49 protein-coding genes are annotated in these 52083 nt (G+C 61.0%); 30 read left to right on the top strand and 19 right to left on the bottom strand.

Annotated features, from left to right (window positions below):
- Nucleotides 1–30: 30 nt before the first annotated feature.
- The gene (locus AC4PS6_RS11915) at nucleotides 31–1857 is read right to left on the bottom strand and encodes a long-chain-acyl-CoA synthetase (protein ID WP_014719272.1); all 1827 of its coding nucleotides are present in this window, start codon (nucleotides 1855–1857) and stop codon (nucleotides 31–33) included.
- Nucleotides 1858–2325: 468 nt separating this feature from the next.
- On the opposite strand from AC4PS6_RS11915, the gene AC4PS6_RS11920 reads away from it, so the two are divergent.
- On the top strand, nucleotides 2326–2604 hold the full coding sequence (locus tag AC4PS6_RS11920) for a DUF3509 domain-containing protein (RefSeq protein ID WP_003172952.1): 279 nt from the start codon (nucleotides 2326–2328) through the stop codon (nucleotides 2602–2604).
- A 59-nt stretch (nucleotides 2605–2663) separates the two neighbouring features.
- Here the strand turns inward: AC4PS6_RS11920 and AC4PS6_RS11925 are convergent, their stop codons facing one another.
- The 4 genes from AC4PS6_RS11925 to aroC all read right to left on the bottom strand — a co-directional run bounded on the left by AC4PS6_RS11925 (nucleotide 2664) and on the right by aroC (nucleotide 6001).
- On the bottom strand, nucleotides 2664–2933 hold the full coding sequence (locus tag AC4PS6_RS11925; RefSeq protein WP_014719273.1) for a response regulator transcription factor: 270 nt from the start codon (nucleotides 2931–2933) through the stop codon (nucleotides 2664–2666).
- Nucleotides 2934–3142: 209 nt separating this feature from the next.
- Nucleotides 3143–3673, bottom strand: coding sequence for a 1,2-dihydroxy-3-keto-5-methylthiopentene dioxygenase (locus AC4PS6_RS11930; protein ID WP_014719274.1), 531 nt, complete (start codon nucleotides 3671–3673; stop codon nucleotides 3143–3145).
- Nucleotides 3670–4833, bottom strand: a complete 1164-nt coding sequence (locus AC4PS6_RS11935; RefSeq protein ID WP_020302244.1) for an MFS transporter — start codon at nucleotides 4831–4833, stop codon at nucleotides 3670–3672. Before AC4PS6_RS11935 ends, AC4PS6_RS11930 begins: the two co-directional genes overlap by 4 nt.
- 76 nt (nucleotides 4834–4909) lie before the next feature.
- Complete coding sequence (aroC, locus tag AC4PS6_RS11940; RefSeq protein ID WP_014719276.1) at nucleotides 4910–6001, bottom strand: chorismate synthase; 1092 nt, start codon at nucleotides 5999–6001, stop codon at nucleotides 4910–4912.
- Between the two features lie 143 nt (nucleotides 6002–6144).
- On the opposite strand from aroC, the gene AC4PS6_RS11945 reads away from it, so the two are divergent.
- Together AC4PS6_RS11945 and AC4PS6_RS11950 are read left to right on the top strand one after the other, a co-directional pair.
- Complete coding sequence (locus tag AC4PS6_RS11945; RefSeq protein ID WP_019818577.1) at nucleotides 6145–7107, top strand: alpha/beta hydrolase; 963 nt, start codon at nucleotides 6145–6147, stop codon at nucleotides 7105–7107.
- A gap of 99 nt (nucleotides 7108–7206) precedes the next feature.
- Nucleotides 7207–8010 carry a hypothetical protein gene (locus AC4PS6_RS11950; protein ID WP_019818578.1) on the top strand — a complete coding sequence of 268 codons (804 nt, stop codon included), beginning with the start codon at nucleotides 7207–7209 and terminating at the stop codon, nucleotides 8008–8010.
- 128 nt (nucleotides 8011–8138) lie between these two features.
- Here the strand turns inward: AC4PS6_RS11950 and prmB are convergent, their stop codons facing one another.
- Complete coding sequence (gene prmB / locus AC4PS6_RS11955) at nucleotides 8139–9047, bottom strand: 50S ribosomal protein L3 N(5)-glutamine methyltransferase (protein WP_014719279.1); 909 nt, start codon at nucleotides 9045–9047, stop codon at nucleotides 8139–8141.
- A gap of 240 nt (nucleotides 9048–9287) precedes the next feature.
- Between prmB and AC4PS6_RS11960 the strand changes: the two genes are divergently transcribed.
- From AC4PS6_RS11960 to AC4PS6_RS11980, 5 genes are all read left to right on the top strand, one after another.
- Nucleotides 9288–9878 (top strand): cysteine hydrolase family protein, encoded by a 591-nt coding sequence (locus tag AC4PS6_RS11960; RefSeq protein WP_336827305.1) that lies wholly within the window; start codon nucleotides 9288–9290, stop codon nucleotides 9876–9878.
- Nucleotides 9879–10014: 136 nt separating this feature from the next.
- A complete protein-coding gene (locus AC4PS6_RS11965; RefSeq protein WP_014719281.1) occupies nucleotides 10015–10335 on the top strand; it encodes a hypothetical protein in 321 nt (106 codons plus the stop codon).
- Between the two features lie 75 nt (nucleotides 10336–10410).
- Nucleotides 10411–10968, top strand: coding sequence for a Smr/MutS family protein (locus tag AC4PS6_RS11970; RefSeq protein WP_336827304.1), 558 nt, complete (start codon nucleotides 10411–10413; stop codon nucleotides 10966–10968).
- Nucleotides 10969–11046: 78 nt separating this feature from the next.
- Nucleotides 11047–11592: a GTP cyclohydrolase I FolE gene (gene folE, locus AC4PS6_RS11975; protein WP_014719282.1), complete on the top strand. Its 546-nt coding sequence runs from the start codon at nucleotides 11047–11049 to the stop codon at nucleotides 11590–11592.
- A 101-nt stretch (nucleotides 11593–11693) separates the two neighbouring features.
- Nucleotides 11694–12065, top strand: a complete 372-nt coding sequence (locus AC4PS6_RS11980; RefSeq protein ID WP_020302241.1) for a glutathione S-transferase N-terminal domain-containing protein — start codon at nucleotides 11694–11696, stop codon at nucleotides 12063–12065.
- 120 nt (nucleotides 12066–12185) lie between these two features.
- Here the strand turns inward: AC4PS6_RS11980 and AC4PS6_RS11985 are convergent, their stop codons facing one another.
- From AC4PS6_RS11985 to AC4PS6_RS11995, 3 genes are read right to left on the bottom strand one after another with little or no spacing between them, the layout of a single operon-like run.
- Nucleotides 12186–12506 (bottom strand): AtuA-related protein, encoded by a 321-nt coding sequence (locus tag AC4PS6_RS11985; protein ID WP_020302240.1) that lies wholly within the window; start codon nucleotides 12504–12506, stop codon nucleotides 12186–12188.
- Nucleotides 12503–13828 (bottom strand): acyclic terpene utilization AtuA family protein, encoded by a 1326-nt coding sequence (locus AC4PS6_RS11990; RefSeq protein ID WP_336827303.1) that lies wholly within the window; start codon nucleotides 13826–13828, stop codon nucleotides 12503–12505. The genes AC4PS6_RS11985 and AC4PS6_RS11990 overlap by 4 nt, the downstream gene beginning before the upstream one ends.
- 1 nt (nucleotide 13829) lies before the next feature.
- Nucleotides 13830–15122, bottom strand: coding sequence for a CitMHS family transporter (locus AC4PS6_RS11995; RefSeq protein ID WP_336827302.1), 1293 nt, complete (start codon nucleotides 15120–15122; stop codon nucleotides 13830–13832).
- A gap of 125 nt (nucleotides 15123–15247) precedes the next feature.
- Here AC4PS6_RS11995 and AC4PS6_RS12000 point away from each other — a divergent pair, with 125 nt between their 5' ends.
- Nucleotides 15248–16144, top strand: coding sequence for a LysR family transcriptional regulator (locus AC4PS6_RS12000; protein ID WP_020302237.1), 897 nt, complete (start codon nucleotides 15248–15250; stop codon nucleotides 16142–16144).
- 102 nt (nucleotides 16145–16246) lie between these two features.
- Here AC4PS6_RS12000 and AC4PS6_RS12005 read toward each other — a convergent pair whose 3' ends face one another.
- Nucleotides 16247–16849 carry a glutathione S-transferase family protein gene (locus AC4PS6_RS12005; RefSeq protein WP_492180842.1) on the bottom strand — a complete coding sequence of 201 codons (603 nt, stop codon included), beginning with the start codon at nucleotides 16847–16849 and terminating at the stop codon, nucleotides 16247–16249.
- Nucleotides 16850–17139: 290 nt separating this feature from the next.
- On the opposite strand from AC4PS6_RS12005, the gene AC4PS6_RS12010 reads away from it, so the two are divergent.
- Entirely contained in the window at nucleotides 17140–18486 is a 1347-nt protein-coding gene (locus tag AC4PS6_RS12010; protein ID WP_014719288.1) for an NCS2 family permease, read from the top strand.
- A 66-nt stretch (nucleotides 18487–18552) separates the two neighbouring features.
- Nucleotides 18553–19191 carry a LysE family translocator gene (locus AC4PS6_RS12015; RefSeq protein WP_014719289.1) on the top strand — a complete coding sequence of 213 codons (639 nt, stop codon included), beginning with the start codon at nucleotides 18553–18555 and terminating at the stop codon, nucleotides 19189–19191.
- Here AC4PS6_RS12015 and AC4PS6_RS12020 read toward each other — a convergent pair.
- Nucleotides 19175–24460 (bottom strand): dermonecrotic toxin domain-containing protein, encoded by a 5286-nt coding sequence (locus tag AC4PS6_RS12020; RefSeq protein WP_492180845.1) that lies wholly within the window; start codon nucleotides 24458–24460, stop codon nucleotides 19175–19177. The two genes, AC4PS6_RS12015 and AC4PS6_RS12020, sit on opposite strands and share 17 nt — an antisense overlap.
- A 148-nt stretch (nucleotides 24461–24608) precedes the next feature.
- Nucleotides 24609–24962: a hydroxyisourate hydrolase gene (uraH, locus tag AC4PS6_RS12025; protein ID WP_014719291.1), complete on the bottom strand. Its 354-nt coding sequence runs from the start codon at nucleotides 24960–24962 to the stop codon at nucleotides 24609–24611.
- A gap of 441 nt (nucleotides 24963–25403) precedes the next feature.
- Here uraH and puuE point away from each other — a divergent pair, with 441 nt between their 5' ends.
- The 8 genes from puuE to AC4PS6_RS12065 all read left to right on the top strand — a co-directional run bounded on the left by puuE (nucleotide 25404) and on the right by AC4PS6_RS12065 (nucleotide 32614).
- The gene (puuE, locus tag AC4PS6_RS12030) at nucleotides 25404–26330 is read left to right on the top strand and encodes an allantoinase PuuE (protein WP_014719292.1); all 927 of its coding nucleotides are present in this window, start codon (nucleotides 25404–25406) and stop codon (nucleotides 26328–26330) included.
- A complete protein-coding gene (gene uraD, locus AC4PS6_RS12035) occupies nucleotides 26327–26842 on the top strand; it encodes a 2-oxo-4-hydroxy-4-carboxy-5-ureidoimidazoline decarboxylase (RefSeq protein ID WP_057011741.1) in 516 nt (171 codons plus the stop codon). The genes puuE and uraD overlap by 4 nt, the downstream gene beginning before the upstream one ends.
- 41 nt (nucleotides 26843–26883) lie before the next feature.
- Complete coding sequence (alc, locus tag AC4PS6_RS12040) at nucleotides 26884–27879, top strand: allantoicase (protein ID WP_014719294.1); 996 nt, start codon at nucleotides 26884–26886, stop codon at nucleotides 27877–27879.
- 135 nt (nucleotides 27880–28014) lie between these two features.
- Nucleotides 28015–28518, top strand: coding sequence for an ureidoglycolate lyase (locus tag AC4PS6_RS12045; protein WP_014719295.1), 504 nt, complete (start codon nucleotides 28015–28017; stop codon nucleotides 28516–28518).
- Nucleotides 28519–28569: 51 nt separating this feature from the next.
- A complete protein-coding gene (locus AC4PS6_RS12050; protein WP_003192825.1) occupies nucleotides 28570–29853 on the top strand; it encodes a urate hydroxylase PuuD in 1284 nt (427 codons plus the stop codon).
- Between the two features lie 195 nt (nucleotides 29854–30048).
- The gene (locus AC4PS6_RS12055; RefSeq protein ID WP_014719296.1) at nucleotides 30049–31392 is read left to right on the top strand and encodes a nucleobase:cation symporter-2 family protein; all 1344 of its coding nucleotides are present in this window, start codon (nucleotides 30049–30051) and stop codon (nucleotides 31390–31392) included.
- 44 nt (nucleotides 31393–31436) lie between these two features.
- A complete protein-coding gene (locus AC4PS6_RS12060) occupies nucleotides 31437–31805 on the top strand; it encodes a hypothetical protein (protein ID WP_130175205.1) in 369 nt (122 codons plus the stop codon).
- 23 nt (nucleotides 31806–31828) lie between these two features.
- Nucleotides 31829–32614 (top strand): outer membrane protein OmpK, encoded by a 786-nt coding sequence (locus AC4PS6_RS12065; protein ID WP_003192827.1) that lies wholly within the window; start codon nucleotides 31829–31831, stop codon nucleotides 32612–32614.
- Nucleotides 32615–32722: 108 nt separating this feature from the next.
- On the opposite strand, the gene AC4PS6_RS12070 is transcribed toward AC4PS6_RS12065, so the two are convergent.
- Entirely contained in the window at nucleotides 32723–33871 is a 1149-nt protein-coding gene (locus AC4PS6_RS12070; RefSeq protein ID WP_336827300.1) for a patatin-like phospholipase family protein, read from the bottom strand.
- A 30-nt stretch (nucleotides 33872–33901) separates the two neighbouring features.
- Nucleotides 33902–34837: a lipid A biosynthesis lauroyl acyltransferase gene (locus AC4PS6_RS12075; RefSeq protein ID WP_019818602.1), complete on the bottom strand. Its 936-nt coding sequence runs from the start codon at nucleotides 34835–34837 to the stop codon at nucleotides 33902–33904.
- Nucleotides 34838–34956: 119 nt separating this feature from the next.
- On the opposite strand from AC4PS6_RS12075, the gene minC reads away from it, so the two are divergent.
- The 8 genes from minC (at nucleotide 34957) to AC4PS6_RS12115 (ending at nucleotide 43159) form a co-directional block, all read left to right on the top strand.
- Nucleotides 34957–35694 carry a septum site-determining protein MinC gene (gene minC, locus AC4PS6_RS12080; protein ID WP_014719299.1) on the top strand — a complete coding sequence of 246 codons (738 nt, stop codon included), beginning with the start codon at nucleotides 34957–34959 and terminating at the stop codon, nucleotides 35692–35694.
- 199 nt (nucleotides 35695–35893) lie between these two features.
- The gene (gene minD, locus AC4PS6_RS12085) at nucleotides 35894–36706 is read left to right on the top strand and encodes a septum site-determining protein MinD (protein WP_003192835.1); all 813 of its coding nucleotides are present in this window, start codon (nucleotides 35894–35896) and stop codon (nucleotides 36704–36706) included.
- A 3-nt stretch (nucleotides 36707–36709) separates the two neighbouring features.
- A complete protein-coding gene (gene minE / locus AC4PS6_RS12090) occupies nucleotides 36710–36964 on the top strand; it encodes a cell division topological specificity factor MinE (protein ID WP_003175252.1) in 255 nt (84 codons plus the stop codon).
- 106 nt (nucleotides 36965–37070) lie between these two features.
- Nucleotides 37071–37706 (top strand): RluA family pseudouridine synthase, encoded by a 636-nt coding sequence (locus tag AC4PS6_RS12095; RefSeq protein WP_003192838.1) that lies wholly within the window; start codon nucleotides 37071–37073, stop codon nucleotides 37704–37706.
- Nucleotides 37707–37901: 195 nt separating this feature from the next.
- On the top strand, nucleotides 37902–39191 hold the full coding sequence (locus AC4PS6_RS12100) for a M18 family aminopeptidase (protein ID WP_014719300.1): 1290 nt from the start codon (nucleotides 37902–37904) through the stop codon (nucleotides 39189–39191).
- Between the two features lie 199 nt (nucleotides 39192–39390).
- Complete coding sequence (locus tag AC4PS6_RS12105; RefSeq protein ID WP_014719301.1) at nucleotides 39391–39558, top strand: hypothetical protein; 168 nt, start codon at nucleotides 39391–39393, stop codon at nucleotides 39556–39558.
- A 72-nt stretch (nucleotides 39559–39630) separates the two neighbouring features.
- Entirely contained in the window at nucleotides 39631–41796 is a 2166-nt protein-coding gene (locus tag AC4PS6_RS12110) for a mechanosensitive ion channel family protein (protein WP_019818612.1), read from the top strand.
- A gap of 16 nt (nucleotides 41797–41812) precedes the next feature.
- A complete protein-coding gene (locus AC4PS6_RS12115) occupies nucleotides 41813–43159 on the top strand; it encodes an amidohydrolase (protein WP_014719303.1) in 1347 nt (448 codons plus the stop codon).
- Between the two features lie 51 nt (nucleotides 43160–43210).
- Here AC4PS6_RS12115 and AC4PS6_RS12120 read toward each other — a convergent pair whose 3' ends face one another.
- The 5 genes from AC4PS6_RS12120 to AC4PS6_RS12140 form a co-directional block, all read right to left on the bottom strand.
- A complete protein-coding gene (locus AC4PS6_RS12120) occupies nucleotides 43211–43435 on the bottom strand; it encodes an MbtH family protein (RefSeq protein WP_019818614.1) in 225 nt (74 codons plus the stop codon).
- 82 nt (nucleotides 43436–43517) lie between these two features.
- The gene (locus AC4PS6_RS12125; protein WP_003192849.1) at nucleotides 43518–44918 is read right to left on the bottom strand and encodes an aspartate aminotransferase family protein; all 1401 of its coding nucleotides are present in this window, start codon (nucleotides 44916–44918) and stop codon (nucleotides 43518–43520) included.
- A gap of 260 nt (nucleotides 44919–45178) precedes the next feature.
- A complete protein-coding gene (locus tag AC4PS6_RS12130) occupies nucleotides 45179–45952 on the bottom strand; it encodes an N-acetylmuramoyl-L-alanine amidase (RefSeq protein WP_020302233.1) in 774 nt (257 codons plus the stop codon).
- Between the two features lie 123 nt (nucleotides 45953–46075).
- Nucleotides 46076–47395: an ATP-binding protein gene (locus AC4PS6_RS12135; RefSeq protein WP_198833572.1), complete on the bottom strand. Its 1320-nt coding sequence runs from the start codon at nucleotides 47393–47395 to the stop codon at nucleotides 46076–46078.
- Nucleotides 47395–48075 carry a response regulator gene (locus AC4PS6_RS12140; protein WP_014719307.1) on the bottom strand — a complete coding sequence of 227 codons (681 nt, stop codon included), beginning with the start codon at nucleotides 48073–48075 and terminating at the stop codon, nucleotides 47395–47397. The genes AC4PS6_RS12135 and AC4PS6_RS12140 overlap by 1 nt, the downstream gene beginning before the upstream one ends.
- Before the next feature lie 175 nt (nucleotides 48076–48250).
- Between AC4PS6_RS12140 and dsbD the strand changes: the two genes are divergently transcribed.
- The 3 genes from dsbD to dsbG are packed head-to-tail and all read left to right on the top strand — an operon-like array spanning nucleotide 48251 to nucleotide 51560.
- A complete protein-coding gene (gene dsbD / locus AC4PS6_RS12145; RefSeq protein ID WP_336827299.1) occupies nucleotides 48251–49978 on the top strand; it encodes a protein-disulfide reductase DsbD in 1728 nt (575 codons plus the stop codon).
- Nucleotides 49978–50823: a TlpA disulfide reductase family protein gene (locus tag AC4PS6_RS12150; protein ID WP_020302230.1), complete on the top strand. Its 846-nt coding sequence runs from the start codon at nucleotides 49978–49980 to the stop codon at nucleotides 50821–50823. Before dsbD ends, AC4PS6_RS12150 begins: the two co-directional genes overlap by 1 nt.
- Complete coding sequence (dsbG, locus tag AC4PS6_RS12155; RefSeq protein ID WP_020302229.1) at nucleotides 50799–51560, top strand: thiol:disulfide interchange protein DsbG; 762 nt, start codon at nucleotides 50799–50801, stop codon at nucleotides 51558–51560. The genes AC4PS6_RS12150 and dsbG overlap by 25 nt, the downstream gene beginning before the upstream one ends.
- Nucleotides 51561–52083 lie beyond the last annotated feature (523 nt).

Raw genomic sequence — 52083 nt, forward strand, 5'->3', positions numbered from 1 at the left:
CTTTTTTGTCAAAAGCCGCCATAGCCAGAATCAATAACGGAATTGGCCGCCCTGGATCTGCGCCAGCAATTGCCCGGTCACCGGCACATAGCTGTCCGAACCCGGCAACCAGGCGTAGACCGGGTCATTGCCAGCCTTGTCCGGGTCGAACCCTTGCTCCTTGAGCTTCACTTTCTGGTACTTGAACGTGCCGGTGGTTTCCATCTTCACCTTGATCCGCAAAAACAACGGCACCGCATAAGGGGGCAACTGGCCGTGGGCGAATTGCAGCAGTTCGCGCATGTCCAGGCTGGCCAGGGATTCGCTGGGGGTGATGGCGACCATGCCGGCGCGGCCGTTGGTGTTATCGATTTCGACGCCATAGGCCACCACTTCAGCGATCTGCGGGTGTTTCAGCAGGACGTTTTCCACCTCGGTGGTCGAGACGTTTTCGCCCTTCCAGCGATAGGTATCCCCCAGGCGATCGACAAATTGCGCATGCCCGAAACCGATGCTGCGCACCAGGTCGCCGGTGTTGAAATAGCGGTCGCCTTTTTCGAATACGTCGGTCAGTACCACCTTGCGGTTCTTTTCCGGGTCGGTGTAACCGTCGAAGGGCGACTTATCATCAATGCGCGCCAATAACAGGCCCTGCCCGCCGGTGGGCACCTTGACCATGAACCCGTTGCTGCCGCGCAGCGGTTCACCAGTGTCATGGGCGTAGTCCACCAGCGCCCAATGCTGCAGGCAAAAGCCGATGGTGTTGTCAAAGTTCAGCACGTTGGTAAAGCCGATATTGCCGTCGCTGGCGGCATACAGTTCGCAGATATGCTCCACACCATAGCGCTGCTTGAACTGCGCCCACACACCGGGGCGCAGGCCGTTGCCGACCATCTTGGTCACCTGGTTATCACGGTCCTGCGCACTCGCGGGCTGGTCGAGCAGATAGCGGCACAACTCACCGACATAGCCCAGGGTGGTCGCCTTGAACTTGCGTGCATCGTCCCAGAACTGGCTGGCGCTGAATTTGCGCCGAATGGCAAAGCCGGACGCACCGATAATCGCCGCCCCCCAGCACACGCACAGGCCGGTGGCGTGGTACAGCGGCAAGGTGCAATAGAGGACGTCCTGTGGCCCCATGTCCAGGGCGATACTGCCGAAGCTCACGGCGGTTTTGGTCCAGCGCCCGTGCTTCATGATGCCGGCCTTGGGCAAGCCGGTGGTGCCGGAGGTGTAGATATAGAAGCAGGGATCGTGGAAGAACACCTGCGCGGAACTCGCCGGGTTGTCCACCGGGCTTTCGGCACTGGCGGCCATCAGGTCGATGTAGCCGTCGGGCACCCTACTGCCCGGCTGATCGGCCACGAACCAAGTGCGCTCGGCCGGGATCTGGACTTGATCGCGCACTGCTGCGTAAGGGCTCAGCAATTCGGCACCGACCACAATGGCAACCGGCTTGACCAGGGTCAGGCTGTGTACCAGCGCCCCTTGAGTTTGCGCCGTGTTGAGCATGGCGCAGATGCCGCCCAGCTTGGCCACGGCCAGCACGTTGAGCAGCAACTCGGGGCGATTCTCGATAAACAGCGCTACCACATCGCCCTTGCGGATGCCCTGGGCCTGCAAGTGATGGGCAATGCGATTGGCGCACTGATTGGCGTCGCGGTAGCTGATCACGCTGTCCCCATACAGCAGGGCAGCACCGTCAGGGTTACGCAAGGTGGCTTGTTCGAAATGCCAGCCCAGGCCGCAGGGTTGGTTGGGGTCGGTGACGTTGGCCGCACGCATGCCGCGCACCACCCGTGGGAGCGCCCGAACAATGGCAGGCACCTTACGCAGCATCATGCGCCAGGTGATCATGTCGACTTGCTGATGAGTCATGGAGGGACGTCCCTTTTCTTATTCTTGGTCTGGTCCAGGTACATCGACTGGTGTAGCGGAAAATACGTCAGCGGTTCTTTGGCTGTACACGCGGGATTTGAAAAGTTTTGTATCTCGTGGCGGCCGGCCGATGCTTATCTCCCTGACACTGCACCCTCAAAATGTGGGAGCTGGCTTGTCGGGTCGGCGCAGCGCTGCGATGACGACCTCCCAGCCGACCGGGATTTTTCCGAGCAAAACACGGTCAGTATCATTACAGCCCTCCCCCTTCCTGCCGGAAAAATCACCGGGCAGATAGCGCAAAATGCAGGATGCACGATGGCCCTTCATGCAAATTGCACGAAAACGAAAATCCTATAAATTTATAACTTGCTGATTTATAACGATTTTTTAGAATATCCAATACTGGCACAATCACTGCACCTATCACTCCATGCTTGCCAACTTGAGCCAATGGAGCTGATAGACATGAGCCTGATCCAAGATAAATTCGCTTCAGTATTCTCCAACTACGACGTCACCACCCAGCCACGTCCGGACGGCGGTATCCTGTTGACCCTGCGCAACAGCGAAGGTAAGCAGGTCAAGCGCTCGATCTCTTATCAGCAGCTGCACACTGCCGACCAACTGACTTGGGTGATTAGCGCCATTCGCCGTGACCTGGCCGAACAAGCCAGCGAACTGCCGCAGATTTCGATGTTGCAAAGCCAGAACCGCTTTGCGCTGCCGACCTATCACTCGGCCTAATCTACACCTCTGAAAAAGGGCCGCGACGCTACTCAGCGTCGCGGCCCTTTTTCATGCCATTAACATAAGCCCTGCCGAACCGCCTCATTCTTTGCCTGCACACGGTTGGTGACATCCAACTTGCCGTAGATGTTGCGCAGATGAAATTTCACCGTGGCTTCAGAGGTGGCGCGAATCTGGCTGATTTCCCAGACAGTCTTGCCCTCGGAGGCCCATCGCAGGATTTCCAGCTCCGTGGGAGTCAGGGGCTTGCCGGACAAGCTCCGGCGTTTTCTGATAGCCGTGGGCACAATAACCGACGGGCGATACGTCTCCTCGGGGCCACTCATTGTTCTCTCCTTATATCTGCTGATGCGCTGCCATCTTTCGGATTCCTCCTATTGACAGATGGCATAAACATTTACGCTGAACAGAGAGTTACATAACGAGTGGAATCAAAGCGCACGGCAGAGAACAAACAGCTTTACCCTACAAATAATTAAGTTTCTTCCCACAGCGACTTCCAACTTGCCAGGGTTGAACATTCAGTTATCTACGCTTAGTCATCCAGTCCTGGAAAGCGAGTGGCAATCGCATCACAGGTCAACGAGGGCACAACGCCTTGGGCCGTGTTGAACAAACGCAGTGTCACACAGTGCGGGTTCTCGCCCATGTCGAACCAGTGCGGTACACCGGCCGGGATGATCAGCAAGTCATTCTTCTCACAGCGCAAGCTGTACACATAGTCGCCTATGTGCAGCGTAAACAGCCCCTGGCCTGCGATGAAGAAACGCACCTCGTCTTCACTGTAGGTACGTTCGTCCAGGAACTGCGCACGTAACACGTCCTTCTGCGGATGGTCTTGGGTCACGCTGACCACTTCCACAGCGGCGTAGCCGAGGGCTTCGATCTGAGCCTGGTAGGCGGCAATCATTTCAGCATCAGTGGCGCCCTTTTCTATCGGGCTGGGCTGCCAGCGCTCAAAACGCACGCCGTGCTCGGCCAGGGTCGACTGGATGTCGTCGGCATGGGTCAACACTTTGTTCGGGGTGTCCGGGGAGGCGATGGAGTAGACGGCTACATAGCTCATTGCACGGTTCCTTGGTTCGGCTCTTGCAATCGAAGGCCAATGATAATGGCGGCGGCCAGGGCCGCGAGGCTGGCGATACTGAACGTGAAGGTGGGCCCCAGCAGGTTCCAGCTGTAACCGGAATAGAGGGCGCCGAGCGCGCCGCCGGTGCCGGCCAGCGCGGCATAAAGGGCCTGACCCTGGCCTTGCTGGCGGTCACCGAAGCTGCGTTGCACAAAGGCAATTGCCGCCGCGTGAAAGCTGCCGAACGTGGCGGCGTGCATCAACTGCGCCACCAGCAGCAGCCAGAAAACTTCGGCAAATGAACCCAGCAGCCACCAGCGCAGCGCGGCCAGCAGGAAACTGGCGAGCAGCACCCGGCGCACCGAAAAGCGCGCAAGAATACGGCTCATGGCCAGGAACATCAGCACTTCCGCCACCACCCCCAGCGCCCACAGTAGGCCGATTACGCCGCGGCTGTAGCCCAAATGCTCCAGGTGCAGGGTCAGGAAGGTGTAATACGGGCCATGGCTCATTTGCATCAGCGCCACGCAGGCATAAAACGCCAGCACGCCGGGGCTGCGCAATTGTTTGAGAAAGCCATCGCCGGCCATGCGGTTGCCGTGGCTGGCCGGCTGCGCGTTCGGTACCCAAAGGCTGGCGCCGATGATGCCGGCCATGATCACCACGACCGCCACCGGGTAGATATCCAGGCTCAGCCAATCGAACAGGCGCCCCATGATCACCACGGTGAGGATAAAACCAATGGAGCCCCACAGACGGATCTGGCTGTAGCGCGAGGTTTGCTTGTGCAGGTGGGCCAGGGTGATGACTTCAAACTGCGGCAGCACCGCGTGCCAGAAGAAAGCGTGCATGGCCATGACCATCGCCAGCCAGGCGTAGGTCTTGCTGACAAAAATCAGGCAGAAGCTGGCCAGGGTGCACACCGCGCCGAATCGCACAATGGCCAAGCGCCGGCCGGTGTAGTCGCCGATCCAGCCCCACAGGTTGGGGGCCACGCAGCGCATCAGCATGGGAATGGCCACCAGTTCGCCGATGCGCGCGCTGGAGAAACCGAGGTGATCGAAGTACAGCGCCAGGAACGGCGCTGTCGCCCCCAGCAGGGCGAAATAGAACAGGTAGAAGCTGGAGAGGCGCCAGTATGGGAGGGCTGGGTTCATTTTATTCAGGGCTGCTTTGCAGCCCAGCGCGAGCAAGCTCGCTCACCACAATAAGCGCGCTCATTGCCCCAGGCGATCACAGTTGGCCCAGTACCGGGGTACTCACGCGCACATCGGCATTCTGCCCGCGGTTGCGCAGCAGGTGGTCCATCAGCACGATGGCCATCATGGCTTCGGCTATCGGTGTGGCGCGGATGCCGACGCACGGGTCGTGGCGGCCTTTGGTGATCACGTCCACCGGGTTGCCGTGCACATCGATCGAACGGCCAGGCGTGGTAATGCTCGACGTGGCCTTGAGCGCCAGGTGCGCCACGATCGGCTGGCCGGAAGAAATACCGCCGAGGATGCCGCCCGCGTTGTTGCTGAGGAAACCTTCAGGGGTCATCTCATCGCGATGCTCGGTACCGCGCTGGGATACGCAGGCGAAGCCGGCGCCGATTTCCACACCTTTCACCGCGTTGATGCTCATCAGCGCATGGGCCAGTTCGGCGTCGAGGCGATCAAAGATCGGCTCGCCCAGGCCCGGCTTCACGCCTTCGGCCACCACGGTGATCTTCGCGCCGACCGAATCCTGGTCGCGGCGCAACTGGTCCATGTAGGCTTCCAGTTCCGGCACCTTGTCCGGGTCGGGGCAGAAGAAGGCGTTGTCTTCGACGCTGTCCCAGGTCTTGAACGGGATTTCAATCGGCCCCAACTGGCTCATGTAGCCACGGATGACGATGCCCTGGGTGGCCAGGTATTTCTTGGCGATGGCGCCGGCGGCCACGCGCATGGCGGTTTCACGCGCCGAGCTGCGGCCACCGCCACGGTAGTCGCGTTCGCCGTATTTGTGGTGGTAGGTGTAGTCGGCATGGGCCGGGCGGAACAGGTCCTTGATCGCCGAGTAGTCCTTGGACTTCTGGTCGGTGTTGCGGATCAACAGGCCAATGGCGCAGCCCGTGGTGCGACCTTCGAACACTCCGGAGAGGATTTCGACTTCGTCCGGTTCCTGGCGCTGGGTGGTATGGCGGCTGGTGCCGGGCTTGCGGCGGTCGAGGTCGCGCTGCAGGTCGTCCAGGCTCAGCTCCAGGCCTGGCGGGCAGCCGTCGACAATGGCGACCAACGCCGGGCCATGGCTTTCGCCCGCGGTGGTGACAGTGAACAGCTTGCCGAAGGTATTGCCAGACATGCAGGGCGCTCCGTGAAATCAGTTGAATCAAGTCAACCGTAATAACTTAAGACGGCCAGTATACGCAGGCTAACCGACTAGTTCATCCTCGAAACCTTACCGGTAGACGTTGGTCCAACCGGCACCTCTCCAATGATGGCGCTATGATGCTGCGAGTTCTGCTGTTCACCCTCACCCTGTTCACCGCCGTGGCCCAGGCCGCCTCCCCTGTCGTCTTGCAACGCCCGATCAGCCTGGACACCGGCAGCGGCCAACTCTTTGGCTCGCTGCTGTTGCCGCAATCGGATAAACCGGTGCCGGTGGTGCTGATCATCGCCGGCTCCGGCCCCACCGACCGCAACGGCAACAGCGCCGACGGCGCGCGCAACGACAGCCTCAAGCGCCTGGCCTGGGTACTGGCCCGGCATAACATCGCCAGCGTGCGCTACGACAAGCGCGGCGTGGCTGCAAGCCTGGCGGCCACGCCGGATGAGCGCAACCTGACCCTGGAGGCGTATGTGGCCGACGCCGTGGCCTGGGGCAAGTTACTCAAGGCCGACAAGCGCATGGGCCCGCTGATTGTGCTGGGCCACAGCGAGGGCGCGCTGGTCGCCGCCCTCGCCGCGCCGCAACTTGAACCGGCCGGGGTCATTTCCTTGTCTGGCAGCGCCCGCCCGGTGGACCAGGTGATCCGTCAGCAACTGGCCGATCACTTGCCCCCTGCCCTGCTGCTGCGCAGCAATGAAATACTCGATCACCTCAAGGCCGGCCAGGTGGACGCCGACGTGCCGCGCCCATTGGAGGGTATTTTCCGACCCAGCGTGCAGCCGTATCTGATCAGCCTGTTCCGCGCCGATCCGTCGGCCGCCTTTGCGCGCTTGGACATGCCGGCGCTGATTATCCAAGGCACCAACGATATCCAGGTTGGCGTAGGTGATGCCCGGCAACTGAAGCAGGCCAAGCCCGACGCGCAGTTGACGGTGATCGAAGGCATGAACCACGTGATGCGCATCGTGCCCAATAACGTGAAGCAGCAACTGGCCTCCTACAACGACCCGAAACTGCCGCTGGCTGCGGAGCTGGGCCAACGTATCGTCAGCTTTATCGAAGGACTTCAACCCCGTTAAGCGGCAATTGGCCTCCAGTCCTGGGAAAAACGGCCGATAAGTCCAGAGTCGACAGTAAAAAGACTGTCGGCTCGCAGGGCTTGGACAGGATCGCGCCGCATGACAACCACCGAAACAACACCCGAATCGACCGCCGAGACCCCGGCCGCAACCGAAGCTGGCGCCGCAGCGGCCCTGCCGTGGGCCGACGTTCACGCCGAACATTTCAAGATGCTGCGCCTGGCCCCGCTGGCCACCGACCGCGCGACCGGCGCACGGCCGTTGCGCTTTGTGCAGTTCGGCTATGCCGAGCGCCATGATAAACACCACAGCCTGTTGCGCATGGTCATCCAGTTACCGGGCCAGCGAGTACGGCGCGAGCAGAACCACCTGGATATCTGGGTCGATCACGATAAACACCGCGTGCACTTCGGGCCCGGCAACAGTCTGGAAATCGAGCCGGCCAACCGCGGTATCGGGCGTTTCCTGGTGGCTCAAGGCGCCGCCTGGGCGAAGAAGAAGTGGTCCCACTACCGCGTCGACGGCGTGGACCTGGCCAACAAGGACGCCCTCAACGAAGCCACGCGCCTGCGCCGCGATCATTTCCTGCGTATCCAGGGTTTCGATGTGGCCTACGCCGATGTGCAGCACCTCAAAGGCAATGTGCAGCCCGGCAAGGTCAGCGAGGTGCTGGACAGCTGGAACACCGAGAAAGTGCAGTTCGTGGAGATCCTGGAAGCCGCACAGATGCTGCAACAGGCCGAGCAGAACCTGGCGGAGCAGGAAGTGAAGCTGCGCAAGGAAGAGGAGAAAGTCACCAAGTTCAAGCGTGAGGACAGCGGGCTGCGCTTTACCATCACTTGTCTGGTGGCGTTTACGGTGTTCCAGGCGGGGTTGTTGATCTGGATTGCCACACACCGCTGATAGATTGAAATGCAATCAAAATGTGGGAGCTGGCTTGCCTGCGATAGCGATGTATCAGTAGCACAAGTGCAAGCTGACCCACCGCTATCGCAGGCAAGCCAGCTCCCACATTGACCGAGTTTCTGCAGTTATATCCGGGCAGCGAAAACGGCCTGGTGTTGGCGGCACTGCTCAGCCGTCAACATAAACACCCCATGCCCACCGCGCTTGAAGTCCAGCCAGGCGAAGTCCACTTCCGGGTACAGCGCCTCGACATGCACCTGGCTGTTGCCCACTTCGACAATCAGCAAGCCCTTCTCGGTCAGGTGGTCCGCCGCTTCGGCCAGCATCCGGCGTACCAGGTTCAGGCCGTCTTCACCGCAGGCCAGGCCCAGTTCCGGTTCGTGCTGGTATTCATCGGGCATGTCGGCGAAATCTTCGGCATCCACGTAGGGCGGGTTCGACACGATGAGGTCGAAACGCTGGCCGGGTAACCCGTCAAAACCATCGCCCTGCACGGTGTAGACGCGCTCGTCGACGCCATGGCGCTCGATGTTCTGGTTCGCCACTTCCAGGGCTTCGAAGGACAAGTCTCCCAGCACCACTTCGGCCTCGGGGAACTCATAGGCACAGGCGATGCCGATGCAACCGGAGCCGGTGCACAGGTCGAGGATGCGTGCCGGCGGCTGGGCCAGCCAGGGTTCGAAGCGGTCTTCAATCAGCTCGCCTATGGGTGAACGCGGGATCAATACGCGCTCATCGACGATAAACGACATGCCGCAAAACCAGGCTTCGTTCAACAGGTAGGCCGTCGGCACTCGCTCATGGATACGGCGATGCAGCAAGCGCTGCACGTGGGAGATTTCCTCTTCTTCCAGGTTGCAATCCAAATAGCTGTCGGCGATTTCCCACGGCAGGTGCAAGGCGCCCAGCACCAACTGTCGGGCTTCGTCCCAGGCATTGTCGGTGCCATGGCCAAAAAACAGCTCTTCCCCATGGAAACGGCTGACAGCCCAACGGATATGGTCGCGCAAGGTGCGCAGGCGGGAAGTGATCACGGGGGCAAGCTCCTGGAAAAAACGACTGGCGATTCTAACAGCCTTCACCTGTACCGACGATGTACGAAAAACCTGGCGCCGTACGTCGGATTTCATCCAATTTGCCCGCATTGTGTTAAACAGGCCTGCCTCTTGACATGGCTGCACGCCAGCAACGGCGTACCTTACGATAGTAGCGATTCACAGAAGCGCTCAGCCAGTGGACAATGTCGCAAAAGCCCCACTCACAGGAGCCCCAGAATGTCCGTTCCAAAGACGATGTTTCAACTCAGCGGTCGCGGTTACGCAGCAGCCAACCTCAATCATGCGACCCTGGTGATCATCGACGCCCAGAAAGAATACCTCAGCGGCCCGCTCGCCCTCTCGGGCATGGACGCGGCGGTAGGGAACATCAAGCAGCTTGTGACCGCAGCGCGCAGTGCCGGGCGCCCGATTGTGCATGTGCGCCACCTGGGTACCGTGGGCGGCCTGTTTGACCCCCAGGGCGAGCGCGGCGAATTCATTCCGGGCCTTGAGCCTGAGGGTGACGAAACCATCATCGGCAAACTGCTGCCCAGCGCCTTCCATGGCACCGGCCTGGAAAAGCACCTGCAAGACCTCGGCTCCCTGGACCTGATCGTCTGCGGTTTCATGAGCCACTCCAGCGTCAGCACCACCGTGCGCGCGGCCAAGAACCTGGGCTTTCGCTGCACCCTGGTGGAAGACGCCTGCGCCACCCGCGACCTGCCCTACAAGGGCGGTATCCTGAGCGCCGAGCATGTGCAGCAAACCGAAATGGCCATCATGGCAGACAACTTCGCCACCCTGGCGCTGGCCAAAGACTTGATCTGATCCTGCTGGCGGTGAGCGGCGTGTTTATTGCTCCGCTCATCCGCAAAGCCCTTTCATTTGGCGCATTTACCTCTCCCCCCGGAACAACCTGTGTATCTTCCGGTCGAAGGGCCGATACCCTGGAGGAAAGGTCGGAATGAAGATATCCGATGGTTTTGATGCTCGTCGCTTGCGCCCCAAGGGCCCGAGCAATTGGCGTCTGCGCCTGGTAGCGTGCATGGCCGCGTTGCTGGCGATAGTAGGCTTGTTGTTGGCGGGCGCTGGTGGCGCCGGCCTGTTTGGGCATTCGCCCGCCCTGGGCGAACTGAATGCCAGCCCGGGCGGCTCGGCACTTCTGCTGGGGATCGGCTTGCTGGTGCTGTGGTTGGGCGTGTGGCTATGGCGTCGCAGCCGTCGGAAAATGCGCCAGCCGCTGTCGTTGAATATCGCCTCTCACCTGATGAAAAAGCACGACTGATGGCGCTTGGATAGCGTTTCCTGCGCCCTGGCCGCCGCGATTTAGGTAAACTGCCCGCCCTTCGCGGAGGCTGACATGCAAGACGACGATTTTTCCCTGTTCAAAAACGAGCTGCGCGGCGTCAAGCCGATCAAGCACGACCGCGCCGACACCGGCAAACCCAAGACTGACCGGGCGCAGATCGCCAAGCTGCGCCAGGCCGCGACCGTGCGCACCGATGCCACCACCGTGGATGGCCTGTCTGACCAGTTCGTGATCGACGTCGGCCCCGAAGATGAACTGATGTGGTCCCGCGACGGCGTGCAGGAAAGCCAGATGCGCAAGCTCAAGGCTGGCCAGATCCCGTTCGAAGGCAGCCTCGACCTGCACGGCATGACCGTGGAAAAAGCCCGGGAAACCCTCTGGGCCTTCCTGGCCGAAGCGACCAAATTCGAAATCCGCTGCGTGCGCGTCACCCACGGCAAGGCGGTGCGGTTGGACGGCAAGCGGCCGATGATCAAAAGCCACGTCAATACCTGGCTGCGCCAGCATGTCCAGGTGCTCGGCTTTACCTCCTGCCAGGCTCGTCACGGCGGCGCCGGCGCGGTGTATGTGATGCTCAAGCGCACCATGATGGAAGGGCGCGACGAGTAACAAGTGCCATCGTCAGGCTTGCAGCGATGTGTCCGCCACCGTAACCTTGCGCTTTGCGAAAATCCCACAGGTAGTTTCATGTCCCTGGAACAGAATTACACCGCGATCCTCGGCCAACTCGGCGAGGACGTGTCCCGCGAGGGCCTGCTCGACACGCCAAAGCGTGCCGCCAAGGCAATGCAGTACCTCTGCCGCGGTTATGAACAGACACTCGAAGAAGTCACCAACGGTGCCTTGTTCAGCTCTGACAACAGCGAAATGGTGCTGGTCAAGGACATCGAGCTGTACTCGTTGTGCGAGCATCATCTGCTGCCGTTTATCGGCAAGGCCCACGTGGCCTATATCCCGAGCGGCAAAGTGCTGGGCCTGTCGAAGGTCGCGCGTATTGTCGACATGTATGCGCGCCGCCTGCAGATCCAGGAAAACCTCAGCCGCCAGATCGCCGACGCCGTGTTGGAAGTCACAGGCGCCCTGGGCGTGGCCGTGGTGATCGAGGCCAAGCACATGTGCATGATGATGCGCGGTGTCGAGAAACAGAATTCGTCGATGATCACCTCGGTGATGCTGGGTGAGTTCCGCGAGAACGCGGCCACCCGCAGCGAATTTCTCAGCCTGATCAAGTAACCGGCCAGGCAGGAAAAAACCGGCGTTCATCGCCGGTTTTTTTTCGCCTGCAGAAATCAGGTAAGCTGCGCCCCCTCAGTCATGGGCAAGAGGTTTCAGCCATGTTCGTCAAAGCACTTCGAGTGGGCCTCGGCCACGTCATCATCGCGGGCGACTTTCTTACCCGCCCACGTAAAAAACAACGCCCGGCGGAGCAACAGGCCAAGGTCAATGCTGCAGCCAAGGACCTGACCCTGTATCAGTTCCACGCCTGCCCGTTCTGCGTGAAGACCCGTCGCACCCTGCACCGCCTGAATGTGCCGGTGGCGCTCAAGGACGCGAAGAACAACGAGCAGGACCGTCAGACCCTGCTGGAGCAAGGCGGCAAGATCAAAGTGCCGTGCCTGCGCATCGAAGAGAACGGCCAGACCACCTGGATGTATGACTCCAAGGTCATCATTGACTACCTGGACAAGCGCTTCGCTGCGATCTGAAGCCCACGGCGGTCAATGTGGGAGCTGGCTTGCCTGCGATTGCATCACCGCCGTACATCTGCTGCACCGCGGTGCCCGCATCGCAGGCAAGCCAGCTCCCACATTTGCGCTGCGGTGCTATTAAGTCGGTATTGTCAGGTCGAGATCCAGCAATGCCGAACCCAGGCACTTGCCGTGGGCGTCCAGGGCCAGCGACCGGGTTACGCCGCCGCGCAGGATTCCCGGCAGGACGAAGTTCAGCGCCTGCACGTTCGGCAACTCATGACGCTGAACCGGTGCCGCATCGGGATCGCGTAAATCGGCAAAGAACTCGGCCACGCGCTCAGCCGTCAGCTGTTCACACAGCAACGGATAATCCTCGGCGCGATAGGCAATGATCGAGATGTTCGACGTGTCGCCCTTATCCCCGGTGCGGGAATGGGCCAGCCTGTGCAGTTTCATTCTTCAATCCTCGGTTTGACCGCTTCACGGGGCAACAGCAACGACGCCACCGCCACCACCTGACGCACGCTCTTGCTCGCCCCACCGCCGCCGGCCGGGCCGTTGGTGTAGAGGGTCTCCACTTCATTGCCGATCCGCACGGCGTCGCCGCGCTCGTCACACCGGGCAGCGACCCGCAGGCGCACTTCCCAAGGCTCGACGCTGCTGCGCAGGCCGTGCAATGAGTCCATGCCGATCAACTCGGCGCGCAGGTCCTGCATGTTGACGCCGATCAACGCCAGACGTTTGAGCACCACTTCCCGCGCCAACTCAGCCCGTGCGACAGCACCGGGACCGCCGTAAGACATCTGCCCTTCACCAATCCAACCGTCCAGATAACCGACGCTGACCTTCAGCTGTTCAGGCCGGGCACGCCCGCTGGCTCCTTGGGCACGCACCCGGTCCACGCCCTCCTCGACAAACCCGACCTGGGAAAAGTCGGCCGTCACATCCGGGGTCAAGTAGGCTGCCGGGTCGTGAACTTCATAAATCAGTTGTTCGGCGCAGGTCGCGCGGCTGACCCGCCCACCGGAGCCTGCCACCTTGGTGATCACTGCATTGCCGTCGGCGTCGACCTCGGCCAGGGGAAAGCCCAGGCGCGCCAGATCCTCCACATCCTTGAAGCCTGGATCGACGAAATAACCGCCACTGACCTGCCCCGCGCACTCGAGCAAATGCCCCACCAACGTGCCCCGGCCCAGTCGCGGCCAATCATCGAAGGCCCAGCCGAACTCGAACATCTGCGGCGCCAGGAACAGCGAAGGGTCGGCCACGCGCCCGGTGATCACCACATCGGCGTCGGCGTGCAACGCGTTAAGAATGCCCTCCACACCCAAGTAGGCATTCGCGGAAATCAGCCGCTCGCCCAATGCGCCTACGGTCTGGCCATTATCCAGCAACTGCTCGGCAGACAAGGTATGCAGCACGTCATCCCCGACCACCGCCACGACCTTGAGGCCCAGGCCCAGCTCGCCGGCAATGCGCCGCACTTCCCCGGCCGCCGCCAACGGGTTTGCCGCCCCCATGTTGGTGATCACCCGCAGGCGTCGACGCCCCGCCCGCTGCCCCACAAAGGGCAAGACACGGCGCATGCGCTCAGCCAGCAGCGGGTCATAACCGCCCTGCGGGTCGCTGATGCGCGCCTGTTGCGCCAGGGCGATGGTGCGTTCGGCCAGGCATTCGAAGACCAGGTAATCCAGGTCGCCGTGTTCGGCCAGTTCCACCGCAGGTTCTATACGGTCGCCGGAGTAGCCGGCGCCGGAGCCGATGCGCAAGGTGTTCATCTCAAATCACTCCCAGGAGCAACGCCGTCAGGGTCATCAACACCGAGGCGGCAAACAGGAAAGGAATGGTGAAGCGCTGGTGATCGGCCAGTTCGATCTTGCACAGGCCCACCAGCAGGAAGGTCGCAGGCGTCAGCGGGCTGACCGGAAAACCGGTGGTGTGCACGCCCAGCAACGAGGCCTGGGCCACTTGCAGGGGGTCGACGCCAAGCGCTTTGCCGACTTCGGCGATCACCGGCATCACGCCGAAGTAGTAAGAGTCGGGGTCAAACAACATGCTCAGGGGCATGGACAAGAAGCCCACGACGGCCGGGATCAACTTGCCGTGGCCCGCCGGGATCTGCGCCACCGCCACTTCGGCGATGGCCTTGAGCATGCCGGTGCCTTGCATGATGCCGGTAAATACCCCGGCGGCGAGCAGGATACTGGCCATGGTCAGGGCGGTTTTCGCATGGGCGTCGATGCGCGCACGCTGGGCGTCCACGTTGGGATAGTTGATGCACAACGCAACCACGGTGCCGAGCATGAACATTACCACCGGGTCCACCCAGCCGGCGATCATCACCACCATCACCAGCACGGTCAGCATCAGGTTGACCCAGAACAACCGTGGACGACGCAGCGTGATGTCTTCATCGCTGAGCACTCGTTGCGGCACCGCCTCCACGCTGGAACCGGCGCCCAGGCCGAGGCGCTTTTCTTCGCGATGGCCCAGCCACCAGGCGCAGGCGAAGACAAAGATCAGCCCGACGATCTGAACCGGGATCAATGGTTGGAACAGGTCGGCCACCGGCACATGCAAGGCCGCCGACGAACGCAGCACCGGGCCGGTCCAGGGCAGGAAGTTGACCCCGGCGGCCATCGCACATACGCAGGCGAGGATGCGTTTATCAATGCCGAGGCGCGTATACAGCGGCAGCATCGCCGGCACCGTCACCAAGAAAGTCACAGCGCCAGAGCCGTCCAGGTGTACCAGCAACGCCAGGGTCGCAGTACCCACCACAATTCGTGTAGGACGCGTCCCGACCGTGCGCAGGATGCGATCAATGATGGGATCGAGCATGCCCGCGTCGGTCATGATCCCGAAAAACAGGATCGCGAACACAAACATGCCCACCACAGGGGCGACGTTCTTGATACCGGTAATGATGAAGGCGCTGGTTTGCAGGCCAAATCCACCGATCAGCGCGGCAATGATCGGCAAGGCGATCAAGGCCACCAGCGGCGAGAGGCGCTTGCTCATGACGGCAGCGAGCAGGCACAGGATGGTGATGACACCCAGGGTTGCGAGCATGGGTTACTCCAGGGCGGCCTGGTTGGCCGGTTATTGTTTTCCCTGGAGTATTGGAATCGCGCTAGGCTTTGTAAATTGCAATATTCAGCCACCAGCGTTCGGAAAAACAAAATGAAGCGACGCGCATGAAAAACAGCATCCAGCACATTCAAGCTTTCCTTGCGGTTGCCCGCACAGGCAGCTTCACCAAGGCGGCCAACGAACTGCATCTGTCGCCGTCGGCCCTCACCGTGCAGGTGCAACAACTGGAAGACTGGCTCGGCGTCGCCCTGCTCGACCGCAGCCCGCGCCACGTGAGCATTACCGCTGCGGGCCAGGAGGCGCGCGGGCCCATGGAAAAACTGCTGCTGGACCTGGACAACATCGTCACCGGCTCCCGCGACCTCGCCGCCTTGCGCCGCGGCGTGGTGACCATTGCCGCCCTGCCCTCAGTCTGCGCAGGCGCTCTGCCCCCGGCCTTGCGCCTGTTTCGCCAACGCTTCGCCGGCATCGAAGTGCGCCTGCATGACCTGGTGGCCCAGCGCATTCATGCAAAGGTTCGCAACGGCGAAGTGGATTTCGGCATCGGCGTGCGCGCCCGCCTGAGCCACGGGCTGGACTTCGTGCCGGTGCTCAATGATCGGCTGTGCGCATTTGTACCATCGGGCCATGCGCTCGCCCGCCATCACCAACTGACTCTGGAACAATTGGCGGACCAGCCGATCATCCTGACCGGCCGCGACAGCAGTGTGCGCGAGCAAGTGGACACGCTGTTCGATGAGACACGACTGACGCTGAACGCCGGCATGGAGGCCAACTACATGTCGACCGTATTGGCCTTGGTGCGCCAGGGCCTGGGCATCAGTGTGTTGCCGGAGTCAGCGGCCGATAGCCTGGAAGGTTTGAAGCGGATCAGCATCGATCATCCCGGGGTGAATCGAGAGATCGGGTTGATCAGCCGTAGCGGGATGGGCTTGAGCCCGGCGGCGCAGCGCTGCTTTGAACTGCTCAACAAAGCACTGCCTGACACGCCGCCGCGCTAAATGTGGGAGCTGGCTTGCCTGCGATGCAGACACCTCGGTTTAGCCGGGGCGCCAGGGTGACGCTATCGCAGGCAAGCCAGCTCCCACATTGGACCGAGGGAGTCAGTCGAGCATCGCCACGTACTTGGGATGACTGGCCACGCGCTGCAACCACGCCTGCACCGCCGGATACGGCGCCAGGTCAAAGCCGCCTTCATGGGCCACATGGGTGTAGGCATACAACGCAATATCGGCAATGGAAAACTGCTCGCCCACTAAATAAGGCGTGGCTTGAAGCTGACGCTCCATCACTCTCAAGGCCTTGTAACCGCCTTTGTGGGTGGTCTTGTATTCTTCCAGCCGATCCTCGGGCATGTTCAGGTAGAACTGAATAAACCGCGCCACCGCAATGTAAGGCTCATGGCTGTACTGCTCGAAAAACTGCCACTGCAATACCTGGGTACGCAGGCGCGGTTCGTTCGGCAGGAATTCACTGCCATCGGCGAGGAAGTTGAGAATCGCATTGGACTCCCACAGGCAGGTGCCGTCTTCAAGCTCCAATACCGGGACCTTGCCATTGGGGTTCTTGGCCAGGAACTCAGGGGTCTGGGTATCGCCTTTGAGGATATCGATATCGATCCATTCATACGGGATGCCCAACAGATTGAGCATCAATTTGACCTTGTAGCAATTGCCCGACTTGTAATCGCCATAAACCTTGTACATGGGGCTCCCCTTTTCGCCGCGCTGACCAAATGCTTGCGCCCACAAGGTGCGGGTATCGAAGGCTTGTTTCAAGGCGTTGCGCAGAATAAATCCCTTGGCCTGCGCCTTTCATCCCTTTTCGCCGAGACAATCGAAAACATTATTTGCTTTATTTGTATACAAAAGCATAATTCGCTTCGTGCGAGTTCCTGACCTTTTGGTCAACAAACCCGCCGGTACCTCAAAGCGCTGTCGCCCACTCATGTGACCGGCGCTGGACATAACAATAAAACGATTGAGGAGTACTCGCTGTGGATAGCCGCAAAACCGAAGCCCCTACGTTGGACCTGGCCGCGCCCCGAGGCGGTTGGCTGGAACGCCTGTTCAAACTGCGCTTGCATGGCACCACAGTGAAGACCGAGCTGATCGCCGGCCTCACCACCTTTATCACCATGGCCTACATCATCTTCGTCAACCCCAACATCATGGCCGATGCCGGTATCGATCACGGCGCGGCTTTCGTCGCCACCTGCATCGCCGCGGCGCTGGGCTGCCTGTTGATGGGCCTGTATGCCAACTGGCCAGTGGGCCTAGCGCCGGGCATGGGCTTGAACGCGTTTTTCACCTACACCGTGGTCGGCACCATGGGTTACACCTGGGAAACCGCCCTCGGCGCGGTGTTTATTTCCGGCGTGCTGTTCATGATCCTGACGCTGTCGCGCATCCGCGAATGGCTGCTCAACAGTATTCCGGTTAGCCTGCGCCATGCCATGGGCGCCGGCGTGGGTTTGTTCCTGGGGGTGATCGGCCTGAAAACCGCCGGCATCATTGTCGACAGCCCGGCTACGCTGATCAAGCTCGGCTCCCTGCATGAGCCCGCGCCGTTGCTGGCGGCGGTGTGCTTCCTGCTGATTGCTATCCTCAGTTATCACCGCGTATTCGGCGCAATTCTCATCAGCATCATCGCCGTGACCCTGGCCGGCTGGGGCCTGGGCCTGGTGCACTACAACGGCATTCTCGCCACTCCACCGAGCCTGGCACCGACCTGGATGGCCATGGACGTGATGGGTGTGTTCAATGTGAGCATGATCAGCGTGGTATTTGCCTTTCTTTTTGTACACATGTTCGACACTGCCGGTACACTGATGGGCGTTGCGCAACGCGCAGGACTTGTGAATGCCGATGGCAAGATCGACAACCTGTCTCGCGCCTTGAAGGCTGACAGTGCGTCCAGCGTGTTCGGCGCCATGGTCGGTGTACCGCCGGTGACCAGCTATGTAGAAAGTGCCGCCGGTGTGGCTGCTGGCGGCCGTACGGGTTTGACCGCGGTGACCGTGGGCATATTGTTCGTGGCGGCGATGTTTTTTGCGCCGCTGGCCGGCATGATTCCCGCCTACGCCACCGCGGGCGCGTTGATTTACGTTGCGATGCTGATGATGGCGAGCATGGCCCATATCAACTGGGATGAAGCCACCGACAGCATTCCTGCAATCGTCACCGCGATCATGATGCCGTTGACGTTTTCGGTCGCCGACGGAATCGCCCTGGGTTTTATCACTTACGTGGCGTTGAAAGCCGGCACCGGCAAGTACCGCGAGATTTCCATCAGCCTTTGGGTGCTGTGCGCGATCTTTATCGCCAAGTTCATCTTTCTGTAGTTCGGGAAGGGCTGAAAAACCGCCTCACCTTCGGGTGAGGCTTTTGCATGAAAGGGAGGAATGTAAATGACCTTGGAAACCTGGCTGCTGTTCAGCGGCGCTGCGCTGGTGGTGATCCTGATCCCCGGCCCGCTCTCATTGCTGATGATCAGCAACAGCCTTAACTATGGCCTGCGCCGCTCGTACCCGGCGTTTCTCGGTGGTGTGTTTGCCTCGATCTGCCTGTTGAGCGCCTCGGCCCTGGGCCTGGGCGCGCTGTTACTGGCGTCCGAACAACTGTTCAGCGCGCTCAAAATTGTCGGCGCACTCTACCTGTTCTACCTGGCGTGGCAGAGCTGGCAGCAATCGCGCCTGCCCAATGCAGGCGCTGAAGTTCCGCACGCTGCGCCAGTACCACGCTTTCGTGCATTGTTTGGCCGGGCTTTTGTACTGGGCGCAAGCAACCCCAAGGACATCCTGTTTTTCGCTGCCTTCCTGCCACAATTTCTCAGCAGCCAGCAACCGTTCCTGCCGCAGTTGCTGGTCATGATCGTCACCTGGACGCTGCTTGATCTGCTGTGCAAGTTGGCTTACGGCTTGGGCGCCCATGGCGCTGCGCGCTATTTGCGCAGCGGCTCGGGCCAGAGCTGGTTCAATCGGATCAGTGCCGCACTGTTTGGTGGCGCCGCAGCAGCGGCACTCGTCAACGCTAGGGGGCCAATTTGACGAAGTAGACGCTGGGGTTCAGATTGCCCTTCGTCGCCCATTGGATACCCGCCACGATCCGCACCAAGCGCTGTTCTTGCAGCGCGCTGTCGACCGCTTTCAATAGAAGAGAGTCGGGGTGTAATTTAATTGCGAACCGAATCCACTTGTCCGTCAGCTTGGTTCTCAATGTCATTCGCCCCGTCTCAAGCCATTGATAGGCGACATAGTAAATTTTGTTCGAATGGCGATGCGTCACAACTGATTCGTGGCTGAACTCTCCAGCGGTTGTCCCCTGCCGCCGCAAAGACAAATCCTGGACGGCGAAGCCCTGCTGCTCCAGCACGGTTCTGACGGCAGAGCGCTCTGCCTCGAGCCGCTGCGTCCTGACCGGTGTGACACCAAATTGAAGGCGCGGATCCAACGGGTGAGGCGGCGTGAAGTCAACACGCGTGAAGCCTGGCGCCTTGCCATCGTACCCGATGTACACCATTTCTTTGCGCCGCTCATTGGGCCGCAACATCTGTAGCAAATCATCCGTCTGGCCAACACGGCCATTTACAGCAAGCAACCACTTGTCGAGCGTGGCGCGAATATTCAGTAAATGACTGGCCGTTGCCAGTTGTGGCGGCCCCGATAACTCAATCAGCCTGGCGACTGCCAGCGCTTGGCTTGTATTTGTGAGGGTGGGAAAAGCACTGCCCACATAGCGCTCCAGTGGCCTGTCGAACAGCGGCGCATGCAGCTGCCACTCGCCCGCCGAAGTGCGTGATACCGGAATGGGCTGATCGTTGATTGCCGTACTTGTCCAGCGCTCAATATCAGTGCGAGCCAATGAAACCTGCTGCGTATCCCTGGTAATAAACGCAATGTCGGTCAATGGCGCCTGATCCCCCGTGTCCAGTAGCCTGTAATATCCGATTCCCGATCCAGCGCTCGGTGTGTCATACCTCGCGCCGATATAGATGGCATTGTAGAAGGCTCCTTGAGGAGTCGATTGCACACGTAAAACGCCAGGTATCGATGAGTCCGACAGCTCAATGGCCTGGGCTCGGATACGCCAATCGAACCAGTGGGTGGCGACCGTTGAGGACTGGACAATGGTGCTTTGTGTAGCAGAACGCACAGTCGGTGGGAACCAATCCCGTAGCGCCTCTACTTCTACGCGCCAGGGGTTGAGCACCCCCGAGCTGGGCCCCGGTTGAGGGTCGCCCGAGCCCAACAAGCGTTCACCGGGCTGATCGATGTGCAAGATCAACTCGTCTTCGCCCGGCTGCCGGGTATTTTTGAGTCGAAATACCTGTTCGTTTTCGCGCTGGTAAATCGGGTAATGGTGCGTATCGTCTGTCAGAAACAGCTCACCCTTTTTGACATGGATCCCCTTTTTGCCCGGGCCTTTCAGCGCCACGGCGTCGTCAGCAATCGCCTTGATTTTGAACCGGTCGAACACCTTGAGCTGAGTTACAACGGGCACCTTCACGCGCGAAAGGCTATCGCGCACGGCCATGCGCATGCGGTGTATGCGTGCCAGTAAAGCCCTCGGCGCAGGACGCGTCACCTTGGCCACAGCACTGCCGCGCCCCTTGGGCCCCGGTATAAAGTTTGTCAGCAGGTCAGCCGCCATAAACGCACTCATAAAACCCACGTCAACGGCATCATGAGGGTCCCCATAGCGATGAAAGCGCCGCGCCACAAGCAGCAACTCGTAGGCATCATTGAACATCCCGAATAACGGAGAAAAAAAAGCGATCAACCGGCGCCTGCGTGTCTCGCCCTGCTCGCCCAGCCGACGGGTGCGATACTCATCCAGCGCTTTGCCGGAATGGCTGGCTGCCTGGGTCTGACGTTTCAACTCCAGCACCGGGGCGTCGTAAAGCAATGCCTGGGCATCACTGTGGGACGTGGGGACAATTGCCAGCCAAGCCTCAGGTTCACTGGCAATCTGCTCAAGGATTACCTGCTCAACCTCATCCGGCAGCACCGTCGGCTCCAAGTGCTTGATACCGAAGGAGCGAACAAACTCAACCGCTTGCCATATCCCTTTGACCATGGCAAACGCAGGTATAGCGTCCAGGTAACTGACGGCAGCACCGAGCCTATCGACCCTGACCGGGTGATGGGTAATTGCCTGAAATGCCCAGCCGGGTGCGATCTGCCTCGCCAGCATCTGGGTGTTTTCAGGCCGTGCGCCAAGGCGGTTCAATGCATCCTGGGCTTGTTGCAAACTGCAGTACTCGGTGAGAACCAACGCGGGCGAAGCATTCGGCCAATAGATCACGCAATGCCCCGACCGCAGGTCTCGCACGATCACCAGGCCCGCGATATAGCGGTCATGCTGCATCGTGTGGCCCACTAAATGAAGCACATGCAGTTGCAGCTCATGTTGGTTTTTCAACAAGTCTTGCGGCGTTCGTGCGGCCATCGCCGTGGTGAAGATACTTTGCGCGGTTGCCGTCAAGCCTTGTTGCGTGGCCAACAACAGATGTTGCTCAGTGCCGGCAAGCAACGTCCGGTTCAGTAACTCGGGAATGCGCCCTTTGCTGAGCGTGTGGAGGGTATCGCCAGGCGGGTAAAAAACCTGGTTGATCAACGCGTCGTACTGACCGCCGACATCCAGCGAGGAAATCGTACGGATCAAGTAAGCGGCATTCAGTTGATTTTTCCATTCAGGTTGCAAATAGCGGGCGCGATTGAGTCGCCACTGCGTCCAGGGCGCCAGTGGGTCCAGGTTATGCTGCGCCAGTTGTAACAGGCTGTAGGTGGTGCGCTTCAGGGTCGGGGTAAGTTTTATGGCGCGGTCGCCAATGGCACAACCGCTTGTCCATCCACAATAACTGCCTTGAACATCATCGGGCATATCAATGAAGGGCTGGTCGATATCAAACTGCGCAGGTATGCCGTCCAACCGCAAGCGATCGATCAGGGCACGGCGAGCGAAGGTTTCCAGACCGGGCAACTGGTCTTCAAGCCTTGTCTTGAATGCAAAAGTACTGCTCAGGTAAAAGCGCTGCGATCGCCTGAACTTCTTACGCTGGTAACGGGATGCGTGCTCCAGCCAAGCTGGCAGTTTCTTCGCTTGCAGTGCGGTTTTGCGCAACAACTCGACATTGGCCTGGGCGCGGCTCTGGGCGTCACTGACAGGTGCCTTGAGCTGCTCTTGCAGTTCTGCCAGCAGCAAGGCGCGACTTATTTGCGCATCTTTCACGCCGTTGAATATGCGCGTGATGTCTTCTGTGCTGTTGTGCAGGCGCTGATAACACCCAAGCAATGTCTTGATCGCAGCCAGGGCGGGCTTGCCATTAATCGGTACGTAGCGCACAGCCAGCGTTCCACGCGCCGCGTGTGAGCGCAAGTCGTTACGCTTGTCGTGCTCGACATAGTCCCACAGCGCGCTGCGATCCCAACTATCAAGGCTGGCTTTGATACTTCGGGTCAGGGCGTCCAGTCCGGAAAACCCCTGCACCCCACCTTCCGCTCCGAAACCGCACAGGACTACCGCATGCTGGCGCCGCGGCACCCGTACCGCCGCCGCCGTAGTCACCACCCACATGTTATGGAGCGGATAGAAGGCATCAGGGTCATTGCCAATCGCAATTGACAGCACTCGGGTTTGACTGTCTGGACGTTTTGACGGCAAAGGCTGATCGAGCACTTCGATGATCAGGTCCCGATGCGCGGTGCTTATCAACTTGAGTCGATGCTGCAATTGCACCTCACAGCGTAGCGCCTCAGTCTGGGCGTCAAGAAACAACGTGCCGCGCCTGAGCGTACCCTTTCCACCAGGGCGCTCAGCCCAAAATGCCACCTCGAACAGCCGTTGCTGGGCATCCTGCACCCACCTGTCCATCGTTTGGGCATGGGCGTTGAGCTGGGATACCAGCGATACAAATGCCTGGTATGCGGGCGTATCGTTACTCAAATCATCGGGATCGAGCAACGCAACCAGCCCTTTTTCGTAGCGTTTGATCCGGTGTTCTACGGTGTATTCGGCCAAGCCTGGCGCAGTGCTGCCAAAGATTATTTCGGCGTGTCGTCGTTGCTGGTCCCATTTGAGCAACTGCTCTCGAAGCGGGCCAAGTCGGGCCCCGCCAATCAACTGCTGCCGGTTACGCTCCACTCGTGCGAGAACAACTGCTGACTCCAGAGGCTGTGACGTTCCGGCGGCAAACACATGGGCGTGGTTGCTTTTTACCGTACACGCCAATTCATTGGCCCATTGCCCTTCCAACAACGCCTGCGCGCTTGACGCCAGCGCATCCTCCATAAGCTCCACGCCTCGAGAGACAGTGGATACCGAGGAGAACGTTGCAGGTGGAAGCAACACAGAGCGACGACTTAATGGCAAACATTGCCAGAGCTCGTGTAGACGAGTCCTGCCCAGCGCCTGCACGCCGCACGCCAGGGCGACGAAAGACGGGTACTCGTAAAAATTGCGAGCCACACCCGGTAAATAGACAACATGAGGCACATCATCGGGATCGCCCTCACGATAGAAATGCAACGCGCCCGCAATAGCCACCGCAGGGTTACCCGGCCACATCAACGGGCCTACTCGCACATCGGCCCACTGTCCGCCCGCACGCAGGCGTGCTTCAGCGGTTGGTGCATCGATCACGGCCTGAACCATGGCCAATCCAGCCCGTGATAGCTCGTTCAGTTGCCTGGCAATAAAGGCCCGGTCAGCAAAAAGCGCCTGGTGCAGCTCGATCCAACGCTCCCGGCGTGTGAGCCAGGAGCCGTACTCCAGCGCGTCCCAATATTGATTGGCTGCGCGACCCAACCGCTCAAACAGCCCCAACGCGATAACCCGCCGCAGCGCTTCCAGCGGTGTATAGGGCAACCGACGGTCAGGCGCGCCCTTGACGCTGAGGAGGGTGTATTGATTGATATTGAAAGGCACCGAAGGGCGGACCAGCAGCAACAACGCACGATCAGTCAAGGTGTCGACTTTCTGCGGTAAACGCGGAGGCATGGGTTCGGTGAAGAGCAGACTGTCCGGGTCAATCTCGAACGCCTTCTGCAACTGGGCGCGGATCACCTTCAAGATCCTGGGTGAGCGCCCTATCAGGCGTGTGAGCGCCCGTGTCGACTCGCGGCATCTCGCGTCGGCCAGCCCGATCTGATTGATCAGGCGGCTGGGATGGGGATAGGCGTTGATCCGTTCTCGCAACGGAGTGCGTAGGGCCTGTAAATCGGCATCGACGAAAAAGGGCGGCGCGTCCTCCTCAAGGGTGTCGTCAGGGTCACTGGAGGGCGCTGTAACGCCGAGCTGATCAGGGGGCAAGGTCATGGTGTTTTCTTCTCTATGCACTGAGGAAAAACCAGCCTAGGGCCCATCAATGAGCAAGAGGGGCTAGATAGTTGAGCGAAAAAAAGCCCGCAGTGTGCGCGGGCGAAACCAACGAAGAGCATTTGGGGGTGTGAAGCGAGGTGACGACTCAGCTACCGCGATAAGTGGAGTAGCTGTAAGGCGAAATCAGCAGAGGCACGTGGTAGTGGTCTTGCTCGGCACTGATACCAAAGCGCAACACCACCACGTCGAGGAAGGCAGGTTCAGGCAATTGCACACCGCGGGCACGGTAGTAATCACCGGCGCTGAACTGCAGTTGGTACACGCCGCTGCGGTAGTCGTCGCCTTGCAGCAGCGGCGCGTCGCAACGACCGTCTCCGTTGGTAGTGGCGGTAGCGACGAGCTCAAGCTGCGTGCCTTCGACACGGTAGAGCTCAACCTTGATTGCGCTGCCAGGGCAGCCGTGTGCAGCGTCCAAAACGTGTGTGGTCAAACGTCCCATGGCTTCTATGCGCCTCCGGAAGTCAGTGATTGAGAAACCCGCACCTTTTCAGAGCGTTGAAAAAGCCGGCGATGACCGATTAAGACACTTTTTATGAAAATTGTACACAATAAATTCCACAGCCTTCCAATCCCCTGTAGGAGCGAGATTGCTCGCGAAAAACGCCAACGATAACGCGGGCTCCCAGGATGAAAAGTGGCGCCCTCAGGTTATTCGCGAGCAAGCTCGCTCCTACAGTGGGCTTTTTGATCTTAACCTGACCATTCAGGCAAGTTTCTTGCAGAGACCCGTAGAGAGCCCGTTCAGAAAAAATGCAGAAATGCAGGCTTACAAAGTTCGCGATAAGTTGTATACAATCACTCATCGCTGTGACGCCACTCAGTCATTCCACTGCCCGGACGCCACACACACCTGCTACCACGAACAAGAAGGAAGACTGCAGTGAGCGCTGACTACCCACGCGACCTGATCGGTTACGGCAGTAACCCTCCTCACCCCCACTGGCCGGGCAAGGCACGCATTGCGCTGTCGTTCGTACTCAACTACGAAGAAGGCGGCGAGCGCAATATCCTGCATGGCGACAAAGAGTCCGAAGCCTTCCTTTCGGAAATGGTCTCGGCCCAACCGCTGCAAGGCGAGCGCAACATGAGCATGGAGTCGCTGTATGAGTACGGCAGCCGTGCCGGTGTGTGGCGCATCCTCAAGTTGTTCAAAGAGTTCGACATCCCGCTGACCATCTTCGCCGTGGCCATGGCCGCCCAGCGGCATCCGGACGTGATCCGCGCCATGGTCGCCGCCGGCCACGAGATTTGCAGCCACGGCTACCGCTGGATCGACTACCAGTACATGGACGAGGCTCAGGAGCGCGAGCACATGCTCGAAGCCATCCGCATCCTCACCGAACTCACCGGTGAACGCCCACTGGGCTGGTACACCGGCCGCACCGGCCCCAACACCCGTCGCCTGGTGATGGAGGAAGGTGGCTTTCTGTACGACTGCGACACCTACGACGACGACCTGCCCTACTGGGAACCCAACACCCCCAACGGCAAGCCGCACCTGGTGATCCCCTATACCCTGGACACCAACGACATGCGCTTCACCCAAGTGCAGGGCTTCAACAAGGGCGACGACTTTTTCGAATACCTCAAGGACGCCTTCGACGTGCTGTATGCCGAAGGTGCCGAAGCGCCAAAGATGCTGTCCATCGGCCTGCATTGCCGCCTGATCGGCCGCCCGGCACGCCTGGCCTCGCTCAAGCGCTTCATTGAATACGTCAAAGGCCATGACCAGGTGTGGTTCACCCGCCGCGTGGACATCGCCCGTCACTGGCACCAAACCCACCCTTTCCCGGGAGCGGCGAAATGACTGCGTTCCAGACCCTGAAACCTTCGACCTTGAGCCGCGACGCCTTCGTCCAGGCCTTTGCCGATATCTACGAACACTCGCCATGGGTGGCCGAAAAGGCCTTCGACCTGGGCCAGGACGCGTCGATCGACCAGATCGAAACCCTGCACCAGCGCATGAGCGATATCCTGTTGAGTGCTGATCACGCCTCGCAACTGGCGCTGATCAATGCTCACCCGGACCTGGCCGGAAAAGCTGCCGTCCAGGGCCAACTGACCCAAGCCAGCACCGATGAACAAGCGGGCGCGGGTATTCACCAATGCACGGCCGAAGAGTTTTCTCGCTTCACCGAGCTGAACGAGGCCTACAAAGCCAAGTTCAAGTTTCCCTTCATCATGGCGGTAAAAGGCAGCAACCGGCATCAGATCCTCGCCGCGTTCGAAACGCGCATCCACAATTCGGTAGACACCGAGTTCAAGTGCGCGCTGGACGAGATCAACAAGATCGCGTTGTTCCGTTTACTGACCCTCTAGCAGTCCATCCCCAGCCACTCTATCTAAGGCAGACAAGAAGAATGAAAGCTTACGCCGTACCTTTCGAAAAGTTCGTCAACCTGGCCGACGCCCGCCTGGGCACCAAGATCATCTCGGTGACCGATGACTGGTTCGCTGACGCCAACCGCCTGTTCCAGCCGACCCCGGCCGTGTGGAAGGAGGGCGTTTTCGATGACAACGGCAAGTGGATGGACGGCTGGGAGTCACGCCGCAAGCGCTTCGAAGGCTACGACAGTGCGGTGATCCGCCTGGGCGTGCCGGGTTCGATCAAAGGCGTGGACATCGACACTTCATTCTTCACCGGCAACTTCCCGCCGTCGGCTTCCCTGGAAGCCTGCTTCCTGGCCTCGGGCGAGCCGGATGCCAACACCCAGTGGGTGGAAGTGCTGTCAGCCGTCGAGCTGCAAGGCAACAGCCACCACTACCACGAGATCAACAACGACCAGGCGTTCAGCCACCTGCGCTTCAACATCTACCCGGATGGCGGCGTGGCCCGTCTGCGTGTGTACGGCGTGCCGTTCCGCGACTGGTCTTCGGTGGGCGACAACGAACAGGTCGACCTGGCTGCCGCGCTCAATGGCGGTCGTGCCCTGGCCTGCTCCGATGAACACTTCGGCCGCATGAGCAACATCCTCAACCCGGGCCGTGGCATCAACATGGGCGATGGCTGGGAAACCGCGCGTCGTCGTACACCGGGCAATGACTGGGTGATCGTCGCCTTGGGCCACCCGGGCGAGATCGAGAAAATCGTGGTCGACACCCTGCACTTCAAGGGCAACTACCCGGATACCTGCTCGATCCAGGGCGCTTTCGTGAAAGGCGGCACCGACAGCCAGATCGAAACCCAGTCGCTGTTCTGGCGCGAACTGCTGCCGGCGCAGAAGCTGGAAATGCACGCCGAACACACCTTCGCCGAGCAGATCAAGGCGCTGGGGCCGATTACCCACATCCGCCTGAATGTGTTCCCGGATGGTGGTGTGAGTCGCCTGCGTGTCCTGGGCAAAGTCTCGAAATAACACCCGATCGTCCCCACGCTCTGCGTGGGGACGCATCCCGTGACGCTCCGCGTCACACAGCGGACGCAGAGCGTCCAGGGCAGCGTTCCCACGCAGAGCGTGGGAACGATCTATAGACAAGATAAGAAGACAGCCATGCGCACACTGATGATCGAACCCCTGACCAAAGAAGCCTTCGCCCCTTTCGGAGACGTTATCGAAACCGATGGCAGCGATCACTTCATGATCAACAACGGGTCGACCATGCGCTTTCACAAACTGGCCACGGTCGACACCGCGAAGCCGGAAGACCACGCCATCATCAGCATCTTCCGCGCCGACGCGCAGGACATGCCGCTGACCGTGTGCATGCTGGAGAGACACCCGCTGGGCAGCCAGGCTTTCATTCCGCTGCTCGGCAACCCCTTTCTGATCGTGGTCGCGCCACTTGGCGATGAACCTGTATCGGGCTTGGTCCGCGCCTTCGTCACCAACGGCAGGCAGGGCATTAATTACCATCGCGGCGTCTGGCACCACCCGGTGCTGACGATCGAAAAGCGGGATGACTTCCTGGTGGTTGATCGCAGTGGCACAGGCAATAACTGCGATGAGCATTTTTTCAAAGAGGATGAGCGTTTGATCCTCGCCCCCCACCAATAAGAGAAGGTCTGATCACCCGACAACAAGGGTGACAGGCGAGAGGTAAAGACTGTGGAAGCACATCTGTTGGAATGGCTGAACCTGAGCGTGCGCTGGGTTCACATGATCACTGGCGTCGCCTGGATCGGCGCTTCTTTCTACTTCGTCTGGCTGGAAAACAACCTTAATCGCGTCAACCCCAAGAACGGCCTGGCCGGTGACTTGTGGGCGATCCACGGTGGCGGTATCTACCACCTGGAAAAATACAAACTGGCCCCGCCGACCATGCCGGACAACCTGCACTGGTTCAAATGGGAAGCCTATTTCACCTGGATGTCAGGCGTCGCGCTGCTGTGCGTGGTGTTCTACCTCAACCCGACGCTGTACTTGCTCGCCCCCGGCAGCAGCCTCAGCGGCACCGAAGGCGTATTGCTGGGCATCGGTTCACTGTTCGCCGGCTGGTTTATCTACTCCTTCCTGTGCGATTCGGCCCTGGGCAAACGCCCTGCCCTGCTCGGCTTGATCCTGTTTGTGCTGTTGATTGCGGCGGCCTACGGCTTCAGCAAGGTGTTCAGCGGCCGTGGCGCCTACCTGCATGTGGGCGCGGTGATCGGCACGATCATGGTCGGTAACGTGTTCCGCATCATCATGCCCGCCCAGCGTGCGCTGGTGGCGGCCATCGCCGAGAACCGCACACCGGACCCGGCGCTGCCGGCCAAGGGTTTGCTGCGCTCACGGCATAACAACTACTTCACCTTGCCGGTGCTGTTCATCATGATCAGCAACCACTTCCCGAGCACCTATGGCAGCCAATACAACTGGCTGATCCTGGCCGGGATCGCGGTGGCAGCAGTGTTGGTGCGCCATTACTTCAACACCCGGCATGACAGCCAGAAGTATGCGTGGACCTTGCCGGTGGGCGCGTTGGCAATGATCAGCCTGGCCTACGTGACCGGGCCCAAGCCGGCTGAACCGATTGCCAAGGCACCGGCGGCGATTGAGTATCAGCCGCTGCCGGAAACCGCCTTGGGCGGTGGCTTGAAACCCGCCGCGCCTGCCGCACCCGCCGCTGAACCGGCACCAGCCCAGGCCACCACGGACTTCGGTCAGGTGCACCACGTGATCGAGCAACGCTGCACCGTGTGCCATTCGGCCAAGCCCACCAGCCCGCTGTTCAGCACCGCTCCGGCTGGGGTGATGTTCGACACACCGGCACAGATCCAGCAGCAGGCGGCGCGCATTCAAGCGCAGGCCGTGGCCAGCCAGATCATGCCGCTGGGCAACATTACCCAGATGACCCAGCAGGAAAGGGATTTGATTGGCACCTGGATCAATCAGGGGGCCCGCACCAACTGACTGTTTCACACAGGACCAATGTGGGAGCTGGCTTGCCTGCGATAGCGGCAGATCACCAACATTTTCGGTGACTGACACACCGCCATCGCAGGCAAGCCAGCTCCCACAAGGGAGATCAGTGATGGTTTGAAGATTAAGTTTCATCCGGCAATTGAATGCCAAACAACACAAAAATAAAAAGATTCGAGGTGTTGCATGTCCCAGTTAGAAACGCAGACTCCTGCCGCGCCCGCCATGGTGCGGCTGCCCCTCTTGCAATTGATCCTGGTAGGCCTGCAACACGTCTTGCTGATGTACGGCGGTGCCGTCGCCGTGCCCCTGATCATTGGCCAGGCCGCCGGCTTGAGCCGTGAAGAAATCGCCTTTCTGATCAACGCCGACCTGCTGGTGGCTGGTATCGCCACCATGGTGCAGTCGTTCGGCATCGGCCCCATGGGCATCCGCATGCCGGTGATGATGGGCGCCAGTTTTGCCGCCGTGGGCAGCATGGTCGCCATGGCCGGCATGCCCGGCATCGGTTTGCAGGGCATCTTCGGCGCGACCATCGCCGCCGGGTTCTTCGGCATGCTTATCGCACCGTTCATGTCCAAGGTAGTGCGCTTTTTCCCGCCGCTGGTGACCGGCACGGTGATCACCGCCATCGGCCTTTCGCTGTTTCCCGTGGCGGTGAACTGGGCCGGCGGAGGCAGCGCCGCCGCCACGTTTGGCTCGCCGGTCTACCTGGCGATTGCCGCCCTGGTGCTGGGCACTATCTTGCTGATCAACCGCTTCATGCGCGGCTTCTGGGTGAACATCTCGGTGCTGATCGGCATGGGCCTGGGTTACGCCCTGTGTGGTGTGATCGGCATGGTCGACCTCAGTGGCCTGGCCCAGGCGCCGTGGGTGCAGGTGGTGACGCCGTTGCACTTTGGCATGCCCACGTTCGAGTTGGCACCGATCCTGTCGATGTGCCTGGTGGTGGTGATCATTTTTGTCGAGTCCACCGGCATGTTCCTCGCCCTGGGCAAGATCACCGGCCAGGAGGTCACGCCGAAGATGCTGCGACGCGGCCTGTTGTGTGATGCCGGCGCGTCGTTCTTTGCCGGCTTCTTCAACACCTTTACCCACTCCTCCTTCGCGCAGAATATCGGCCTGGTGCAGATGACCGGCGTGCGCTGCCGCTCGGTCACGCTCATGGCCGGCGCGTTCTTGATCGTGCTCAGCCTGTTACCCAAGGCGGCCTATCTGGTGGCATCGATTCCACCTGCGGTACTCGGCGGCGCGGCGATTGCGATGTTCGGGATGGTGGCGGCAACCGGGATCAAGATTCTGCAGGAAGCCGACATCGCCGACCGCCGTAACCAGTTGCTGGTGGCGGTGAGCATCGGCATGGGCCTGATCCCCGTGGTACGCCCGGAGTTCTTCGCACAACTGCCGTTGTGGATGAGCCCGATTACCCACAGCGGCATCGCCATGGCCACCCTCAGCGCGCTGTCGCTGAACATCCTGTTCAACATTCTCGGCGGCGCTGAGCGCCCCGAAGTCGCACATACGCATTGATTCCTTTGTTAGTACAAAAATAACAACAAACAGGGAACCCCCACATGCACAACCTTGACATGGGGCCGGCCACACGCCGCGCCCCATTCTTGCCCCTCGCGCTCTGTTACAGCGCACTTGAGCCCAGGCCTGGGAGCCAGTATTCTCCGCGCCCGCTCGAATCGACTCAAAAAAAAACAGCGAATGTAAAAGCTGACCTCAAGGCCAACTTATCCCGGCCTGATGTTTGCTGCCAAAGTGCACAAAAGTCCCCTGAATTCGACTGCATCCGCTGCAGCCGACGGGGATTTTTTGGCTTTTTCAACACCTTGGCGCAGCTCTTGCTAAAAGCATCAAAGCTGACCGAACAGACGATTTTTGCAGCGAACCAAAAGGCGCCACACCAGAGCGCCTGCGTAGAAGAAAAACCATAAAATTTTAACTCGGGAGCAACCGAATGAAACCTATGTTCAAAGGCCTGATGCTGGCTGGATCACTGTTGGCCGGTGGCCAGGCCGTAGCCGGTGACTTGTTGCAATGGCAAAACAACAGCCTGACTTATCTGTGGGGCAAGAGCTTTACCGTCAACCCGCAGATCCAGCAAACCGTCACCTTCGAACATGCCGACGCATGGAAGTACGGCGACAACTTCTTCTTCCTCGACCGTATCTTTTACAACGGCAAGGAAGACGGCAATGTCGGCCCGAATACTTACTACGGCGAGTTCAGCCCGCGTTTGTCGTTCGGCAAGATCCTGGACAAGGACCTGTCGTTCGGCCCGATCAAGGACGTGCTGCTGGCCTTCACCTATGAGTTCGGCGAGGGCGATAACGAGTCCTACCTGCTGGGTCCGGCGTTCGACTTGAACATCCCCGGTTTCGACTACTTCCAGTTGAACTTCTACCAGCGCCAGACCGAGGGCAATCGCCCGGGTGACGGCGTGTGGCAGATCACTCCGGTCTGGTCGTACACCATTCCCGTGGGTAATTCCGACGTGCTGATCGACGGTTTCATGGACTGGGTGGTGGATAACGACAAGAACGCCCGCGGCACTTATCACGCCAACCTGCACTTCAACCCGCAGGTCAAATACGACTTGGGCAAGGCGCTGCATTGGGGCGACAAGCAGTTGTATGTGGGTTTTGAATACGACTACTGGAAGAACAAGTACGGGATTGAAGACAGCGGCGCCTTCAAGACAACCCAGGACACGGCAAGCTTCCTGGTCAAATACCACTTCTAAAGGTTGATCGCGGTTCCCTGTGGGAGCTGGCTTGCCTGCGATCGCGATGTGTCTGTGCCAGCAGTGTTGGCTGGCATACCGCTATCGCAGGCAAGCCAGCTCCCACATTCAGTTTGACGTCAGGCCGAGGAAACGAGTGATTTCTTCGCGCTTGGCCAGCGCATCCTTGCGCCCCAGTTCGATCAACTCGCTGCAATACCCCGCCTCGAACAACAGATAACTCAACACCCCTGCCCCGCTGGTCTTGGTCGCCCCCGGCCCGCGCAAAAACACACGCAACGCCGCCGGCAACTCCTGGCGATGTCGTGCGGCGATTTCATCGATGGGCTGGCTGGGGGCAATCACCAGCACCTCTACCGGTGCCAGGCCCTGCACCGCCGCATCCACAGGCACCACACGGCTGAACTGATTCAAGCGCTCCAGCAGCTCGATATCGCTTTCCAGGCTGTCAATGAACGTGCTGTTGAGCATATGCCCACCGATTTGCGCCAGGGTCGGTTGCTGGCCGGTGTAGGTGCGTTGCACCGAAGGTTCATTGCCCCGTGGGTTGCCGCTTACCCCCACCACCAACACGCGACTGGCGCCCAGGTGCAAGGCCGGGCTGATGGGCGCGGACTGGCGCACCGCACCGTCGCCGAAATACTCCTGACCGAGCTTGACCGGGGCAAACAGCAGCGGGATCGCCGAACTGGCCAGCAGGTGCTCCACCGTCAATTGGGTGGGCACGCCGATACGCCGATGACGCAACCAGGCATCGATGGTGCCGCCGCCCTGATAGAAAGTCACCGCTTGCCCGGACTCATAGCCAAACGCCGTCACCGCCACCGCCTGCAAATGCTGGCGACGGATCGCCTCGTCGATGCCGTCCAGGTTCAAGCGCTCTTGTAACAAGTCGCGCAGTGGCGAACTGTTGAGCAACGCCACCGGCACCTGGCTACCCAGGCCCAACAGGCTATGGATCAGGAAACGACTGGCCTGGCGCATCACCCCCGGCCAGTCACTGCGCAGCACCTGATGGCTGCGAAAGCCCTGCCAGAAGGCCGTCAGCCGTTGGATGGCTGCCGAAAAATCACTGGCGCCGCTGGCCAGGCTCACCGCATTGATCGCACCAGCCGAGGTGCCGACGATCACCGGAAAAGGATTCGCTGCCCCCGCAGGCAGCAATTCGGCAACCGCCGCCAGCACCCCCACCTGATACGCCGCTCGCGCCCCGCCGCCGGAAAGAATCAAGCCTGTGACCGGTTCAACTGGGCGCATTGCGTCACTCCATGTGAGAAAGGGTTGGGCTTATCGACGGCGCTTTTCGTACAACTTGGGCTCACCCGGCGGTCGGCTCTTGAAGCGGCGGTGGGTCCACAGGTATTGCTCGGGGCATGCGCGTACCGAGGCTTCGACCCACTGGTTGATGCGCAGGCAGTCGATTTCGTCGGTTTCACCCGGGAAGTCGGTCAGCGGCGCATGGATCACCAGGCGGTACCCGCTACCGTCAGCCAGGCGCTCCTGGGTAAACGGCACCACCAGCGCCTTGCCCAGGCGTGCGAACTTGCTGGTGGCGGTGACGGTAGCAGCCTGGATGCCAAACAACGGCACGAAGATGCTTTGCTTGGCGCCGTAGTCCTGGTCTGGCGCGTACCAGATGGCCCGGCCGGCGCGCAGCAGCTTGAGCATGCCGCGCACGTCGTCACGCTCCACGGCCAGGGAATCGAGGTTGTGGCGTTCACGACCACGGCGCTGGATAAAGTCGAACAGCGGGTTGCCGTGTTCGCGGTACATGCCGTCAATGGTGTGCTTCTGCCCCAGCAGCGCCGCGCCGATTTCCAGGGTGGTGAAGTGCAGCGCCATGAGGATCACGCCCTTGCCGTCCAACTGCGCCTGCGTGAGGTGCTCCAACCCTTCGACATGGGCCAGGCGCGCCAGGCGCGGCTTGGGCCACCACCAGCTCATGGCCATTTCAAAGAAGGCGATGCCGGTGGAAGCGAAGTTTTCCTTGAGCAGGCGTTTACGTTCCTTGGCGGATTTTTCCGGGAAGCACAGCTCAAGGTTGCGCGCCGCAATACGGCGACGATCGCCCGCCACGCGGTACATGCCCGCGCCCAGCAGGCGACCAATGTTCAACAGCGCCCGATACGGCAATTGAGTGACCAGCCACAGCAGGCCGAGCCCCAGCCATAGCAGCCAAAAACGCGGGTGAAGAAATACAGCTCGAAAACGCGGGCGATCCATTACAGATTCCGGTAAAGACAAGGGCCGCGCATTCTACAACGGTTCGACTCGGCTTGCGGCGAGTGAGTGTTCTCGTTATAAGTCTCGACACTTTTCGTGACAAGCCGCTTTCGCCGACCATGAGCCAAACCGAACCGCTAGACCAAGATCCCGTGTTCCAGCTAAAAGGCAGCATGCTCGCCATTACCGTGCTGGAACTGGCCCGCAATGACCTCGACGCCCTGGACCGCCAACTGGCCGCCAAGGTCGCCCTGGCGCCAAACTTCTTCAACAACGCCCCGCTGGTGCTGGCGCTGGACAAGCTGCCGGCCGGCCAGGGCGTGATTGATTTGCCCGGCCTGATGCGCGTATGCCGTTCCCATGGCCTGCGCACCCTGGCGATTCGCGCCAGCCGCATCGAAGACATTGCCGCCGCCATCGCCATTGAACTGCCAGTACTGCCACCGTCGGGCGCCCGTGAGCGCCCTCTGGAACCATTGGTCGGCGAAGAAAAGAAAAAACCGGAAAAACCACCGGAGCCTGCGATCAGGCCTACAAAGATCATCACTTCGCCGGTACGCGGCGGGCAGCAGATTTACGCCCAAGGCGGCGACCTTGTGGTGGTCTCCTCGGTCAGCCCGGGGGCGGAACTTCTTGCCGATGGCAACATCCATGTATACGGCCCGATGCGCGGACGCGCCCTGGCCGGCATCAAGGGTGATACCAAGGCGCGTATTTTTTGCCAGCAGTTGACCGCTGAGCTGGTTTCCATCGCGGGTCAGTACAAGGTTTCCGAAGATTTGCGCCGCGATCCACTGTGGGGCGCTTCGGTACAGGTCAACCTGTCGGGCGATGTGTTGAACATCATCCGTCTTTAACGGATACTGCCGCATTTTCCAAGCATCTCTAGACTCTGATAGCAAAGCGAAACCGGCAAGACTTGTGTAGGACTTTTTGGAAGTTGGTGTTTCCCCATGGAAACCCCGTCTTTTTCCTGCAAAGGCTGTCCGCCTGCGGCGAGTTCCAAGAGATGTTTTTCAGGGACCGAAAGTCCTTTTTCCTTAGGGGTGAAACACCTTGGCCAAGATTCTCGTGGTTACATCCGGCAAGGGTGGTGTGGGTAAGACCACCACCAGCGCCGCTATCGGTACCGGCCTCGCTCTGCGCGGCCACAAGACAGTCATCGTCGACTTCGACGTCGGTCTGCGTAACCTTGACCTGATCATGGGCTGCGAGCGTCGCGTGGTGTATGACTTCGTCAACGTGGTGAACGGCGAAGCCAACCTGCAACAGGCCCTGATCAAGGACAAGCGCCTTGAGAACCTGTACGTGCTGGCTGCCAGCCAGACCCGTGACAAAGACGCGCTGACCAAAGAGGGCGTCGGCAAAGTGCTCGCCGAGCTCAAGGAAACCTTCGAATACGTGGTCTGCGATTCCCCGGCTGGTATCGAAACCGGTGCTCACCTGGCGATGTACTTCGCCGACGAAGCCATCGTGGTGACCAACCCGGAAGTCTCCTCGGTACGTGACTCGGACCGCATGCTCGGCCTGTTGGCCAGCAAGTCCAAGCGCGCCGAAGAAGGCCAGGACCCGATCAAGGAGCACCTGCTGCTCACCCGCTACAACCCGGAGCGCGTCAACAACGGCGAAATGCTGGGTGTTGAAGACGTGAAGGAAATCCTCGCCGTGACCCTGCTGGGCGTGATTCCGGAATCCCAGGCCGTGCTGAAGGCATCCAACCAGGGCGTACCGGTGATTCTCGACGACCAGAGCGACGCCGGCCAGGCGTACAGCGATGCCGTCGATCGCTTGCTGGGCAAGACCGTGGAACACCGCTTCCTCGATGTCAAGAAGAAGGGATTCTTCGAGCGTATCTTTGGAGGCAACTAAACAATGAAATTTCTCGACTTCTTTCGCGCCAACAAAAAACCCAGTACCGCATCGGTCGCGAAAGAGCGTCTACAGATCATCGTGGCGCACGAACGCGGCCAACGCAGCACCCCGGACTACCTGCCAGCCTTGCAGAAGGAACTGGTCGAGGTGATCCGCAAGTACGTCAATATCGGCAACGATGACGTGCATGTCGCCTTGGAAAATGACGGCAGCTGCTCGATTCTGGAACTCAATATCACCCTGCCCGATCGTTGATCGAACGGGCGGTCGCCACGGCGGCTCCACTGACGGCCCCCTCGCTCCTACAGGGTGAGGGGGCCGTCAGTGGAGCCGCCGTTGGCGTTTGTTACGAGGCTGTTTAATGCCGCTGTCCAATATCCACATCCTGCATCAGGACGACGCTGTCCTGGTGGTGAACAAGCCGACCCTGCTGCTCTCGGTGCCTGGCCGCGCCGACGACAACAAGGACTGCCTGATCACTCGCCTGCAGGAAAACGGCTACCCCGAAGCCCGCATCGTCCATCGCCTGGACTGGGAAACGTCGGGGATCATCCTGCTGGCCCGGGACGCCGACACCCACCGCGAACTGTCCCGCCAGTTTCACGACCGCGAGACCGAAAAGGCCTACACCGCCCTGGCCTGGGGCCAACCGGCACTGGACAGCGGCAGCATTGACCTGCCCCTGCGCTACGACCCGCCGACCAAGCCCCGCCATGTGGTCGACCATGAGTTCGGCAAACATGCACTGACCTTCTGGAAAGTCCTGGAGCGTTGCGGCGACTGGTGCCGCGTAGAGCTGACACCCATCACCGGGCGCTCGCACCAGTTGCGCGTGCATATGTTGTCCATCGGGCATCCGTTGCTGGGCGATGGTCTGTACGCCCATGAACAAGCCCTGGCCGCCTGGCCGCGCCTGTGCCTGCATGCAAGCATGCTCAGCTTCACCCATCCGCAAAGCGGCGAGCGCCTGCGCTTCGAGTGCCCTGCGCCTTTTTGAAGGGCTGATGCGGTCAAATGTGGGAGCTGGCTTGCCTGCGATATCGGCGTGCCAGCCAATACATCTGGCACAGAAAGACCGCTATCGCAGGCAAGCCAGCTCCCACAGGGTTTGATGTGGTTCTCGGCCATGCACGCTCACTCCAAATATCTGGCCAATACGGTAAACTCTCGCCACTGCTGTCTGGAGCTATTTATGCGCGAAGCGTTGAATCAAGGCCTGATCGACTTCCTCAAGGCCTCCCCTACTCCTTTTCATGCCACTGCCGCCCTGGCCCAGCGCCTGGAAGCCGCCGGCTACCAGCGTCTCGACGAGCGCGACACCTGGGCCACCGAGGCCAACGGTCGCTACTACGTGACCCGCAACGATTCCTCGATCATCGCCTTCAAGCTCGGCCGCCAATCGCCGCTGCAGGACGGTATCCGCATGGTCGGCGCCCACACCGACAGCCCGTGCCTGCGGGTCAAGCCCCAGCCGGAGCTGCAACGCCACGGCTTCTGGCAACTGGGTGTGGAAGTCTACGGCGGCGCGCTGCTGGCGCCCTGGTTCGACCGCGACCTGTCCCTGGCCGGGCGTGTCACCTTCCGTCGCGATGGCAAGGTCGAGAGCCAACTGATCGACTTCAAGCTGCCGATCGCTATCATTCCCAACCTGGCCATTCACCTCAACCGTGAAGCCAACCAGGGCTGGGCGATCAATGCCCAGACCGAGCTGCCGCCGATCCTGGCGCAGTTTGCCGGTGACGAACGCGTGGACTTTCGCGCCGTGCTCACCGAACAGTTGGCCCGCGAGCATGGGTTGAATGCCGATGTGGTGCTCGACTACGAGCTGAGTTTCTACGACACCCAAAGTGCTGCCGTGATCGGCCTCAATGGCGACTTCATTGCCGGTGCACGCCTGGACAACCTGCTGTCGTGCTACGCCGGCTTGCAAGCCTTGCTCTCCAGCGACACCGATGAAACCTGCGTGCTGGTGTGCAACGACCACGAAGAAGTCGGCTCCTGCTCGGCCTGCGGTGCCGATGGCCCGATGCTGGAACAGACCCTGCGTCGCCTGCTGCCCGAAGGTGAAGAATTCGTACGCACCATTCAGAAATCCCTGCTGGTGTCGGCAGACAACGCCCACGGCGTGCACCCCAACTACGCCGACAAACACGACGCCAACCACGGCCCGAAACTCAACGCCGGCCCGGTGATCAAGGTCAACAGCAACCAGCGCTACGCCACCAACAGCGAAACCGCGGGGTTCTTCCGCCACCTGTGCATGGCCCAGGAAGTGCCGGTGCAAAGCTTCGTGGTGCGCAGCGACATGGGCTGTGGTTCGACCATCGGCCCCATCACTGCCAGCCACCTGGGCGTGCGCACCGTGGACATCGGCTTGCCGACCTTTGCCATGCACTCGATCCGCGAGCTGTGCGGCAGCCATGACCTGGCGCATCTGGTCAAGGTGCTGGGGGCGTTCTACGCCAGCCGCGACTTACCCTGAGACCGAGGCGCGCCCATCGCGGGCAAGCCCGCTCCCACATTGATCTGTGAATGCATTTCAGTGTGGGAGCGGGCTTGCCCGCGATGGGTTTCCAAACAGATATAAGGCTATCTGACTCACATCAACTGCACTTCTGCCAATCCGGCCTAGACTTGTCAGAACTTCCAGTCCGACAAGGCCGCCCCTCGCCATGATCTCAATGTCCTCATTCCACGCCATGCTGATCCCCATCCTGATCGGCATGATCATGCTCGCGGTCGGCTTCAACTTTCGCGACAAGCCTCTGGGCGTGTTTGGCATGTGGATCGGCATGCTGTTGATCCTCGGCACCGTGCTCTACAAGATCCTCGCCAAACTGGCGCAGTGACAAATGCGCTCGCATTGGGCATAGCGGCCTCGTACACTCGGTCAATTCGTCGTTTTCAAGGTTGACCGCCTCGTGCTTTCCCGTCTGTTTGCCCTGCCCTGCTACCTGCTGATCGCCCTGCTCACGCTGCTGCCAGTGATGCCCGCCCAAGCCGTGGGCTTGCCCGGGATGCTGGGCGGCTCCAGCAAGACCCAACCCCAGGCGGAAGTGCCCCTGGGGCAGTCGCTGGACGAAGTGATCAAGACCCTGGAAAACGACCAGCAACGCACCCAGTTGCTCAGCGACCTGAAGAAGCTGCGCGCCGCCACGCAAAAGGCCCAGCCTGCCGCCGAACTCGGCGTACTCGGGTTGATCGGCAGTACGCTGTCGGGCTTTGAGCAGCAGTTTTCCGGCGCCGACAGCCCGTTGGGGCGCTGGTCCAATGAAGTCGACCTGGCCAAGGATGAACTCGCCGCCCTGATGTTGCCGGCCAGCGAATGGCTGCCGATCATCTTCGGTTTTGCTGTGATCCTAGCTGTGTGGAGCCTGCTGGCCGCTGCGCTGATCTGGCTCAGCCATCGGGTGCGCGAGCGTTTCGGCCTGCCCGAAGAGCTGCCGCAGCACCCGCGCACTTGGGACATGCTGCGCTTTGCCCTGCGCAAGCTGGGCCCCTGGTTGATCGCCCTGGTGATCACGGTTTACCTGAGCTACGCCCTGCCTTCCTCCCTGGGCAAATCCCTGGCCATGGTGCTGGCCTATGCCTTGGTGGTCGGCACCTGTTTCTCGGCCATCTGCGTGATTGCCTTCTCCGTACTCGACGGCCCGCACCGCCACCGTGCCCTGTATATCCTGCGCCATCAGGCGTTCCGCCCGCTGTGGTGGATCGGCAGTTTTGCCGCCTTCGGTGAAGCCTTGAGCGACCCGCGCCTGGTTGCCGCGCTCGGCCAGCATCTGGCCCACACCGCCGCGACCGTGGCCAATGTCATGGCGGCGTTGTCCACCGGGGTGTTTATCCTGCGGTTCCGCCGTCCGATTGCGCACCTGATCCGCAACCAACCGCTGTCGCGCCGCCTCAACCGCCGAGCGCTCACCGATACCCTGTCGATCATCGGCACCTTCTGGTACATCCCGGCTCTTCTGCTGGTGGGCATCTCACTGTTCGCCACCTTCCTGTCGGCCGGCGACACCAGCACCGCCCTGCGCCAGTCGCTGCTGTGCACGGTGTTGCTGGTGTTGTGCATGGTGATCAACGGCCTGGTGCGCCGCCACGCCCTCAAGCCGCACCGCGGGCACAAGCGCCATGCGCTGTACTCCGAACGCCTCAAAGGCTTTGTCTACACCCTGGTGCACCTGGTGGTGTGGCTGGTATTTATCGAACTGGGGCTGCGGGTCTGGGGCCTGTCGATGATTCGCTTTACCGAAGGTGAAGGCCATGAAATAGCCGTGAAGCTGTTCGGCCTCGGTGGGACCTTGTTGTTCGCCTGGCTGATCTGGATCCTCAGCGACACCGCGATTCACCACGCCCTGACCCGCTCGCGCAAAGGCCTGGCCAACGCCCGCGCGCAAACCATGATGCCGCTGATCCGCAACGTGCTGTTCGTGACCATCTTCATCATCGCCGCCATCGTGGCGCTGGCGAACATGGGCATGAACGTTACGCCACTGCTGGCCGGTGCGGGCGTGATCGGTATCGCCATCGGTTTTGGTGCGCAATCGCTGGTAGCCGACTTGATCACCGGGTTGTTCATCATCATCGAAGACTCCCTGGCCATCGACGACTACGTGGACGTCGGCGGCCACCTCGGTACCGTAGAGGGCCTGACCATCCGTACCGTGCGCCTGCGCGATATCGACGGCATCGTGCACACCATCCCGTTCAGCGAAATCAAGAGCATCAAGAACTACTCCCGCGAGTTCGGCTACGCCATCTTCCGGGTGGCGATCCCTTACAACATGGAAATCGACGACGCGATCAAACTGATGCGCGAGGTCGGCCATGCCATGCGCAACGACCCGCTGCAACGCCGCAATATCTGGTCGCCGCTGGAGATCCAGGGCGTGGAAAGCTTCGAGTCCGGCAGCGCGATCCTGCGCGCACGCTTCAAGACCGCGCCGATCAAGCAGTGGGAAGTGTCGCGGGCATTCAACCTGTCGCTCAAGCGGCACCTGGATGAAGCCGGGCTTGACCTGGCGACACCGCGCTTGAGCGTGCAGGTGCAGACTGCCGGGAGCGTGCAGGAGAAAGATCCACAACAATAGGCAAGGAGAGGTTGGTATGCGAATGAACGGTCTGACACACCAATGGGTTTTGGGTCTGCTCGGCGCGGTCGCGAGCAGTGCAGTGATCGCCGCCAGCAGCGGCCAGGACAGTGCCCGGGAAACCATTGCCGCCCAGGCAAAAATCCTCGAACCCAGCCTGTTGGAAACCCGCCGCGATATCCACGCCCATCCGGAACTGGGCAATACCGAAACCCGCACCGCCGAGTTGGTCGCCAAACAGTTGCGCGAACTCGGCCTTGAAGTAAAGACCGGGGTGGCCCGCACTGGCGTCGTCGCCATCTTGAAAGGTGCCCTGCCCGGCCCGACCGTGGCCCTGCGCGCCGACATGGATGCGCTGCCGGTCAAGGAAGTCGCCGACCTGCCCTTCGCCTCCAAAGCCAAGGGCACCTACCTGGGCAAAGAAGTCGACGTGATGCACGCCTGCGGCCACGACGCCCATACCGCTATCCTGCTGAGCACTGCGAAGATTCTTACCGGGATGCGCGAGCGGCTGCCCGGCACCGTGGTGTTTTATTTCCAACCGGCCGAAGAAGGCCCCAGCGACTTTATCCCCGACGGCAAGAACACCTGGGGTGCGAAGATGATGGTGCAGGAAGGCGTAATGAAAGCGCCCAAGCCTGACGCGGTGTTTGGCCTGCACGTATGGGCCGGTGTGCCTGCCGGGCAAATCGCCTATCGCCCGGGCCCGACCCTGGCCAGCTCCGATGACCTGCGCATCAGGATCCTCGGCAAACAGACCCACGCCGGCCGCCCCTGGGACGGTATCGACCCGATCACCGTCGGCGCGCAAACCATTGTCGGCTTGCAGACCGTAGTCAGCCGCCGTACCGATATTTCGTCATTCCCCTCTGTGGTGAGCATCGGCACCATCAACGGTGGCACCCGCTATAACATCATCCCCGAGTCGGTGGACATGAGCGGCACCATTCGCTCCTACGACTACGGCATTCGCCAGAAGCTGCATGGGGATGTGCGCCAGACCGTAGAGAAAATCGCCGAAAGCGGTGGCGCCAAGGCCGAAGTGACGATCATCGAGAAGTACGACCCCACCATCAACAATCCGGCGCTGACCGAGAAAATGCTGCCGAGCCTGCGCTGGGCGGCTCAGGATGATGTGGTGCAAGGCCCGTTGGTGGGTGGCGCCGAAGACTTCTCGTTCTATGCCAAGGAGGCGCCGGGGCTGTTTGTCTTCCTGGGGGTGACCCCAAGGGACCAGGACATGAGCAAGGCGGCGCCGAATCACAACCCTGGGTTCTTTGTGGATGAGTCGGCGTTGGTGGTGGGCGTGAGGACACTGGCGTCGTTGGCGACGGATTACCTCTACACCCACACATCACTGTAATGCTTGATGTGGGAGGGGGCTTGCCCCCTCCCACATTTGAACCCAGGTGAATCAGTTGGCGAGGGCCGCGCCGTCCATTTTCTGGCGCAGGCTCAGCGGGCGCATATCGGTCCAGACTTCCTCGATGTAGGCCAGGCATTCTTTCTTCATGCCGCTCTTGCCCACGGTGCGCCAGCCTTCCGGCACGGCCTTATAGTCGGGCCAGATCGAATACTGTTGTTCATGGTTGACCACTACCTGAAAGAGGATGTCGTCGCGGTCAAATACTGAGGTCATTGCTGTTCTCCGTCGCTCAAAGGCTGGCTGCGCACCACGCGCAGCACTGATATCTGTAGAAACGTACCAAGGGCCTGGAAAATTAGACGCTGGCCACGGCCGCCGCCAAGGCGCGCCCGAAAATCTCGGCCACCTGGTCGACTTCGCCAGCGGTGATCACCAGCGGTGGCAGAAAACGCACCACACTGCCATGGCGCCCGCCCAGTTCCAGGATCAGCCCGCGCTTGAGGCATTCGCGCTGCACCAGCGGCGCCAACTGGCGATGCACCGGTGGGTGGCCCTGACTATCCGGCGTGCCAGTCGGGTCTACCAGCTCCACCCCCAGCATCAGCCCACGCCCACGGATATCCCCCAGATGCGGGAAGTCGCGCTGCAGGATGCGCAGGTGTTCGCCCAGGCGCTCGCCCATGGCCGCCGCATGGCCCGCCAGGTCGTGATCCTTGAGGTAGCGCATCACCGCCGAGCCCGCCGCCATCGCCATCTGGTTGCCGCGGAAGGTCCCGGCATGGGCGCCCGGCAGCCAGGTGTCGAGCCAGTCGCGATACACCACCACCGCCAGGGGCAGGCTGCCGCCAATCGCCTTGGACATGACCACCACGTCCGGGATGATGCCGGCGTGTTCGAAGGCAAACATTTTGCCGGTACGCCCAAAACCGCTCTGGATCTCATCGACGATCAGCGCCACCCCCGCTTGCGCGGTGATACGGCGCAGGCCACGCAGCCAGTCGAGGTCCGCCGGGATCACACCGCCCTCACCCTGGACCACTTCGACAATCACCGCCGCTGGCAGCAACACGCCGGCTTCCGGATCGTTGAGCAGATTTTCCAGATAATGCAGGTTGACCCGCACACCTTCGGCGCCACCCAACCCAAACGGGCAACGGTAGTCATACGGGAATGGCAGGAATTGCACGCCATTGCCGAGCAAGGCGCCCAAGGGTTTCTTCGGCCCCAGGCTGCCCATCAAACTCAGCGCGCCCTGGCTCATGCCGTGATAGCCGCCCTGGAACGACAGCACGGTGCTGCGCCCGGTGGCAGTGCGCACCAGCTTCAACGCGGCTTCCACCGCATCGGTGCCGGTGGGACCGCAGAACTGGATTTTCGCTTCTCGCGCCAGTTCCGATGGGAGCAAACCGAACAGGTCCTGCACGAATTGATCCTTGACCGGCGTAGTCAGGTCCAGAGTATGCAGGGGCAGTTCGTCGCTCAGCACTTGCTGGATGGCCTGGATCACCACCGGGTGGTTATGCCCCAGCGCCAGGGTTCCGGCGCCGGCCAGGCAATCGATGAACCGACGCCCCTCGACGTCCTCCACGTAGATGCCCTTGGCGCGCTTGAGCGCCAAGGGGATGCGCCGAGGGTAGCTGCGGGCGTTGGATTCCTGCTGGCGCTGGCGGGCCAGCAGCGGGCTTTCGTCAAACTGATAGAGCGTTTCCGCGGCCTGCACCGGGGCGTCTTCGATACGGCTGGTAGCGACTGACATCTCTGGATCCCTCAATACGCTGTTGATCGTGACCAAACTGCCGATCCGTTGGCGTCTGGCCCAAGGGCATGCGCACGGATTTCCTGTTGTGGAGACGCTTCAGGTGCACGGGGATTTAGGAAGTTGGTCGGATATTTACCGATTGTGGGGAGATTAAAATGTGGGAGCGGGCTTGCTCACGAAGGCAGTGTGTCAGTCGCTGCATCGGTTACTGCACTACCGCTTTCGCAGGCAAGCCAGCTTCCACATTTGAACAGCGCTCAGCTCCGAAGCCCGCGGTATTTTTCATTCAGCGCATAAAGAATCGCGCACGTCTCTGCATCCAGGAATCCACAATAATCCCGTGGCCGAAAGTGCATCTGGAACGCCCGGGTGCGCTGCTCAAAGGCCCGGCGATTCTGCGCCGGCTTATACCCATAACGCTGAAACGCCCTCTCCACCTCGACCTCCGGCGGCAAGCCGAGACAAAAGCGGCGCTGGTACATCGCCCGCGTCTGCTCATCAAACCAAGCCCCAATGCCGGCTTCATGCAGCAGACGCCAGGGCAGCCGAGGCCCCGGATCGCTCTTGCGCCAGTAGGCCACGTCCGAATGCCCGAGCCAGTCAGTAGGGCCGACCTGCGGATAGCGCTCCAGCAGGTCGCGAAGCAATGCAATCAGTAGGTCAATCTGCGCGGGTGCGTATTGCGTAAAGGTAAAGACGCCCGCGTCATCCCGCGCCAGGTTGACGATTTCAATGCCCACCGAGCGGCTGTTGAGATCCGCCTTCCCCGCCCAATAACTCACGCCGGCGTGCCAGGCGCGCTGGCCCTCGTCCACCAGGCGAAACACGCGCAGCTCTTCATAACCGGCAGCACAGTAGCTGGGCTCATCGGGGTCGGGCAGCAGGTAGTGGGCGCTGACGCCCTCTTGAGTGAGGGTGCGTAGCGATGAAGCAAAGGGCGCTGCGGTGTAGTGCACAATCACCTGCTGCACGGATTCGCCGCGGCGGTCGTTGAAATCCCTGGCAGGGAAACTGGTGTCGATCACCAACATAAGAACAGTCCTTTTCAATTCAGGCCGACTCATTCGGCCCGTTCAAGCACAAAAAAATTACCGCCATCCTGAAGACTTGAGCCTCAGGCGGGCGGTAATTATTTGCCACGTGAAAAGGGCAGCTCAGCGCCGCAACGGCATGCCCAGGTCGACCCGCATACCATCGGGCTGGCTGTCGAAGTGCAGCGAGCAGGAGCAACGCTGCACGATCGCCTGGACAATCGCCAAGCCCAGGCCACAACCTTCGCTGCTGCCATTGCGCCAAAAGCGTTGGGTGAGGTATTGCAGGTCTTCGCTGGAGATCTGCTGGCCATGGTCACGCACGCGGAACACCACGTTATCCGGGGTAGAAAACACCTGCAGTTCCACGCGGGTATCGGCGGGGGTATGGCGCAAGGCGTTGTCCAGCAGGTTACGCAAGGCCGCGACGGCAAGGCCAACGGGCATTGCCACTGGAACAGGGGAAAGCGCCGGCGCCAGGATCAGATCGATACGGGAATTGTCACCGGCGTTGGCATCCTGGATCGCCAACCGGGCGACTTCCTCGGCACTGGATTGCAGGCCATCGTCAAACGACAGGCTGCCCTCCACCCGCGCCAGCAACAACAGTTGCTCCAGGGTGCGATGCAAGCGGTCGGCGCCCTCCTCGGCGTGCGCCAGGGACTGGTCGCGGGCCGCGCCCTCGGTCATGCGCGCGACTTGCAGGTGGGTCTTGATCGCAGTCAACGGGCTGCGCAGCTCATGGGCGGCGTCGCCGGTCAGGCGACGTTCGCGCTCGATGGTCTTGGCGATGCGCTGCAGCAGTTGGTTCTGGGTGTCGAGCAACGGCTTGAGTTCACTGGGCAGCGGGTGAATCTGCAAGGGTTCCAGGGAATCGGCACTGCGCCGCATCAAGGCATCCCGCATACGGTTGAGCGGCACCAGGCTCTGGCCGATGCCCAGCCATAGCAGGCACAGGCAGCCCAGCAATGCCACACCGACCGGCACCGACGCCGCCAGCAGGATCGACAGGTTGAGGGCTTCACGCTCCACCTGGCGGTCGGCGGTGGTGATCAGCAAGTCGCCACGGGACAGGGTAAAGCTGCGCCAGCCCACGCCGTCGATGATCTGGTCGCGAAAACCGCTGCGGCGCGACTCCAGCCCTTCCTCCGGCGTGGTATGGCTGCGCGCCAGGATCTCGCCGCGCAACGAACTGACCTGGCAGGCCATGCCGCCCGGCACATTCAGTTGTTCGGTACGCAAATGCGCGCCACCGCTGACGCTGGCCAGGCCCGGCATCTGCTCGGTGAGCCCGGCTACCATGCGCGCCGAAGCCACCAGGCGCTGGTCGAGGGAAAACATCATCTGGTTGCGCAAATCGTTGAGCATCCAGGCGGCCGCCAGCACCCAGATCAGTACAAAAGCGGCGCCCAGCTTGAACGTCAGGCGCAGGCGCAAGCTCATCACGGCGTGTTTTCTCCCCCATCAGCGGTGCCCAGGCGATAGCCCAGCCCCCTGACGGTTTCGACGATGCCATTGCCCAACTTGCGCCGCAGGTGGTGGATATGCACGTTGAGGGCGTTGCTTTCCAGTTCGTCGCTGAAGCCGTAGACGCTGTCCTTGAGCTGTTCGCTGGACAGTACGCGGCCCTTGTTGTGCAAAAGCGCCTGCAACAACGCCTGTTCACGCCGGGACAAATCTACCGGCTGGCCGCCGAGGAAGGTCTCGCGGCTGCTGGGGTCGTAGGCCAGGCGGCCATGTTCGATCAGATTGACGCTGCGTCCCGCCACACGGCGCAGCAGGGTTTGCAGGCGAGCAGCGAGTTCACGCAGGTCGAAGGGCTTGAGCAGGTAGTCGTCGGCGCCGGCTTGCAGGCCGTCGACGCGGTTGGTCACCGAGTCCCGCGCGGTGAGGATCAGCACCGGAATGTCCAACCCCTGGCTGCGCTGTTGTTGCAGCAGCTTGAGGCCGTCTTCGTCGGGCAGGCCAAGGTCGAGCACCATAATGTCGAAGGCCGCGGCCTTGAGCATCGCCCGCGCAGCCGAGGCCGTGGCCACGCGCTCCACGGTGAAGCCCTGGGCAGTCAGGCCGGCCACGATGCCACTGGCGATCAGTTCGTCGTCTTCACAGACCAGTACGTGCATGGTTAACCCTTCATAAAAGATGGCGCGATTAGAAAAGCCACGGATTAAGCGCGCATTATGCCGCTAAAGTTCGCAACACCGGATAATCCCTACGCTCTAGAATAGCGGCGGTTAATCATCGGTTAATCAACGCCACACATTGTGTGCCTCACTTGCATCGAACTAAGGCTTGACCATGCGGCATCTGTTTACCTTTCTGCTGGTGTTGTTCGCGGGATTCGCCCAGGCAGCGCCGGGCAGCCCCTTCGAAACCAAACCCGACTTCCTCCCGGTGGGCAAAGCCTTCGCCTTTACCTCCGAACGTCTTGAGAGCGGCGAAACCCAGCTGTTTTGGCAGATTGCCGACGGTTATTACCTGTACCAGCAACGCATGAAGTTCGACGGCCTGGCCGAAAAACCCGTGCTGCCCGAGGGTGAAGCCCATAGCGACGAATTCTTTGGCGAGCAGCAAGTCTATCGCCAGGGCCTGGAGGTGAAGATCCCCGCCGGCACCACCGGCCAGGTCAAGCTCGGCTGGCAGGGCTGCGCCGATGCGGGTCTGTGCTATCCGCCGCAGTCGATCACCGTGGACCTGGGCGGCAACCCGGCCGTCGCCGCGACCGCGCAAGCCCAGGACCAAAGCCTGGCCAGCGGCCTGCAACAGCGCAGCCTGGGGTGGAGCCTGCTGGTGTTCTTCGGCCTGGGCCTGCTGTTGGCGTTTGCGCCCTGCTCGTTGCCGATGCTGCCGATCCTCGCCGGCCTGGTGGTGGGCAGTGGCGCCAGCCCGCGCCGTGGCTTTGCCCTGGCCGGCAGTTACGTGGTGTGCATGGCGCTGGTGTATGCCGCCCTGGGGGTGATGGCCGCGTTGCTCGGCGCCAACCTGGCGGCGTTGCTGCAAACCCCGTGGATCCTTGGCAGCTTTGCGGCGTTGTTCGTGCTGCTCGCCCTGCCGATGTTCGGCTTCTTTGAACTGCAACTGCCCGCCTTCCTGCGCGACCGCCTCGATAACGTCAGCCGCCAGCAAAGCGGTGGCAGCCTGGTGGGTGCCGGTGTGCTCGGCGCATTGTCCGGCCTGCTGGTGGGGCCGTGCATGACCGCGCCCCTGGCCGGCGCCCTGTTGTATATCGCTCAAAGCGGCAATGCGCTGCACGGCGGCCTGATCCTGTTCGCCATGGGCATCGGTATCGGCATTCCGTTGTTGCTGTTGGTCACTGTGGGCAACCGCTTCCTGCCCAAGCCGGGTACCTGGATGAACGTGCTCAAGGGCATCTTCGGCTTCCTGTTCCTGGGCACCGCGGTGCTGATGATTCGCCCGGTAGTCGGCGACAGCCTGTGGATCGGCCTGTGGGGCGCCTTAGCGCTGGTGATGGCGTACTGCGGCTTGACGCTGGCCCGTGAGTCCGGCCTGGCGGCCAAGGTATTCGGCGCCGGTTCCCTGGTGCTGGGCCTGTGGGGCGCGGTGCTGGTGGTGGGGGCGGCCGGTGGCAGCGATGAGCTGTGGCAACCCTTGAAGGTTTACAGCGGCTCAAAGGTCGCCGGTGCACCGAGCGCCCACGATGCCTTCACCACGATCAACGACCCGGCCGTACTGCAAAGCCAACTCGACAGCGCCAAGGCCCAGGGCCAATGGGTGCTGCTGGACTATTACGCCGACTGGTGCGTGTCGTGCAAGATCATGGAAAAACAGGTGTTCGGCAAACCCGAGGTGATGGACGCGCTCAAAAACGTGCGCTTGCTGCGCCTGGACGTCACCGCCGACAACGCCGCCAGCCGCGAGCTGCTGGGCCGCTACAAAGTGCCAGGGCCACCGAGCTTCGTGTGGATCGGCCCGGACGGTGAAGAACGCCGCGCCCAACGCATCACCGGGGAAGTAGACGCCGCCGCCTTCCTGCAACGCTGGACCCAGACGCGGGACGCTCTCTGATGCTGACCCTCACCATCGGCACCTTCGCCATCGCCCTGAATCACCTGCTGCTGATCAGCGCGCTGATTCTCGCCACCCTGGTGGGCTGGCGCGTGGCCAAGCACGGCGGCGAAAACCCGGAGTCGGTGCTGTTCAGCCTGTTCCTGCTGGGCCTGCTCGCCGCCCGGGTCAGTTTTGTGCTGATGTATTGGAGTTATTACAGCAACGACTGGGTGGAGATGGTCGACCTGCGTGACGGCGGCTTTCTCGCCTGGCCCGGGATCATCGCGCTGATCCTCGGCGCGCTGGCGTACGGCTGGCGTCGCCCGGCCCTTCGCAAGCCGCTCAGCGCCGGGGTGATCACCGGCCTGTTGTTCTGGGGCATGACCAGCCTGTCCCTCAGTCTGTACGAAAAAGGCACACGCCTGCCGGACATCACCCTGCGCAATGCCAATGGCGAGGTGGTGCAACTGGCGGATTATCAAGGCGGCCCGTTGGTGATCAACCTCTGGGCCACCTGGTGCCCGCCGTGCCGACGCGAAATGCCGGTGCTGGAAAACGCCCAGCGCATGCGCCCCGATGTGACCTTCCTGTTCGTCAACCAGGCCGAAAGCATGCAAAGCGTCAGCACTTACCTGGCCACCCAGGGCTTGAACCTCGACAACGTGCTGTTCGACGCCAGCGGCCGCCTCGGCCAGGCTGTGGGTTCCATGGCGCTGCCGACCACGTTGTTCTACCAAGCCGATGGGCGCCTGATCAACAGCCACTTGGGCGAACTCTCCGAAGCCAGCCTGGCCCGTGCCATGGAACCCTTCGACAACACCACGACAAGGAAACCGACATGCCTCGCCTCCGCCACCTGCTGACCCTGCTGCCTTTGACGCTAGCCGCTACGCTGGCCCAGGCCGAAGACCTGCCGGCCCCGATCAAACAGATCGAAGCCAAAGGTGCCAAGATCATCGGCAAATTCGATGCCCCCAGCGGCCTCACCGGCTACGCCGCCCAGTACCAGAACCGTGGCATGGCCCTGTACCTGACCGCCGACGGCAAGCACGTGATCGCGGGCAACCTGTACGACGCCCAAGGCAATGACCTGAGCACCGCGCCCCTGGAAAAACTGGTGTACGCGCCGATGGCCAAGGAAGTCTGGGCCAAGATGGAAAACAGCAGCTGGATCCAGGACGGCGATAAAAACGCCCCGCGCACCGTCTACCTGTTCAGCGACCCCAACTGCCCGTACTGCAACATGTTCTGGGAACAGGCCCGCCCGTGGGTGAAGGCCGGCAAGGTGCAGTTGCGCCACATCATGGTCGGCATCATCCGCGAAGACAGCCCAGGCAAATCCGCCGCCCTGCTCGCCGCCAAAGACCCGCAAAAAGCCCTGCAAGAACACGAAGCCGCCGGCAAGGGCAGCAAGCTCAAGGCGCTGGAAAAGATCCCGGCCGAGGTCGAGGCCAAGCTTGATGCCAATATGAAGCTGATGGATGAACTGGAGTTGTCGGCGACGCCGGCGATCTTCTATCTGGATGACAAGGGTGGGTTGCAGCAGCAGCAAGGGGCGCCTTCGCCGGATAAGTTAGTGAAGATTCTCGGACCAAAATAAGCGCCGCCCTCGCGGGCGCCATCGCGGGCAAGCCAGCTCCCACATTTGAATGTATTCACAACTCAAAATGTAGGAACTGGCTTACCTGCGATGAGCATAGGTATCTACACAACTTCGGCACGACGCTAAATCTGTGGCGAGGGAGCTTGCTCCCGTGACGGCCTGGCAGCCGACACAGATATAACTGATGCCCCGCGATCCAATGTGCGAGCTGGCTTGCCTGCGATGAGCATAGGTATCTACACAACTTTGTGGGTTGTAACAGCAGACGGTAACCACGATGCGAAGCGAGTCGCTCTTGATCTGCTTTTGATCTTGATCTCAGGCGCCCCGTTAAACCACGCTGGCCGAACGCAGGCTTGAATTCGTGGGTAACCCGGCAGGACGCCGGGTTAGCCGCCCCGCGCCATGGATGGCGCGTGGCGGCGGCCCACGGATTCAAGCCTGTGTCGGGCACACCGAGCCTAAGCGAGGTGCCGAGTGGTGGGGCAAGAGCGTTTTGCTGGGCCTGTCCCCCGGCAGC

This window comes from Pseudomonas sp. DW-iso17 (assembly GCF_058725345.1).

What these genes read in the sequence shown, in the direction of transcription:
- dsbD (WP_336827299.1), top strand. Translation starts at nt 48,251, where the DNA reads ATGCGGCATCTGTTTACCTTTCTGCTGGTGTTGTTCGCGGGATTCGCC.
- AC4PS6_RS12135 (WP_198833572.1), bottom strand. Translation starts at nt 47,395, where the DNA reads ATGAGCTTGCGCCTGCGCCTGACGTTCAAGCTGGGCGCCGCTTTTGTA.
- AC4PS6_RS12045 (WP_014719295.1), top strand. Translation starts at nt 28,015, where the DNA reads ATGCGCACACTGATGATCGAACCCCTGACCAAAGAAGCCTTCGCCCCT.
- AC4PS6_RS11985 (WP_020302240.1), bottom strand. Translation starts at nt 12,506, where the DNA reads ATGAAACTGCACAGGCTGGCCCATTCCCGCACCGGGGATAAGGGCGAC.
- dsbG (WP_020302229.1), top strand. Translation starts at nt 50,799, where the DNA reads ATGCCTCGCCTCCGCCACCTGCTGACCCTGCTGCCTTTGACGCTAGCC.
- AC4PS6_RS11965 (WP_014719281.1), top strand. Translation starts at nt 10,015, where the DNA reads ATGAAGATATCCGATGGTTTTGATGCTCGTCGCTTGCGCCCCAAGGGC.
- AC4PS6_RS11960 (WP_336827305.1), top strand. Translation starts at nt 9,288, where the DNA reads ATGTCCGTTCCAAAGACGATGTTTCAACTCAGCGGTCGCGGTTACGCA.
- AC4PS6_RS12140 (WP_014719307.1), bottom strand. Translation starts at nt 48,075, where the DNA reads ATGCACGTACTGGTCTGTGAAGACGACGAACTGATCGCCAGTGGCATC.
- AC4PS6_RS12150 (WP_020302230.1), top strand. Translation starts at nt 49,978, where the DNA reads ATGCTGACCCTCACCATCGGCACCTTCGCCATCGCCCTGAATCACCTG.
- AC4PS6_RS11945 (WP_019818577.1), top strand. Translation starts at nt 6,145, where the DNA reads ATGATGCTGCGAGTTCTGCTGTTCACCCTCACCCTGTTCACCGCCGTG.
- uraH (WP_014719291.1), bottom strand. Translation starts at nt 24,962, where the DNA reads ATGGGACGTTTGACCACACACGTTTTGGACGCTGCACACGGCTGCCCT.
- AC4PS6_RS11970 (WP_336827304.1), top strand. Translation starts at nt 10,411, where the DNA reads ATGCAAGACGACGATTTTTCCCTGTTCAAAAACGAGCTGCGCGGCGTC.
- AC4PS6_RS12120 (WP_019818614.1), bottom strand. Translation starts at nt 43,435, where the DNA reads ATGACCTCAGTATTTGACCGCGACGACATCCTCTTTCAGGTAGTGGTC.
- AC4PS6_RS11920 (WP_003172952.1), top strand. Translation starts at nt 2,326, where the DNA reads ATGAGCCTGATCCAAGATAAATTCGCTTCAGTATTCTCCAACTACGAC.
- AC4PS6_RS11915 (WP_014719272.1), bottom strand. Translation starts at nt 1,857, where the DNA reads ATGACTCATCAGCAAGTCGACATGATCACCTGGCGCATGATGCTGCGT.
- AC4PS6_RS12000 (WP_020302237.1), top strand. Translation starts at nt 15,248, where the DNA reads ATGAAAAACAGCATCCAGCACATTCAAGCTTTCCTTGCGGTTGCCCGC.
- minC (WP_014719299.1), top strand. Translation starts at nt 34,957, where the DNA reads ATGAGCCAAACCGAACCGCTAGACCAAGATCCCGTGTTCCAGCTAAAA.
- AC4PS6_RS11980 (WP_020302241.1), top strand. Translation starts at nt 11,694, where the DNA reads ATGTTCGTCAAAGCACTTCGAGTGGGCCTCGGCCACGTCATCATCGCG.
- uraD (WP_057011741.1), top strand. Translation starts at nt 26,327, where the DNA reads ATGACTGCGTTCCAGACCCTGAAACCTTCGACCTTGAGCCGCGACGCC.
- AC4PS6_RS12130 (WP_020302233.1), bottom strand. Translation starts at nt 45,952, where the DNA reads ATGTTGGTGATCGACACCAGTTTCCCTGCCAGGGATTTCAACGACCGC.
- AC4PS6_RS12055 (WP_014719296.1), top strand. Translation starts at nt 30,049, where the DNA reads ATGTCCCAGTTAGAAACGCAGACTCCTGCCGCGCCCGCCATGGTGCGG.
- AC4PS6_RS11930 (WP_014719274.1), bottom strand. Translation starts at nt 3,673, where the DNA reads ATGAGCTATGTAGCCGTCTACTCCATCGCCTCCCCGGACACCCCGAAC.
- AC4PS6_RS12115 (WP_014719303.1), top strand. Translation starts at nt 41,813, where the DNA reads ATGCGAATGAACGGTCTGACACACCAATGGGTTTTGGGTCTGCTCGGC.
- aroC (WP_014719276.1), bottom strand. Translation starts at nt 6,001, where the DNA reads ATGTCTGGCAATACCTTCGGCAAGCTGTTCACTGTCACCACCGCGGGC.
- minE (WP_003175252.1), top strand. Translation starts at nt 36,710, where the DNA reads ATGAAATTTCTCGACTTCTTTCGCGCCAACAAAAAACCCAGTACCGCA.
- AC4PS6_RS12005 (WP_492180842.1), bottom strand. Translation starts at nt 16,849, where the DNA reads ATGTACAAGGTTTATGGCGATTACAAGTCGGGCAATTGCTACAAGGTC.
- AC4PS6_RS12125 (WP_003192849.1), bottom strand. Translation starts at nt 44,918, where the DNA reads ATGTCAGTCGCTACCAGCCGTATCGAAGACGCCCCGGTGCAGGCCGCG.
- AC4PS6_RS12105 (WP_014719301.1), top strand. Translation starts at nt 39,391, where the DNA reads ATGTCCTCATTCCACGCCATGCTGATCCCCATCCTGATCGGCATGATC.
- AC4PS6_RS11995 (WP_336827302.1), bottom strand. Translation starts at nt 15,122, where the DNA reads ATGCTCGCAACCCTGGGTGTCATCACCATCCTGTGCCTGCTCGCTGCC.
- AC4PS6_RS12020 (WP_492180845.1), bottom strand. Translation starts at nt 24,460, where the DNA reads ATGACCTTGCCCCCTGATCAGCTCGGCGTTACAGCGCCCTCCAGTGAC.
- AC4PS6_RS12065 (WP_003192827.1), top strand. Translation starts at nt 31,829, where the DNA reads ATGAAACCTATGTTCAAAGGCCTGATGCTGGCTGGATCACTGTTGGCC.
- AC4PS6_RS11925 (WP_014719273.1), bottom strand. Translation starts at nt 2,933, where the DNA reads ATGAGTGGCCCCGAGGAGACGTATCGCCCGTCGGTTATTGTGCCCACG.
- AC4PS6_RS11990 (WP_336827303.1), bottom strand. Translation starts at nt 13,828, where the DNA reads ATGAACACCTTGCGCATCGGCTCCGGCGCCGGCTACTCCGGCGACCGT.
- AC4PS6_RS11935 (WP_020302244.1), bottom strand. Translation starts at nt 4,833, where the DNA reads ATGAACCCAGCCCTCCCATACTGGCGCCTCTCCAGCTTCTACCTGTTC.
- AC4PS6_RS12075 (WP_019818602.1), bottom strand. Translation starts at nt 34,837, where the DNA reads ATGGATCGCCCGCGTTTTCGAGCTGTATTTCTTCACCCGCGTTTTTGG.
- AC4PS6_RS12100 (WP_014719300.1), top strand. Translation starts at nt 37,902, where the DNA reads ATGCGCGAAGCGTTGAATCAAGGCCTGATCGACTTCCTCAAGGCCTCC.
- AC4PS6_RS11950 (WP_019818578.1), top strand. Translation starts at nt 7,207, where the DNA reads ATGACAACCACCGAAACAACACCCGAATCGACCGCCGAGACCCCGGCC.
- folE (WP_014719282.1), top strand. Translation starts at nt 11,047, where the DNA reads ATGTCCCTGGAACAGAATTACACCGCGATCCTCGGCCAACTCGGCGAG.
- AC4PS6_RS12095 (WP_003192838.1), top strand. Translation starts at nt 37,071, where the DNA reads ATGCCGCTGTCCAATATCCACATCCTGCATCAGGACGACGCTGTCCTG.
- AC4PS6_RS12015 (WP_014719289.1), top strand. Translation starts at nt 18,553, where the DNA reads ATGACCTTGGAAACCTGGCTGCTGTTCAGCGGCGCTGCGCTGGTGGTG.
- AC4PS6_RS12070 (WP_336827300.1), bottom strand. Translation starts at nt 33,871, where the DNA reads ATGCGCCCAGTTGAACCGGTCACAGGCTTGATTCTTTCCGGCGGCGGG.
- AC4PS6_RS12060 (WP_130175205.1), top strand. Translation starts at nt 31,437, where the DNA reads ATGCACAACCTTGACATGGGGCCGGCCACACGCCGCGCCCCATTCTTG.
- alc (WP_014719294.1), top strand. Translation starts at nt 26,884, where the DNA reads ATGAAAGCTTACGCCGTACCTTTCGAAAAGTTCGTCAACCTGGCCGAC.